Raw genomic sequence first — 57,671 nt, forward strand, 5'->3', positions numbered from 1 at the left:
ATGCATGTATTTTTGGTGAAGACGTTGGCTATTTTGGTGGTGTATTCCGTGCAACATCAGGCTTACAAGAAAAATATGGTAAGCACCGTGTGTTTAATACACCATTAACTGAGCAAGGTATTTTAGGTTTTGCTAATGGTCTAGCTGCTTTTGGTGCGCCTGCTTTAGCTGAAATTCAATTTGCAGATTATATTTTTCCTGCATTTGACCAAATCGTAAATGAATCTGCTAAATTCCGTTACCGTAGTGGTAATGAATTTAATGTAGGCAACCTAACAATTCGTACTCCTTATGGCGGTGGTATTGCGGGTGGTTTATATCACTCACAATCACCGGAAGCTTATTTTGCTCATACACCGGGTTTGAAACTTGTTGTGCCACGTAACCCTTATCAAGCAAAAGGTTTGCTTCGTGCATCAATTAAAGATGATAACCCAGTTATTTTCTTTGAGCCAAAACGCTTATACCGTGCATCAACAGGTGAGGTACCAGAAGAGGATTACAGCATCGAGCTTGGTAAAGCAGAAGTCATTCAAGAGGGTACTGATGTTACTTTGCTTGCTTGGGGTGCACAAATGGAAATCGTTGAAGATGCCGCTAAAAAAGCAGCAGAGCAAGGAATTAGTTGTGAAGTCATCGACTTACGAACTATTTTACCGTGGGATGTTGAGACAATCGCTAAATCAGTAACCAAAACCGGTCGTTTAGTGGTTAGCCACGAAGCGCCAATCACAAATGGTTTTGGTGCAGAAATCGTTGCAACAATTCAACAAGAGTGTTTCTTACACCTTGAATCGCCAATTGCTCGAGTGTGTGGTTTAGATACGCCATACCCATTAGCACTTGAAAAAGAATATGTGCCAGATGCACTTAAAGTGCTTGCTGCGATTAAGCAATCTGTAGAGTTTTAGGAGTCAGTATGTCTAAAGATTTTATCTTGCCAGATATCGGCGAAGGCATCGTAGAATGTGAAATTGTTGAATGGTTAGTTGCAGAGGGCGATTCTGTAAAAGAAGATCAGCCAATTTGTGACGTCATGACCGACAAAGCGCTTGTGCAAATTCCAGCTGTCCATGATGGTGTGATCAGTAAGCTTTATTATGCAAAAGGTGATATTGCTAAAGTACATGCACCATTATTTGCGATGGATGTTGATGGTGAAGCACCTACGCAAAACGAAGAAGCTCAAGCTCCAGTTGAAGCAGCCGCAATACCTGAATCTGGTGAACATTTAGAAGATTTCATTTTACCTGACATCGGTGAAGGTATTGTTGAGTGTGAAATCGTTGAGTGGTTAGTCAGCGAAGGTGATGAAATCGTTGAAGACCAAGCTGTGTGTGATGTAATGACAGACAAAGCATTGGTTCAAATTCCGGCTAAATATACAGGTAAAGTTGAAAAGCTTTATTATAAGAAAGGCGATATTGCCGCTGTTCACAGTCCATTATTCCAAATGAGCATTGTAGGCCAAAACTCAGAGCCTGATGTAAGCTCTGCGGTAGTTAAAGCGCAAACAAATGCAGCGACTAAACCAGCACAAAAGCCTGTGTCTGCATCAAATGAGACTAAACAACTTAATAAGAAAGCAGTTGCTTCACCAGCTGTTCGTCGTAAAGCACGTGAACTTGATGTAGATTTAACGCAAGTACCAGGCTCTGGTAAAAATGGCCGAATTTACAAGCAAGACATCGAAGATTTCTTAAACGAATCACCAAGCCAAGCAGTAACACAACAAGCTGCTCCTAAAGCGGCAGAGCCTGTAAAAACTGCAGCATCCACAGCTGGTGGTAGTCATGTTGAGCCTATTAAAGGCATTAAAGCGGCAATGGCTAAGCAAATGGTTGCGTCAGTATCGACAATTCCGCATTTTACTTTTTGTGATGAAATTGACCTGACAAAATTGATTGCTATGCGAAGCGAACTTAAAGAGCAGTATAAGCAACAGGGCGTTAAGTTAACTATGATGCCATTCTTTATCAAAGCTCTATCGCTTGCAATGAAGCAGTTCCCAGTACTTAACTCACAAGTGAATGATGATTGTAGTGAGCTGACTTATTTTGACGACCATAACATTGGTATGGCGGTTGATTCTAAGATTGGCTTATTAGTACCAAATGTTAAAGCATGTCAGTCAAAGAGTATTGTTGATGTTGCAAATGAAGTTACGCGCTTAACTGAAGCAGCACGGGATGGACGTGTATCACCAGATGATTTAAAAGGCGGTACAATTAGTATCTCTAACATTGGTGCTATTGGCGGCACAATTGCAACCCCGATCATCAATAAACCAGAAGTGGCCATTGTTGCATTAGGTAAGTTACAACATTTACCTCGTTTTGACGAACAGGGTAATGTGGTTTCAGCAGCCATTATGCAAGTAAGCTGGTCTGGCGATCATCGAGTGATTGATGGCGGAACAATTGCCCGCTTCAATAACTTGTGGAAGTCTTATTTAGAAGATCCTGCAAAAATGATGATGGCTATGAGCTAACATTATTAATAAATAAAAAACCAGCCTCGGCTGGTTTTTTTTATAGTATTTAATTTATATTTTAAAGACCGTAATAGTACAATCCATAACCGAGTAACAGCGCAGGTATTGTTGAATAGACTGTCGCCATTAAAGCTGCTTTTGGTGCTAATGCGATGGCTGGGAAGAGAGCATCGCCATCATTTGATATTGCATTTGCTGCCATCGCACTAAATGGGATAATGCCTTGAATATAAAGTGTCATTACGACAATTTGCGGCCCACAGCCTGGTAACAAACCTATTGCTACAGCTACCAAGGGAGCAAGATAAGCATATTCAGAAAACCATGCTTTTAAATCAACACCTAGCAAATTAACTAAAACTTCAAATAGCATGAAACTGGCGACAACCCATGCTGTAACAAAGTGCGTGTCCATTAACACTTTCGTGAGCTTTGAAGGTGGATTGCATGGAGCTTCTTCGCTGGTCACTTGTTTATAACTGCTGCCTTTAGATGAAAGAGCCCATACAACTACAGTAAATAGCGCCATGATTGAACCAAATAGGGTAATGCCATGATTAATACCATTACCAAATACGCTAAGCTCGGTATTGGTGGCAATAACAATAGCAACAATCAAGCTTGGCATTAAGGCAAATTTCCAAACCGGGCGGCTAAATATTAAAGCTTTTGGTTGGCATTGAGGTTGTTCGCTGAAGTCACTGGCCTGCGTAGGTTGAAACTTATCTGATTTATGAAATGTATTAACCACCTGTCCGCTAATTACGCCTACACTAACACCGATTACCATCATTAATAACCCATCAAGAGGGCGGGTTGCTAATAACAAAAATGCAGCATCACCCATGGTTGCTGTTAATACTGCGACCACAGAGCCAAAGCTAGCTTGTTTTTTGGTAAATTGGGTAACTACAATAATGGCACCTCCACAGCCAGGTAAAGCACCTAAAATTGACGCAAAACCGATTTCTAGGATGCCTGATTTAGCTCGTAAATAGCTGAGCTGTAATTGAGGTAGCCGATCAATCAAGTAGTAATAGATTAATAAAGTGGCTGCAACAAACACAGATACTTGAAAAAAAGCATCACTTAACGCTTGGAGGGTAAACTCACGGCTTGCTGGTATTGCCAAAGAAATTAGCAATAATAGGGGTAAAAATAAGCGTTTATTGTCCGTAATATAACACCTCACTTTATGGGTGGAATACCTCGTTTGTGTTAATGAGAGCATACAGTGCAACCTAAAAATTAATCAGGTTACACTGTATTACCGATTTAAATGAAAATCAATCTCATTTGCAGCTATTTGCGTTGAAACTCAGAGCTCGCATTCCAGGTCGGCCATTCTTTACGCTCTGAAATATCAAAACCTACTTGATAGAATAACTGAAGATCCTGAACGGCACCTGATAAATCCCATTCATCACGGTAACGATCGCAAGGCTGATGGTAACAACCGCGAAGAACTAAGCTCATACGCTTACGGTAATTTGCTGTTTCTTCATCAAGGGCTTCACTGCCGCCGCCAGCATACATTGCTGGTACACCCATGTTTGCAAATGCAAAGTGATCAGAACGATAGTAACCACCCGAAGACGGTTTAGGATCGCCAGATACAGTTCGGCCTTGTGCTTTAGCAGCTGTTTCTAACAAGCTATCCATTTCTGATTTGCCGATACCAACAACACTGATATCTTTCACTTTACCTAATAGATTTAAGCTATCCATGTTGATGTTTGCAACAGTTTGAGAAGCTGGGATCACTGGGTTTGCAGCGTAATATTTTGATCCAAGTAGACCTTGTTCTTCAGCGGTTACTGCTAAGAAAGTCATTGAGCGGCTAGGGTGCTCAGGAAGGCTAGCAAATGCTTCTGCAACTTCAATTAAGCCTGCAGTACCTGTCGCGTTATCGTGGGCACCATTATAAATTTGGTCACCTTTACGTGTTTTATCTGTACCAAGGTGATCCCAATGAGCTGAGTAAATGATGTGCTCGTCTGGCTTTTCGCTGCCAGGTAACGTTGCAATGAAGTTATATGAAATTGACTTTTTAATCGTGTTATTTACTTCAACGCTAGCTGTTAGGTCGCCCATATCAATATGGTAAGCACCTTTTGCAGCATTTGCTTTCATAGTATCGAAATCTAAACCTGCTTTTTTGAATAGCTCTTTGGCAACATCAGTTGTTACCCAGCCTTCAACAGCAACACGATCCATGTTGTTATTTTCTTTTTGGAAACCAAATTGCTCACCGCTCCAAGAGTTTTCAACAACTGACCATGGGTAAGAAGCTGGTGCTGTTTCGTGGATAATAATTGCACCAGCTGCACCTTGACGACTTGCTTCTTCATATTTGTATGTCCAGCGACCATAATAAGTCATGGCGTCGCCAGTAAATAAATCTGGGTTTTTAGTCGCATAACCTGGATCATTAACTAGCATTACAACTGTTTTGCCTTTTACGTCTATGCCTTCGTAGTCGTTCCAGTTGTACTCTGGCGCATTTACACCATAACCAACGAATACTAATTCAGAATCTTTAATGCTTTGTTTAGCACTAATACGGCTACTACCCATTACCATATCTTTTTTATACTGATAATCTTTGCCGCCAATGGTAAGTACCATGTTTGAGTCTGCTTCAAGTGAAACAAGCGGTACTTCTTGTAAGAAGCTATCACCGTTACCAGGCTCAAAACCCAATGCTTTAAATTGGTCAGTTAAATAGGCAAGCGTTAGCTCTTCACCTTTCGATGATGGAGCACGGCCGCCGAATTCATCAGAAGCTAACACTTTAATGTGCTCTGCTAGTTGCTCTGAGTTGATGCTTTGATAGGCTTTTTCTACATCACCTGATGTGATACTTGTTGAAGCACAGCCTGCAAGAATGGAACTTGCAAGTACTGTCATTGGAAAATAGCGTTTCATAATAGCTCTTTTTTTGTTTTATGGTGGCATTAGTATATGAGGTTCTATTAATGAGAACCAGTTTTTACGGTAAACTACCCACAATACATCAAGAAGTTAAAAAATAAGCAATGAAACGATTTAGCGCACCAGAGCAATGGTCAACACAATACCTTACAACCGGTGCTTTTAGTGACCTAGCAACGCTGTTTAATATTGACAAATTATCGAATTGGCCGTCTTGTGACTGGTTTAATCAATATTTAAATGCCAAAACAACACAAGGCACAGTAATAAGCTTTGTAGAGGATGAAAAATTTGCCGACGAAACTCGTTATTATGAGCAAATTATTTATGAAACAGGGCAAGTACCAACAAGACAACAAAATTGGCACGACCTTTTTGGTGGATTTATTTGGTGTTTATTTCCAAAAACAAAAGCACTGATAAATCATCAACATATCGAAGAAATTAAACTGCATGGTCTAAAAGAGCGCAGCAAACACCGTAATGCTCTCACCTTATTCGACGAATGTGGTGTAGTACTGGCAATTACCGAACAAAGTTGGCAACAACAATTACGCGATCATCAATGGCATCAAGCATTTGTTACACAACGTGAGCAGTGGGGTAAAAATATTCGACCGTTCATGTTTGGCCATGCTAACTACGAGATGCTCACTCAGCCTTATATAGGTTTAACAGGGAAAGCATTATTTGTAATTGTACCCAATGACATATTTTGTAAAGATTTAAGCGAGCAATATGCGTATCTAGATCAACGTCTTTATGAGATGATTAAAGTAGATGATTGTTTACGTGATAATAAGAATTTATCTCCATTACCCTTGTTAGGTGTACCAGGGTGGTGGACTGAAAATGAAAATCCAGAATTTTACAGTAACACTGATTACTTTAGACCTAAACGAAGGAAACGCACATGATTGAAGTTGCAGGGCTTAAAAAGAAATTTAAGCTAACAAAAGATCATAAAAAAAATAAAACGGACAATGTAGACCCCCGCGAAGATAAAGAGTTTTTCCATTCTGTAAGAGACGTCAGCTTTAAATGTAATAAAGGTGAAGTGCTCGGCTTACTCGGCCCAAATGGTGCAGGTAAAACAACGACCCTTAGAATGATTTCAACAGCATTAAAACCAGATGAAGGCAGTATCACCATCTCTGGTCACGATATTGTTAAAAAGCCATTAGTTGGCCGCAAATCAATTGGTTTTCTATCTGGTAGCACTGGCTTATATGGGCGTTTAACGGTTAAAGAAAACGTAGAATATTTTGCCCGTTTACATGGCATGAGTAAAAAGGCGGTAGCGGCACGTTGTGATGAACTATTCAGCTTACTTGATATGCACAACTTCATTGATAAGCGTGCCGAAAACCTTTCCACAGGTATGAAGCAAAAAGCCAATATTGCTCGCGCTGTTGTTCATCATCCTGACGTGGTAATTCTCGATGAACCAACGACAGGTTTAGACATTATGACCACGCAAACTGTAATTAGCTTTATTCGTGGCCTTAAAGAGCAAGGTACTCCAGTCATTTTTTCAACTCACCATCTAGATGAAGTTGCATTACTTTGTGATCGCGTTGCAGTTATAAATCAAGGTATTAGTTGCTTTGATGGCACATTAGAACAGTTTAAACAAACTGGTCAAAGTGAGGAATTAAATCAAGCGTTTATGAATATTTTAACGGAGAGTCGTGATGTTTGAAGTATTTAAAAAGGAATTAAAAGAGCTGTTACGTGACCGTAAAACATTGATATTCGTTGTCGCACTGCCAGTTGCTATTTTCCCTCTTTTATTTGCTGTGATGGCATTTATTAGTTCACAAGCAGCACTCGAAGCTGAACAAGAAGTGCATACTTACGCCATTATTAATGGTAATTACGCGCAAGAATTTACAGATAAGGTGTTTTATCATAAGAGCTTCGCATTATATAAAGGCGACGAAACCTTTAATACGGTAGAAGATCTCACTAAAGCGGTTAAAGCGGGTACCATCGATATGGGTATCTATTTACCTTCAGACGCTGAGCAAACACTCGACAACGCTAAACAAAGTGAGTGGCAAGTTGTGTATAACGACGCTAAGGCGATTAACTTCTTATTTGACCGCGTTAAAGAACTTGCAAAAGAGTATGGTGATAAACTGCGTACTACTAAACTGTTAAGCTTTGGCGTATCAGAGCAGCAACAAGCCGCGATTATCGAGCCAATTAAAGTTGTTAAGGTCGATACTGCAGATAAACGTGAAAATCTGGGTGAAAAAATTGGCGGGTTTATTCCTTATCTACTTATTCCTCTCGTATTGATGGGCGCAACGTACCCGGCTATTGATTTAGGGGCTGGTGAAAAAGAGCGCGGTACACTCGAAACCCTTCTACTTACACCAATCACGCGCACACAGCTGGTGTTAGGTAAGTTTGTAACCTTGCTGGCTTCTTCAATTGCGACAACCACTATTACAGTTCTTAGTATGGGTGTGTGGATATCGGTGGCCATTGCTTTTGTAGATTTAGCGGTTGTTAAAAACGCATTTAGCTCTTTAACTGTATTAGATTTAGGGCTGATTTTTGTGTTGTTATTGCCTATTGCTGCAATCTTCTCATCATTAGCATTGGCTATTTCAATTTATGCGCGAACTTTTAAAGAAGCACAAAACTATATGGCTCCGCTAAGCATAGGTGTAATTTTTCCAATTATGATTGCGTTGATGCCGAATGTTGAGCTTACGAGCAAAACAGCCTTTATTCCTGTAACAAATGTAGCTTTGGCAATCAAAGAAATCATTAAAGGCACAGTCGATTACACACTAGTGGGTTTAATTTTCCTAGCAACAGTAATTGTGGCAGGGGCACTATTAGCATTTTGTGTTAAATGGTTTAATAAAGAAGATGTCTTATTTAGATAAGAATTTATTGATTTTACCTAATAATAAAGCACCAATTTGGTGCTTTATTTGTATATAGAACAGGCTAACTCCTTACTAATCCTTATTAACTAAAATTTTTTCTGTATACTCCACTTTAGTTATCATTCTCTCCTATACTCTAAAGCAGAGTAGCAATGAAGGCTTTCGATTCAATGGATTCTGGACATTCAGCGCATTTCTTCCAACGTAATAAACTACCAATACTAGCAATTTGTATACTCTTGATATTGGGCAGTATTGTTACAGTAAAATATGAATATGATCTTCGAGAAGAGGTATTTAGCCGCGCACTTGAACAGATGCAGCGAGAACTAGATAGAAAACAAAGTGTGTTTAAAACAAGTCTAAGAGAGAATGTTTCAGCCCTTAATTTCTTAGATTCCACCCCACCAGTACTCGCTATAATGCGTTCCACTAATGATAAACAGGTAGATCCGGTTTTAGGCACGCCTATTTCTGCTTGGAAATACCGCCTCGCAAAAATCTTTAGTGGTTTTATGACTACAGATAAAGAATTAGCGCAGGCGCGATATATTTATATTGCAGACAATGGCAAAGAAGTTGTTCGTGTTGATAATGTCAACGATCAGGTTATTAGAATTAGTGAAGAGAACTTACAGCATAAAGGCCATCGTGATTATATGCGAGTTGCTGCAGAGCTAGAAGATGGTCAAGTTTATATATCACCAATTAACTACAACCGTGAAAATGGACGATTACAACAGCCTTACGTTAGCACATATAGGATTGCTAAACTTGTAAAAGACACTGAAGGTAAGCCGTTTGCTGTTTTGATCCTAAACTATAATGCCGAAGACCTTATCAATAAGTTAACAAGTAATACTGCTAAAAAACTATCTGTGTATCTTTTAAATGCTCAGCAGCAATTTATTTATCACCCAAAGGAGTCGTATCGCTTTAGTTTTGAGTTGGACGACCCTCATTATTGGTCTGAAGAATTTAGTATCGATCAACAAATGAATGCCAATGATTTTTTTGATGTAATGAATCTTCCTGAAAAATTATATGCTCAGAAAACTATTGAGTTTGAAAATGACATTCACATGCAGCCATTGACTCTGGCTGTTTCTATAAAAACCGAGATACTCTTGCAAGAAATCAATCAAAAACGTATGAGGTTTATAAGCACTTTATGTTTAATGATTATTTCTGTATTAATACTATTTACTATCTATCAACGCGATATTAATAGAAAAATTGAGCTGAGTTTTCTAAAAGAAAAGAATAGTAAAATCATAGAAAACTCGACAGATGCTATCATTATGGTTCAGCCAAATGGAGTTATTTGCAATGCCAATGAAACAGCAAAAACGTATTTTGGTATCACCGAGCATTCAACCCACTTTGATACATTGTTTGATTATAATGAAGAAGATTTTCAAGGGGTTGGCGAAGCGATAAAAAAAGGGCAACGATCTACGTTTGAAGCTGTGCACATTAATGAACAAAACACGCATTATTTTTCGATCACAATGACACCTGTCTATGATGCAGCAAAACAACAATATCAAATAGCGGCCATACTTCGTAATATTGATTCACTTAAGTGTGCTCAACATCAACTTGAAAAGCTTAATACTACATTAGAAGAAAAAGTGAAAAGTCGCACAGCAGAGCTTGAAAAAGCCACCGAAGAAGCTCTTGCAGCAAGTAAAGCTAAAAGTGAATTTGTAGCTAATATCTCACATGAAATCCGCACCCCGATGAATGGGGTACTTGGTATGCTGGAAATGCTCGAAGAAGAGCCTTTATCTACTCAGCAAATGCAATACTTACATTATGCAAATACCAGTGCCAACTCATTGATGACACTGATCAATGACATTCTCGATTTTTCTAAAATTGAAGCTGGTAAACTTGATTTAGATAGTCATGAGTTTGATGTTGTTTCAGTGTGCAGTGATTTAATAACATCGATGGCCGTTCAAGGTCAGAAAAAAGGTATTGAAATACTGTTCGATGCTCATGCTATTACTAAGCGTACTGTAATGGGTGATAGCCACCGCTTAAAACAAATTCTCAATAATTTACTCAGTAACGCATTTAAGTTTACACATAAAGGTCATGTAAGCTTAACGGTTAAGGAACAGCTGCATTCAGACAATACGCTTTGCCTAAGCTTCGTTGTTGAAGATACAGGTATTGGTATTTCGAAAGCAAACCAAAGTAAATTGTTTGAAGTGTTTACCCAAGAGGACTCAAGTACAACACGGCATTATGGTGGCAGTGGTTTAGGGCTTTCAATAAGCCGAAAACTCGCTCAGTTGATGGGTGGTGATATTATCGTTGAAAGTGAAAAAGGAAAGGGCAGCCGCTTTTGGGCAAGTATTTGTGTATCGATAAGTGAGTCGTCAAAAGTGCCGCATCAAAGCAATGTACTGAATGATAAACAAGTAGGCTGTGTAATTCATTATGAATTACTGGCTAACAATGTTGAGCTGCAACTAGCGACACTAGGCCAGAGTCATAAAATAACGCATTTAACTGATGTTTCTGAAACTGATTTTAATGATTTAGATTTACTTATCATTGATCATAAACATCCAGAACTAAAGAATGTGTTGAGTTTTGCAAATCGCTATCCCGGCACCTGTGTATTAATTTTAGGTGTTATGTCATCACTTAAACAAAAAGAAACATTACCGAGCAATTGTACTGTTATTGCAAAACCTGTCACTCCTGATGAATTAGCCTATAAACTCGCGGTTTTATTTAATGACGATGATTCTGCTATTGAGCGTAAAAATACAGATACTAAAGAAATTATTGAGCTTGATTTAACATCTCGTTCAGTGCTTATCGTCGACGATAACATGATTAATATAGAGGTGAGCAAAGCCATTTTAAGAGATAGCCATGTTCATATTGAATCAGCCAGCGATGGTCTTGAAGCAATTGAGGTATTGAATAACAGCGAAACTCAATTTGATCTGATCTTAATGGATTGCCAAATGCCAAACTTAAATGGTTATGACTGTACTAAAGCTATCAGACAGGGCAAAACAGGTGATAAATACCAAGATGTCGTGATCATTGCCATGACAGCAAGTGCAATGGCGGGTGATAGAGAAAAATGTCTGAGTGTTGGCATGAATGACTATATCACCAAGCCAATTAAACAGGCCACATTGCGCAAAAAGCTATCAATGTGGCTGAAGTCTTAAGCAGCATCTTGGTTTTTATTAAACGCAGCTTTTGGTGTTAGTTTATTAATATCAGCAGAGTGAATCACTTTTTGTGTTTCACTCCAGTGCAGTAATTCAATACGCCCAGAGCTGTTTTCTACTAATGCAGTGCAGTTTTCAATCCAGTCGCCATCATTGCAATACAAAATTCCATCAACCACTTTAACGGCTGGGTGATGAATGTGCCCGCAAATGATGCCATCGACGACTTGTTTTTTTGCTTCGTGGATGGCCGCTTTTTCAAATGCATCAATTGCTTCACGTGCTTTATGCACTCGTGCTTTGATCCAAGAGGCTAATGACCAATAATTACCGCCAAATAAACGGCGAATGCGATTAGTCCAGCGATTTAAAAATAGTAAAAAGTCGTATCCTGCATCGCCTGCAATGCTGATTAATTTGTTGTAGCGAGTTGCTGAGTCAAAATCGTCGCCATGTAAAAGTAAAAACCGTTTGTTGGCTTTAGTTGTATGAATATATTGTTTATGTACTTCTATACCGAATAATGAATCATTAGCATAATGGCGAAAGGTTTCGTCGTGGTTACCCGGTATGTAGATCACTCGTGTGCCATCTTTCGCTTTTTGTTGAATAAGCGCTAACACATCATAATGACTAGGATGCCAAAAAAACTGTCGTTTCATTGACCATAAATCGACAATATCACCGACCAAATACAACACATCGCATTCAATCGCATTTAAAAAGTCTAGTAAATACTGCGCTTGGCAGTCTTTATAACCTAAGTGAACGTCGGAAATCCAAACGGCAGGATAGTGGGTTTTACTACTACAAGTGGTGTTATTCATGGCATTTACTCATGGTGTAATAAAGTAAATGCTAGGTAGAATCAATGACAGATAAAAGACGCTTTAGCGAAACATCTATGACAATTAATCCCAATCCGCAATAATACTTAATTAAGCGAATTGGTAAAATAAAACAAAAAAACCGCCGAAGCGGTTTTTTATATTTTGTATAGCTGACTTAATTAGCCTTTAACAAGTGCTGCAATTTCAGAAGCGGCACTATCTAAATCAAGCATTAGCTTTTCACCAGTATGGCGGTTTTTAAGCTCAACCTTGTTTTCATCAAGGTTACGCTCACCAATAACGAGTGTGAAAGGCACACCTAGTAACTCCATGTCGTTGAACATTACACCAGGGCGCTCTTTACGGTCATCAAATAACACATCTAAACCGGCATCTTTCAAACCTTTGTAAAGGTTATCTGCAATATCAGGAATACGATGAGACTTATGCATATTCATAGGTACGATAGCTAAATCAAATGGCGCGATAGGTTGCGGCCATTTAATACCGTATTGGTCGTTGTTTTGCTCAATAGCGGCAGCCACGATACGTGATACACCAATACCGTAACAACCCATTGTCATTACTTGGTTTTTACCTGTTTCACTCAAAACGCCTGCTTTCATTGCTTCTGAGTACTTAGTACCAAGTTGGAAAATATGACCTACTTCAATACCACGTTTGATTTGCAGTGAACCTTGACCACATGGGCTTGGGTCGCCTTCAACGATATTACGGATATCAGCCACTTCGTAGTTTTCTACATCGCGATCCCAATTGATACCACTGAAATGTTCACCATCTTTATTAGCACCTGCTACAAAGTCAGCCATTACGTTAGCTGTGCGATCAACAATAATTGGCATTGATAGACCGACAGGGCCTAAAGAGCCAGGTTTTGCACCAATCGCTGCAACGATGTCTTCTTCTTTTGCCATTTCAAGCGGTGAGTCTACAAGCGGATGTTTTTCAGCTTTTAACTCGTTTAATTCATGGTCGCCACGTAATACAAGGGCAACTAAACCACGTTGTTCGTTTTCATCTGGTGCGCCATACACGATTAATGTTTTAACGCCTCGATGAGGTTTAACACCATAGTGCTCTTTAAGCTCAGCAATTGATTTTGCATCAGGCGTTGGGAACGCTTTTAACTCTTTACTTGCAGCTGGGCGCTCTTCAGTCGGTGCTAATGCTTCTGCTTTTTCGATATTTGCAGCGTAATCACTTGCATCACTAAATGCGATTGCATCTTCGCCTGACTCTGCAAGGACATGGAACTCGTGTGATACGCTACCACCAATAGAACCTGTATCTGCAATAACAGGGCGATAATCAAGACCAAGACGCTCAAAAATGTTACAGTATGCTTTGTGCATTACTTGGTAGGTTTTCTCTAAACACTCATCACTTAAGTGGAAAGAGTAAGCATCTTTCATTGTAAATTCACGAGCACGCATTACACCAAAACGAGGGCGAACTTCGTCACGTACTTTTGTTTGTACTTGGTAAAGAGTAAGCGGTAATTGCTTATAAGAGCTGACTTCTTTACGAACAAAATCCGTGATCACTTCTTCATGAGTTGGACCTAGCGCAAATGGACGATTGTGGCGATCAGTAATGCGTAGCAATTCAGGTCCAAACTGTTCCCAACGGCCAGACTCTTCCCAAAGATCAGCAGGTTGGATAATAGGCATTAACATTTCGATAGCGCCGGCTTTATCCATTTCTTCACGTACAATGTTTTCTACTTTTTTAAGTACGCGTAGTCCAGAGGGCAACCATGTATACAAACCCGACGCAACGCGGCGGATCATGCCTGCTCGTAGCATTAATTGATGAGAAACAATTTCTGCATCAGACGGAGTTTCTTTAAGTGTTGCGAGTATATATTGACTGGTACGCATCTCTATTCCAAGTAGTGTTAAAATTATTATCGTTTACTCAAGACGTTTGAGTAATAACAAGCTGCTAAGTTTACCAGTGGAAGCACTGACACTAAAGCGCTATGTGTTAAAAAAAGTGTTAAAAAACTAGCATTTTTCAATGCTGGTCACTGTATTATGATTATCCTGAACATGCCACCTAATATTAAAATCATATAAGGTCATACCGTAGCTTTGCTCTGAGTCACGTTGCTTTTTGTATGCAGGGCGAGGATCTTGCTTTAATACATTGCTTATAAAGGCTTTTAATTCAGGTTGTTCGGTTTGTTTGTCAATAAACGCAAGAGCTTCATCACTAAACTCGACACTCATATCTGTTTCTGGTCGGGTATCGGCAAAACCAGCGGTGGCGTCGGTCATTGCATCTGAATACGGCAGGTAAGGCTTAATGTCCAAAATTGGTGTGCCATCGAGTAAATCAATACCTGATAGTAATAAGCTTAACTGACCATTTTTATACTCGATACCTTCAAGTTTTACAGCACTCATACCAATTGCATTTGGGCGGAAGGTGGCACGTGTTGCAAATACGCCTTTTCGTTCGTTACCGCCAAGGCGAGGGGGTCTAACCATTGCTGAGTAGCCTTTATCAGCGGTTTCATGAAATCTGAATAATAACCAAATATGGCTGAATTCATCGAGACCACGTACAAACTCTTCACGATTAAAATCGCTACTAAATACTAGCTTTGCTTTAGCTTCAGGAACCAAGCGAGGTTGGCGAGGTATAGCAAACTTTTGTTTGTATGGAGATTGAATGTGGCCGACGGCGGTTAATTGGTATTCGCTCATTGTGCAATGTCGTTAAGAAAATCTAACGACATTTTACATGCAAACACAAAAAAAGGCAGTCGAGACTGCCTTTTAAATATTTAGACTGTATAGTCTAAATTAAAACATGTATTGGAATGATACAGACGCTACATCCATATCTGGGTCAATGTCATCTTCTAACTTATAGCGCTCATATTCTAAACGTACTTGCACGTTTGTTGTAAAAGCATACTCAATACCTGCACCATAAAATACATCGCCGCCATCTGTGTCAGCACTAATGCTGCCAAGCTCGCCTAGATCTTGCTCAATTTCAGCGTCCCACTCTAGCCAACCACCTTTAGCATAAACAGAAAAGTTATCAGTAATTGGTGCTGCTAAGCGTGCCGCAAGAGAAACACCGTCAATTTCAGCTTTAGAATCGATATCACTTACTTCATCAAAATTTTGGTATGCAAGTTCAAGGCTAAGATACTTATTAAACTGAGTACCAATATAACCTTTTAGCATTTGCGAGTCGTCATCGAAGTCAGTGTCATTTTCGCTATCTTCAAACTCGAAAGAATATTGGCCATAGCCGATACCGGTATAAATACGCGGAGAATCCATTTCGGTAATATCTGCATGTGCTGCATTGTTAAAACCCAGTAGTGCTAAAGAAAGTGCAGAAATTGAAATTGCTTTAATCATTTAATAGCTCCTTTATAAAATAAATAAACGAATGTTTCGCGTCATTCACAAGGAGTGTTGCAATGACAATGCCAACGCAAAAATAAAGCCTAAAGTATTGTTTTTAGGCTTTTTTAAGCGTTTTTTTGAACAGGTTGTTGAAACTGTAATCAGGCATTCAGTTTGGCAGTCGTAACAATTTCAGGGTGCTCTGTAGAAGTTACTAAGTGCAGATTTTAAATTCGCGTTGTTTTGTATTTTTACGCTTTTTGTAAAAGGGTTTCTGTTTCAATCGCGATCTCTTTCATTTTAATCGCATAGTTTTCGATTTTCTTCTCTTCATCTGTTACTGCTGTATATGAAGGCACTTCAATTGGGTAACCCGCTTCATCCATGGCAATAAAACTAATAACGCAATGATTGGTTTCAACCAGGTTTTGTGTTTTTGGATCGCCACAGCGTACTTGAATAAAGATTTGCATGCTGGTTTTACCAGTGTGGGCGATACTTGCTTTCACTTCGACTATTTGGCCAACCAAAATAGGGCGCTGAAACTTCACGCCTGCGACAGAGACTGTAACGCAGTAATGTCCACTCCAACCAGCAGCACAGGCGTAACCAGCTTGGTCAATCCACTTCATTACCACACCACCATGAACCTTACCGCCAAAATTTACATCGGTAGGTTCAGCTAAAAAACGAAAGGTTACACTTGAAGACGGCATACTTTACTCACTTTTATAATAAATCACGACATTTTCAGCATAGCCTAAAAAAGGGGCCGAAGCCCCTGCAATTTAGGATAAATTTTAATTAAATGAGTAACGTGCGTTACTACATGTTAGGGTAGTTTGGTCCACCAGCTCCCTCAGGGGTTACCCAAGTAATGTTTTGACTAGGGTCTTTTATGTCACAGGTTTTACAGTGAACACAGTTTTGCGAATTGATAACAAACTCTTTCTCACCTTCGACTTCCTGAACTTCGTAAACACCAGCAGGGCAGTAGCGTTGTGCAGGCTCATCAAATTGTACCAAATTCACTTTGATGGGAATCGAGTTATCTTTTAGCTTTAAATGACATGGCTGCGATTCTTCATGATTGGTATTTGATAAAAACACAGATGAAAGTTTATCGAAGCTAAGTTTGCCATCTGCTTTCGGGTAGTCGATTTTTTCAGCCTGATCAGCAGTGACTAAGGTGGCATGGTCTGGCATGTTATCTTCAAAATTAAACGGTAAGCTGCCACCGAATAGGTTTTGATCAAGCGTATTGTAAGCACCGCCTAAGAACTTACCTAGTTTATGCATAACAGGGCCAAAGTTCCGCGATTGATATAGCTCTTTATAAGCCCAGCTTTGTTCAAAGGCTGTTTTATATTCAGCTAAATTAGCATTTTCTTTACCATCACCTAGGGCTTCTAAAATGACATCAGCTGCGACCATGCCAGACTTCATTGCCGTATGATTACCTTTAATTTTGGCAAAATTTAATGTGCCAGCATCACAGCCCACGAGTAAACCACCCGGAAAGTGCATTTTTGGTAATGAGCGCAGCCCACCTTTTGCAATAGCCCTAGCACCATAAGCTATACGTTCGCCCCCTTCTAAAACATCTTTAAAAATAGGGTGATGTTTCATACGTTGGAATTCATCAAACGGACTCAAATGCGGGTTCGAATAGTTCAGATCAACAATTAAACCAACAACAACTTGGTTGTTGTCGCTGTGGTACATAAACGCACCACCGCTGGTATCACCTGTTAACGGCCAACCTGTACCATGTACTACGGTGCCTTCTTTGTGTTTACTTGGATCGATTTGCCAAATTTCTTTGAAGCCTAAACCGTAATGCTGTGGTGACGCATCTTTATCAAGGGCAAAGTGTTTGATTAGCTCTTTACCTAAATGACCGCGGCAGCCTTCAGCAAATACGGTGTATTTAGCTCTAAGCTCCATACCTGGCATATAACCATCTTTTTCGTTGCCGTCTTTATCAAGACCCATATCGCCGGTAATAATGCCTTTAACTGTATCTTCTTCAATGATTAGAGAGTGCGCGCTAAACCCTGGGAAAATTTCTACACCTAAATTTTCAGCTTGCTCGGCTAAAAAGCGACACACATTACCCATAGAAACTATGTAATTACCGTCGTTATGAAAAGTTTTAGGACTAGCAAAGTGGGGGATGCTAGTGGCTTTCTCACTGTTATTGAACCAGTAAATGTCATCTTGAGTTACTTTAGTAGTAACGGGAGCGCCTAATGACTGCCAATCAGGTAGTAATTCATCGAGTGCTTTAGTCTCAAAAACGGCACCCGATAAAATGTGTGCGCCCACCTCAGAGCCTTTTTCTACCACACAGATCATTAATTCTTGTTGTTTTTCTTGTGCTTGTTGAGCCAATCTAATTGCAGTTGATAAACCTGCTGGGCCTGCGCCTACGATGACTACATCAAATTCCATGGTTTCGCGTTCGACCATATTAACCTCTTCTCGGTGACGGACCTGCTGTAAAGAACCTTATTTCATACTTGCAAATGAAACGTTACAGGCTGTGAATACTTTAAGGTTATTTTAGGTTGACGTTTACGTCAACAGGAAGTAGTCTGAATTCATAAAATAAATAAGTTGACGCGAAGGTTAACTTTGAGAACACACAATTGATGGAGTCACGATGAAAGTCCTCGTTCCAATTAAAAGAGTAATTGACTACAACGTCAAAGCACGCGTTAAAGCCGATAAAACGGATGTTGATTTAGCTAATGTGAAAATGGCGATGAACCCGTTTTGTGAAATTGCAATTGAAGAAGCTATTCGTTTAAAAGAAGCAGGAACTGCCACTGAGGTTGTTGCTGTGACTATTGGTAATAAATCATCTCAAGAGCAATTACGTACAGCGTTAGCACTTGGTGCTGATAAAGCCATTCATATTGAAACAGAAGAAAAGCTTGAGTCTTTGCATGTTGCTAAATTACTTAGCAAGATTGTAGAGCAAGAATCACCTGAGCTAGTTATTTTAGGTAAGCAATCGATTGACTCTGACAACAATCAAACTGGGCAAATGCTTGCTGCATTAACTGGTCGTGGCCAAGGTACCTTTGCGTCTAAAGTGGACGTACAAGCAGGTACGGTTAATGTAACACGTGAAGTAGACGGCGGTTTACAAACTGTTGCGCTGAAACTCCCAGCTATCGTTACCACAGACTTACGTTTAAATGAGCCACGCTATGCTTCATTACCAAACATTATGAAGGCTAAGCGTAAACCGCTTGATGTTATTGCCGCAGATAGTCTCGGTGTAGACCTTACTCCTCGCGTGCAATTGGTTGAAGTTAACGAGCCAGAAAAGCGCAGTGGCGGTATTGTTGTAGAAGATGTAGCGACATTAGTAGAAAAGTTAAAAACAGAAGCGAAGGTGATCTAAATGAAAACATTAGTGATAGCCGAACACGACAAAGGTGTTCTAAAGCCTGAAACCAATAAAACGGTTACAGCTGCTGTTAAACTAGGCTTTGATGTAGATTTATTACTTGCAGGTGAAAACTTATCTGCAATGAGTGAGCAAGCAGCGTCAATTGCAGGTGTAAGCAACGTTTTAATTGCAGATGATGCAGCTTATGCACACCAACTAGCTGAAAACGTCGCGGATCTGGTTTTATCTTTAGCAGATAACTATTCACACATTGTCGCGAGCGCAACAACAACGGGTAAGAACTTTATGCCGCGTGTTGCAGCACTTCTTGATGTCGCTCAAATCTCTGAAATCATTGATGTGATTGATGCTGATACCTTCAAGCGTCCTATCTATGCTGGTAATGCAATTGCGACAGTAAAATCACTTGATAGCAAAAAGGTTATTACCGTTCGTGCAAGTAGCTTTGATGTTGCACCAGAGCAAGCACCTGTAGCTGCAACTAGTGTTACAGGTAAAGGTTCAGTTGGTCTGAGCGAGTTTGTATCAGAAGAACAAACTGAATCAGAACGTCCAGAGCTGACTGCTGCACCTGTGGTTATTTCAGGTGGTCGTGGTATGCAAAATGGTGAAAACTTTGCGTTGTTAAATGGTATTGCCGATAAACTAGGCGCAGCCATTGGTGCTTCACGTGCTGCTGTAGATGCGGGCTTTGTACCAAATGATATGCAAGTGGGTCAAACAGGTAAAATTGTTGCCCCAGATCTATATATTGCTGTGGGTATCAGTGGTGCAATTCAACACCTAGCGGGTATGAAAGACTCTAAAGTGATTGTTGCCATCAATAAAGACCCTGACGCACCAATATTCCAAGTCGCTGACTACGGTTTAGTTGCGGATTTATTTGATGTGTTACCAGAGCTAGAAAGCGCTCTGTAACCCATAACGATTCTGGTTGTTAAAAGCTGTTCACCTTTTCGGTGCGCAGCTTTTTTTCGTTTTAATTTTCAGATTACTGTTTTACCGGAAGGTAACCAAACTCAAGCAGCTTCTGTTGTATCTTGTGTGATTTAACAATTACATCGAGCCTATTACCAATCTTTTTTGAGCGTGGTGATTGTGTATTAACAATAAGCACAAGAGGCCTAACAAAGGCATAATCGCCATTTTGAATTGATTCGACTGAAGGGCTAACACCATCAATCTGTAGTAAAGCAACCTTATTAATGCGTCTGTCATTTTCTAATTTACTGATAGCACCATATGAATCATAGGCAATGGCATTTGGTATACGCTGCACTATACCCAGTGCTTGATTGAACTGATCGTAAAGCTCAACTTTCTTATCTGAAAATAAACCTCTGTTACCCGCTATTTTTAGGCGTATAAAGTTACTGCCAGGTTCTTGGATATAATCTAAATTTAGATATTCTAAAAATACATCAAAGCTGCCATGGTTAGTGCCTTTACTAAAAAGTAGGATCTCATCATTTTTTGCACTAAGCTCAGGTGTATAAGGTGAAACCTCAGACCACGCCTTTAGTTTACCTTGGTAGATATCGCTTAGCTTTTTAGTGGTAAGTTCAGTGATGTTTAAGTTTTTATTTACAAAAAATGCGATTGCATCTTGGGCTATGATTATTTGCCGCAAAAAAGGCCAGCGTTGTTGTTCTTCTTTTGATAAATAACGGGAGCTGGTGCCGATATCGATAACATTTTCGGCAATGGCTTTAATGCCTTTATCACTGCCCATCGGTCTAATTTGTATGCTATTGCCAAACTCTTGGCTTAAGTCATCTTTTATATCGACTAATAATTCTGTCACTGTGGTTGAGCCTGCAATAAAAATTGGTTTCGAATTAATATTTTCTTCAATTGCATACGCACTATGTGCAGAGATAAGGGTTGTAGATAGCAAAAGGGCTTTCATAGAGCGAAATAGCATAGTAGACACAAACTCCTTAATAGTTAGCTTCTTATCAATATAGGCAATATGTCTGGCTTTGCTAATTCTTTAGACTGTAATTTTTTAAAATATTTAATGATTTACACACAAAAAAGCCGCTCGAAAGCGGCTTTTAAATAATCTAGCGTTACTTATTAGTAAGTCGCGCTGCCTTTTGTACGAGGGAAGGCGATAACGTCACGAACGTTGCCCATACCTGTTACATAAGCAACTAAGCGCTCAAAACCTAAACCAAAACCAGAGTGTGGAACAGTACCGTATTTACGCAGATCACGGTACCAGCTGTAGTCTTCTTTATCTAAGCCCATTTCTTCTAAACGTTTGTCTAGTACATCTAGGCGCTCCTCGCGTTGAGAGCCGCCGATGATTTCACCGATACCCGGCGCAACGACATCCATCGCTGCCACTGTTTTGCCGTCTTCGTTTTGACGCATGTAGAACGCTTTTATATCACGCGGGTAATTTTTGATAACTACTGGTGCGTTAAAGTGCTCTTCAGCAAGGTAACGCTCGTGCTCAGATTGTAAATCTACACCCCATTCAACAGCGAACTCGAACTTCTTGCCGCATGCTTTTAAGATTTCGATAGCATCAGTGTAATCGACTTGAGCGAAATCTTTTGTAACGAACTCTTCTAAACGAGAGATAGCTGTTTTCTCTACACGTTGTGCAAAGAATTCCATGTCATCACGACGTTCAGTTAATACTGCATTGAAAACATATTTCAGCATGTCTTCAGCAAGTTTTGCGATATCTTCTAAATCTGCGAACGCAACTTCAGGTTCAACCATCCAAAACTCTGCTAAGTGACGCGATGTGTTTGAGTTCTCAGCACGGAAAGTAGGGCCAAAGGTATAGATTTTTGACATTGCAGATGCATATGTCTCACCATTTAACTGACCAGATACAGTTAAGAACGCTTCTTTACCGAAGAAATCTTCGCTGTAATCGATGTCACCTTTATCTGTGCGTGGCAAGTTTTGCATATCTAAAGTAGATACACGGAACATTTCACCTGCACCTTCACAGTCACTTGCAGTGATAATAGGCGTGCTGATCCAGTAGAAACCTTGTTCGTGATAAAAACGGTGAATCGCTTGTGCTAAACAGTTACGTACACGAGTTACTGCGCCCATAATGTTAGTACGAGGGCGAAGGTGCGCATGTTCACGTAAATACTCAATGCTGTGACGTTTAGCTGACATAGGGTAAGTATCTGGGTTCTCAACCCAACCTAATACTTCAACAGAGTTAGCCTGAATCTCGAAAGACTGACCTTGGCCTGCTGAAGGAACAAGGATACCGGTTACAGAGACTGAACAACCAGCAGTTAAACGTGTGACTTCATCATAATTATTGAGTGAATTAGGTACTACCGCTTGAATAGGATCAAAACACGAACCGTCATGAACGGCTAAAAATGAAATTCCTGCTTTTGAATCGCGGCGTGTACGGATCCAGCCTTTTACTGTTACTTGGCTGTCTACCGCAACCTTGCCTTTTAATAGCTCTGAAATCGCTAAATGGCTCATCTTCACTCCAATGATATAAGTTGCCTAATATTATAATGCTGTGCATTGCACTTGAATCGACTATCTTACCTTCGTAAATCAAATAAAAAAACTATTCAGGCGTACTCTTTAGTAGTTTTTCTTCAATTGGATAAAATAGCAGCAATATTTTGCGTAAAATTTGCGTTTATTTAAATTCTCGCTGCGCTAATTGGTTATTTTGTGGCATTATTAACAATTCTCAACAGGATAACTGTCCTTTAGTCTTTAATTAATTTGTATAACAGGTGCTATGAAACAAGTTTTTATTCTTCGCGGCTTACCAGGTTCAGGTAAATCATATTATGCACAAAGCCTTGCTGATGAGTTGGTAGCAGGTAATGAAAGTGACTATGTAGTGTGCGCAACAGATGATTATTTTTACAATAGCGAAGGTGTATATCAATTTGATAAGTACAAGCTACCTGAATATCATAATCTAAACCTTGCGCGCTTTATTAATGCTTTAGCAGAAGAAATTCCGCTAGTGATTGTTGATAACACCAATATCAAAAAGTGGGAATTTATCGCTTACGCACAAGCTGCCACTGCATTGGGTTATCAAGTAAAAGAAGTCATCGTTGGTGAAATTAAAGATAAATCATTGCAGCATCTTTACGCCAAGCGCTGTGAACATAAAGTACCGCTTCGAATGATCAGTAAAATGGCATATATGTTTGAATGGTAAAGTTTAAAGGAAAAGGAAGCAGCAGCTTCCTTTTTTAATGGCTTCAATACGCTTGTTGTTCAATGGCTGCAAAAATAGCATCACATAATTTCGTTAGGCTTTGTTCATTGCTTATATATGGCGGCATTAAATAAATTAACTTGCCAAATGGGCGGATCCAAACACCTTGCTCTATAAAAAAGCGTTGAATTTTAGCTACATCAACATTTTGATTAAGCTCTACAACACCAATAGCGCCTAATGTGCGCACATCAACGACTGCATCGAGTTGCTTACATTTAGTAAGTTGGGATGTTAGCACGTCATTTATGTGTTCAATTTGTTCTTGCCAAGGTTGCTCTAGTAGTAAATCAATACTCGCGCAGGCTGTGGCACAGGCAAGCGGGTTACCCATAAACGTTGGGCCATGCATTAATACGCCGGCTTCACCTTCACTGATCCCAACAGCGACTTTGCTGGTGGTTAATGTTGCTGATAGCGTCATCATGCCACCTGTTAATGCTTTGCCAATACATAAAATATCTGGCTCGATATTGGCATGTTCAACAGCAAACAAGGTACCGGTGCGGCCAAACCCTGTGGCGATTTCATCACAAATAAGTAAAACATCATACTTATCGCAAAGAATGCGCAGGTGTTTTAAGTAATCAGGATGGTAAAAATTCATGCCTCCGGCATTTTGAACAATGGGTTCAATGATAAAAGCAGCCACATCTTGATGATGAGCTGCAAAAAAGCTTTCAAGCGTATCCGCTTCAGCAGGGCTAAACTCTTCATTAAATTTAGAAATAGGAGCCGGCACAAAAACATGTTCAGGTAAAAACCCTGAATACATGCTGTGCATTGAATTTATTGGATCACAAACGCTCATGGCTGCGAAGGTGTCGCCATGATAACCCTTTAGCGGCGTCATTAACTTTTGCTTGCTGGTGTATCCTTGGCTTAACCAGTATTGCAAAGCCATTTTGATTGCGACTTCAACACTCACAGAGCCACTATCGGCTAAGAACACTTTATCAAGTGAAGCAGGTGTCATACTTACCAACTTTTTACACAGCTCAACAGCGGGCTCATGAGTTAAGCCACCAAACATGACATGGCTCATTTTGCTAACTTGCTTGGTGATTGCCTCATTTAAAACAGGGTGGCAGTAACCATGAATTGCACTCCACCAAGAGGCCATACCATCTATTAGGCTTTCACCTGTTTCTAAGAAAATACGATTTGCATTTGCATGACTTACTGGATACACGGGAAGGGGTTGAGTCATAGAAGTATAAGGGTGCCAAATATGGTCACGATCAAAATCTAAATCTATTGGTTGTTTATTAATCATATGTAAACTTTGTATCACTTCAATTCGTTGACAATGTTACGTCAAGTCGTAGACTAAGCCAATCAAACCGTCCTAATAATTTAAAAAAGAGACTATTATGGAGCACGCAGTTGTCCGTCACGATTGGACTCACCAAGAAGTAAAAGCATTATTCGAAATGCCATTCAATGATTTGTTATTTAAAGCGGCCAGTGTTCACCGTGAAAACTTCAACCCAAATGAAGTACAAATTTCTACTTTGTTATCGATTAAAACCGGTGCTTGCCCAGAAGATTGCAAATATTGTCCTCAGTCAGGTCATTATAAAACAGACCTAGACCGTGAGCGCCTTATGGAAGTAGAAAAAGTGGTTGAACAAGCGCGTGTTGCTAAAGAAAAAGGGGCAACACGTTTTTGTATGGGGGCTGCTTGGTCTGACCCTAAAGAGCGAGATATGCCATATATTTCTAAAATGGTAAAAGAAGTTAAAGAACTTGGGCTTGAGACTTGTATGACACTTGGCATGCTAGATAACGAAAAAGCTCATGCATTAAAAGACGCCGGTCTTGATTACTACAACCATAACCTTGATACATCACCAGAGTATTATCAACAGATCATTACAACACGTACTTATCAAGACCGTTTAAATACCATTGATAATGTACGTGATGCCGGAATGAAAGTGTGTTCAGGTGGTATAGTCGGTATGGGAGAGCAGGCTGCTGATCGTTTTGGTTTATTAATGCAATTAGCAAACTTGCCGCAACAGCCAGAGAGTGTGCCAATTAACATGTTAGTTAAGGTGAAAGGCACACCTCTTGAAGATGTAGAAGACTTAGATCATTTTGAGTTCATTCGTACTATCGCAGTTGCACGTATTATGATGCCTAAAAGTTATGTTCGTTTATCAGCTGGCCGTACTGCGATGAATGAACAAATGCAATCTATGTGTTTCTTTGCTGGTGCTAATTCAATTTTCTACGGTGATAAGTTACTGACTACAGAAAACCCTGAAGCAGACGCTGATATGATGCTGATTAAAAAATTAGGCATGAACCCAGAAACCCGTGAAGATTATTCTGATGAAGCGGTTGCAGCATCGCTTTCTTCAAAAGTTGCCGATAAAGCAACATCAGAACTATTTTACGAAGCGTAACATTTAAATGGCTTTCGATTTTATTGCCGAGCATCTTGAAGAGCGTCAAGCAGATGCATTACTGAGACAGCGTCAACTTGTTGAGCAATCAAGCGGGCGTTTTATAAAAGCTGCTGGTAAACAATATTTAAATTTTGCCAGTAATGACTACCTTGGCTTTGCTGATGATTTTATCGAAATACAAGCGCAGCAACTAGGTAGCCACAGTTCTGCTCTAGTGAATGGCTATAATAAAGCGCAGCAACAGCTTGAACAGCGTTTATGCAAGCTATTAGGCTTTGAAAGCGCGATGTTATTTAATAGCGGATTTAGTGCTAATAGCAGCGTATTAAAAGCATTGTTTCAAGATAAAAGCGTGGCGCAATCATCGGCAATTTTTCAAGATAAGCTCAATCATGCCAGCTTAATTGATGGCGGCCTTCATTCTGCCGCTGCTATGGTGCGTTTTAATCATAACGACCTAAAGCATTTAGAATCTCGGCTACAAAAGTCAAAAGCAAAGCATAAACTCATTGTGAGTGAAGGGGTGTTTTCAATGGATGGTGATAAAGCCCCCATTGAAGAACTGTTTAAACTTGCTAAACAATACGATGCGTGGCTCATGATTGACGACGCCCATGGCTTTGGCGTATTGGGTGAGCAAGGCTTAGGAAGTTGTGAGGCAATCAAGCCAGATTTATTAATTATCACCTTTGGAAAGGCACTTGCAAGTAGTGGTGCTTGCCTGCTTGCGTCAAAACAAATGGTTGATTACATGCTGCAGTATAATCGTGAATACATCTATTCAACAGCGATGTCACCATTGATGGCAAGTTGTACGCTTGAGCGACTTGAAAAGTTAATTAAGGCTGATGAGAAACGCTCTCAGCTTATAGAGAATATTGCCTACTTTAGAGTGCTTGCTAAAGAGCATAACTTAGCATTAATGGAATCAACAACGGCTATACAACCTTTGGTTCTAGGTGATGCAGAACATACACTTGCCGTTGCGAATAAGCTCAAAGAAAAAGGCGTATGGTTAACTGCTATTCGACCACCCACGGTACCTTATAATACGGCACGACTTAGGATCACCTTAAGTAGCGCGCATCAACCTGACGATATAAAACAGCTGGTTGATTCGCTAGTGGAGTGTTTATGATTGTTCAACTGCAAGCCGCTACAAGTTGTCAAAGTAATAAGCTAACAACACAAACTAAGTTTTCTAGAGCCGCTGCAAATTATGCAAGTCATGCCAATGTTCAAAAACAAGCTGCTACACACTTATTTAAAATGATGGCAAATAAGCATCAGCAGGGTACTTGCCTTGACTTAGGGGCAGGGCCTTTAGTTAACACGGCAATGCTTAAAACACATTTTGATACTGTACTGGCAATGGACTTAAGTCATTCCATGCTAAGCACAGAGCAAAGCCCGCGTTGTTTAAAAGTGTGTGCTGATATGGATAACTTACCTTTACAACAAAATACACTTGATTGTGTATTTAGTAATTTTGCAATGCAATGGTCTGCTGATTTTAAAGAACTGCTTAAAAACCTTTTTTGTTCTTTAAAAATAGGCGGAAAAGTCTATTTAAGTTGCGTTGTAGATGGATCGCTTAAAGAGATTAAACAAGCATTTAGTTGTATAGATCAGCAAAGTCATATTAATCAATTCCATTGTGCTAATAAGGTTATTGAGTATGCAAAATCTGCGGGGTTTAAACTGAATTTTGCTGCCGATAGATGTTACATAGATACCTATAATTCACCCTTAGAAGCCCTGCGTTCGATTAAAGCTATTGGCGCTACATCACTACAAACTAAGCAAAAACGCCAAGGGTTATTAACGAGGCATGCCCTCAATAGTGTTTGTAAGGCATACCCTCTGGTTGATGGGCATGCTAGAGTGAGCTATCAAGTTGTCCTTTTAGAACTAGAAAAATAGAATTAATTAAATAATGAAAGAATTTTTTATCACTGGTACAGACACCGATTCTGGAAAAACCCATGTAACCAGTTTGTTGTTAAACTTGCTGGCGCAACATAAACAGCGTGCCGTTGGTTTTAAACCTATTGCTGCAGGTGCAGAAGAAGCATTTGGTCAGCTTGTTAACGATGATGCTTTAACTTTAATGGAAAGCTCATCGATTGGGGTTAAATATAACATTGTTAACCCCTTTACTTATGAGCCACCAATTGCACCGCATATTGCCGCTGCTCAAGTAGGCGATAGACTCACATTTGACAAGCTCGATGCTGCTTATGCGAATGTAAAAGCACTCAATACTGATTATATTCTTACAGAAGGTGCTGGTGGCTGGTGTTTGCCTATCAACGAAACTGATTTGCTCTGTGATTGGGTTAAATCACAAGACCTTCATGTTATTTTAGTGGTTGGCTTGAAGCTAGGCTGCCTTAATCATGCTTTATTAACTGCTAGTCACTTTAAAGCACTTGGTGTCAATTGTGTGGGTTGGATTGCAAATCATGTAGATCCTAATATGCGTGAGCAAGACGCAAATTTAGAAACCTTAAAATCAACATTACCTTTCCCGCTTTTAGCGATTAGTCCTTATACAGAAGGCACTCCTAAGTTAAAAATTTACAAAACCTTACTTGAAATTTTATCTATCAACCCATAATAATTGAGTTGTTACTTTTGACATACTCTGTCACAATTGGTTGCAATTAGTTCCTTGCGACCAATTGCATACGTCTTAAACTAAGTTGGAAGTAAGCCCAGATAATTTTATTAACTAACGATTTTTAACCATGTCGTTAGTTAATACAATTGGTATGTTTATTCTGAGGTTTTTATGAAGCGTGTATTTTTGTTTCTACTGACTAACTTAGCGGTAATGCTAGTGTTAGGTATTGTGTTGTCTATTGTGATGAGCGTGCTGGGTATTAGCCATCGCAGTCTAGGCGGCATTTTAGTTATTTCAACCGTATTTGGTTTTGGTGGCTCGTTTATTTCGTTATTTATGTCGAAATGGATGGCAAAAAAATCAACCGGTGCACATGTTATTGAACAGCCTCGTTCTGAAACAGAACAATGGTTAGTTTCGACGGTAGCGGCGCAAGCAAAAAAAGCAGGTATCGCGATGCCAGAAGTGGCTATTTACGATAGCCCTGAAATGAACGCATTTGCGACTGGCCCGAGCAAGAACAACTCACTGGTGGCTGTGAGCACCGGTTTATTACACAACATGAACCAAGATCAAGCTGAGGCTGTATTGGCTCATGAGGTATCACACATTGCAAATGGCGATATGGTAACGCTTACTCTTATTCAAGGTGTAGTGAATACCTTTGTTATTTTTATGGCGAAAGTATTAGCAGGTATTGTTGATAACTTCTTAAATAGTGATGAAGAAGAGGGCGGTAGTAGCTGGACTTACTTCTTGTTCGATATGATTTTCCAAATGCTATTTGGTGTTCTAGCAAGTGTGATTGTTGCTTACTATAGCCGTAAACGCGAGTTCTCTGCGGATGCCGGTGCAGCAAGACTTGTAGGTGCAGACAAAATGCGTAGTGCCCTTGAGCGCTTAAAACAAAACCACCCATCACAACTAGAAGGTTCAATGATGGCGTTTGGTATTGCAAGCGGTAAAGGTGTTGCCCAGTTATTCTCATCGCACCCACCACTTGATGAGCGTATTAACGCATTACGTTAATTGTAAAGACGAAAAAGCCAGCTTGATGCTGGCTTTTTTTATTGTTGGTTTTTCTCGCGCTCGAGTTGTTGTGGTAATAAAACCTCAACAATTTCACGGGCCGGTAAGGTATACCTTACACCATCGAACATCACTGAAGTGTGTTCATCAATACTAGTGATCCCTGTTAAAGTCCAGCCTTCGCCGCGTTCTTTACAGTAGACTGTGGTGGTAGGTTGGATTACTTTAAATTCTTCACTCATCGAACTTAATCTAATTGCTTGAAATTGCATTTATAGTAAGACAATAATGCCAGCTCATAAAGTAAAAAGAAGAAATTAACGTGTCAAACCACGATGACTTAGCCTTTGACTTACGTCCCATTCGTCATAAAGATTGTCAAGCGATTTGGGGTATTTTAAAAGATCCCCATGTTCAATCGTTTAATGATTACAGTAGTGACATAACGAAAGGTGACGTATATGACTTTATTCAAGGCGACATAGAACGTTTTTATAATCAACAAGGCATTCGTTTAGTTATTGTTTTAAGAAGTAGTGGGCAAGTTATTGGCAGTGTTGGCCTATTTAACATAATTAACGGGCAAGGTATGTTGGGATTTGAATTGTCATCGCAATTCTTTGGCAAGGGGATAATGCAAAAGGTATTAGAAATGCTATTTGAAAAACTGACTACCTTTGTAGCGACTCCGCTTAACAGTGTGGTGGCTTTAGTTAATCCAAATAATAGTGCAAGTATTAAGCTGTTAAAAAAATGCGGCTTTCAAAATCATGAAGCTCACTGGATAAAGTACATTAACTAATTACTATAATATTACAATCTTGTTCTGCTAGTGTTGCTACTATAAAATGGCGTCTCATTTTAAAAAGGAGCGCTTGCAACGATGGCAAAAGCCAAACCAATTATCAGTATTGAAAGTTACGGCATTTACAGCCATTGGGATGCAAAAGAGAAAGACCTGCCTCAAATCACCGAGTTTACAACAGACGTTCCGGCACAGTTAGATATTGAATTTGGTTTTATTGTTAACATTAAAAAGGCCAAAGGACAAAAAATAAAGTTTTGCGTTTACCATCCAGATATCCCAGATGAAGATGGCGAGATCATACCACCATTTGAGGGCGAACAGTACGTTAAAACAAACGATTGGCAGTTTTATTTAGGTGATACTATATGGGCACCTGTTGATAATAAAGTTGGCATTTGGCGCATGACTATTGAGTTAAATGGTCATATAATTGCCGATAAATCCTTTAACTTATTAAAGGAAGCCGAAGGTACAGCCACTGATTTTTGGAAGCATCGCGGCTATTAATCTTTAATCTGAGAGGGACTATGTATCAAGGAAGTTGTTTGTGCAGCAAAGTAAAAGTAACAATTGCTGGTGGTATAGACTCAATTATTCATTGTCATTGCTCTTTATGTCGTAAAAATTCAGGCACAGCCTACGCAACCAATGGCTTTATTCAACGAGATGGTTTTAACCTCACAGAGGGCAAGCAGCATCTGAGTGCCTTTGAATTTAAACCCGGTAGAATTCGTTATTTTTGTAGCTGCTGTGGATCACCAGTTTATAGTGAGAATAAAGATGACCCAAGCCGTTTACGTATTCGTTTAGGTTTGTTAGATAGCGATATAAACGAGCGTCCGATCAGCCATAACTTTGTAAGTTCTAAAGCAAACTGGGATACGTTTGACGCAGAAATACCATGCTATGATGGTTTTGAACCAAGTAGAGCGAAGTAATAGCCATGATAGCGAATACACCTAAACCGCCTTATTACGCCGTAATTTTTACGAATATCTTATCTGAGGATACCGCTGGGTATGAAGAAGTGGCCAATAGAATGGTTGAGCTTGCAGAGCAACAACCAGGGTATTTAGGCATGGAGTCTGTTCGTGATGGTTTGGGTATTACGGTATCGTATTGGCAAAGCTTAGATGCGATAAAAGCCTGGAAACAAAACGTGGAGCACTTAAATGCGCAGCAGCTTGGTAAAGATAAATGGTACAGCGCGTTTACAACGCGTATTGCTAAAGTAGAACGTGATTATTCATTGTGATACATAGTAGTCTTATTAAGAACACATCGTACTCTATTTAGTTTAACTTCAACCTCAGCATAACCTAAAATTTAAGCTTTTTAATATACAGGGTGAGGGCGTGATAGGGTTCGAATAATATACTCGTGAAATGATTTGGAATAATCACAAGTATTCCTTATGCATAAATGAAAAATCTTTTTCCTTTCTATATTTGCAATATCAATGGCTTGCAAACTTTAAGGTCATCTTTTTTGTCTTGATGAATGACAGATAGGCAAAGGTTTAAACCTTTGTTTTTAAATACACTTAATGTTTTTTTAATTTAAATGTACTTAATGTAACTAGCATCACACCAATAGCAAAGCCCATAACTAAACCACCAGATAAATCGGAGCTAACACCTAAAACAGTATCCGATTCTCTGACATGTGTTAGCCAGTAAAAGAGCAGAAATGAAACGCTAGAGATTGCACAGAGAAGAATAAGTTTGGTCCTGTTAGACATATTAACCTCAATTATTTTCATTTTTTTAGTTTTATGACTGTTAAGTAATAGCATTTGTTGGTTGATATTGCGACAAAAAAGAAAATGTATTGCAGTATTTTTATCGTGAGTTAAAGCCCACAAAAGTGGGCTTTAGTGTTAATCGTGATTACAAAGTGTAATTAAAACCAATGGCAATACCGTCATCTTCGGTTTGTGACATCTGTGCTTCTTGCTCAGCGTCATTACTCGAAAAGTCGCTAAAGTCTTTACGGGCTTCAATATATAAAATGGTATCTTCTGCCATGAAGTAGTGCGCACCAATTACTGCAAATTGACGCTTAAATACATCTTCAGGATCGGCATTAAAGTTTGGCTGAATAACATAGTCATCGCCGGCATCAAATACGTTATAAGCTACAAAGGTACGAATGTCATTATCAAAGCGATAGCTGAAGATAGACTCCAAACCAACGGCATCTTTAATTAAGCGACCTAAGTTGTCAGTATCGTGGTTTTCGTTTTTATTTATATTCGCTGATGCATACCAACCAGGCTTATAAAAATCACCATAGGTAATGCCCATACCATAAATTAAATCATTTACAGATTGGTTTCTCCCACCTGCATACACGATATCAAACTGACCGCGGTTAACACCCGCAGTTACTTTTAAATTAGGGCTAACCGAGTAGGTGAGTGCGGCGCCATAAGTAGAATTAAATTCTACTTTTTGTGCGGCGTTATTTCCTTGGTTCCAAAGGACCTCACATGATCTCATTGATATATCAACGATATCACAGGTATAAAAGTCATCAGATTTCAGTTGTGCTTGAAGCGCTAAATGAAAATTACCCCAGGTATTGCGATACTGAAGTACTTTATCGCCGCGACCTGTGCCATTTACAGCACCGTCATCTTTATTGTAGGTATAAACACCTGCAGCATTACCATCCCATACTAAGCTGTAGTTGGTGTTGTAAACTACGTCGTACCATACACCCCATTGTTTACCTAAAGTGACTTGGCCGTAATCGTCATGTTTAAGACCAACATAGCCTAAACGGTTATATAAAAACTCATCTTGAATTGATTCAAAGCGATTGCTGTATACGATATCGCTGCTACCAACAGGGTTAACACCCCATTCAAGTAAAGCAAAAGCTTGCCAGCCGTTTTTTAATTGGCGCTTAAAATCAAAATTAATGCGTGATGCACCGTTTACTACCTCAGTTTCGCCTTGCGTATTAATAATTCTTGCATCGATAAAGCCACCAACAGTAACGCTATTGGTTTGGTCGTTATAGATTTCGATGGCATTGGCTGTCGGTATGGCAATCATGCCTGCAACAAATAAGGCAGTGTGTGTTCTTTTCATAAAGTACCTTGATTAATAATTGTCCCTAATAGGTATAATTTAGTTAAAGGTAGGAGATTATCAAAGCTAAAATAGGGTAAAAAGTGAAAAATTATCATGCAACAAAGCGTCTTTGAGGAAAAATTATTCATTTTAGGTTCACTATATTGAATTATCAATGAGTTACCAAGGCTAAAAAATAGACACTTTCTGGCTTAGCGTTCTAAGCATTAATTTAGTATTTGGTGTTTCGGCACCTAGACCATATAACAAGGTCATAAAATAGCAGTCGAGTAATATAGCTGCTTTTACTTTATTAAATTGCGGCTGGTCGGCAAAAACTAATGATTGTATTAGCTCCATGTGCTGTTGCTGGAATGGCTGCGAAAACAATCGCTGGCTAAAAAGCACTTTATAAAAGCGATGATGTAAACAATAAAACTGATAAAAATATTGCGCGTAATGATTAATCTTTAAGCGAGCAGGGCGGTGTATATCCGTTTCTTTGGCGCGTTCCAGCACATCATTAAATTTATCATCAAGGCATGCTTCTAAAATAGCCACTTTATCAGAGAAATGATTAAACAAGGTGCCCACTGCTATGTTGCTTGCTGCAGAAATTTGCCTCGTTGAAGTATCATTAAACCCTTGCTCAGTAAAAAGATTCCAAGCCGCCTCTAAAATACGTTGGTGAGTATCTGCATGTTTGCTCATTCTTAACCTACTGTTTATAAATAGTTATATTAAAAGTGAGCGTGCTCAAGTGATTAAGTGAGCGCGCTCATTAAAGGTAGTCGCTAGGTGTGAGCTTGTAAAATTAGCGGGGGTATTTAATTAAACTTTCATGGCGTGCTAAGCGGCTTTAGTTTAAAATTGCCCGCAGTTTCGTTTTTACTTTTTTACCCGCTGGAGGGTACCGCTATCATTAGTACAGCTAATATCACCATGCAATTTGGTGCTAAACCTTTATTCGAAAATATTTCAGCAAAATTTGGCGATGGTAACCGTTACGGTTTAATCGGTGCGAATGGCTGTGGTAAATCAACCTTCATGAAAATCCTAAGTGGTGAACTTGAGCCATCTTCAGGTAATGTCAGCACAGATCCAAACGAACGTATTGCAAAACTAAATCAAGACCAGTTTGCTTACGAAGAGTTTTCTGTAATCGACACAGTAATCATGGGTCATAAAGAGCTGTGGGAAGTAAAAAAAGAGCGTGACCGTATTTACAGCCTACCTGAGATGAGCGAAGAAGACGGCATGAAAGTGGCTGATCTTGAAACTGAGTTTGCCGAAATGGATGGTTACTCAGCAGAAGCTAAAGCAGGTGAGTTACTAATTGGTGTAGGTATTGGTACAGAGCAACATTACGGCCCTATGTCTGAAATCGCACCGGGTTTTAAACTGCGTGTGTTACTTGCACAAGTGCTGTTTTCTGATCCAGATATCATGCTACTCGATGAGCCTACCAATAACTTGGACATATACACCATCAAGTGGTTAGAAGACGTGTTAAACCAGCGTGACTGTACCATGATCATCATTTCGCACGACCGTCACTTCTTAAACTCTGTATGTACACACATGGCTGACATCGATTATGGCGAGCTTCGTATTTACCCTGGTAACTACGATGAGTACATGTTCGCTGCAACGCAAGCTCGTGAGCGTCTACTTAGCGAAAACGCGAAGAAGAAAAGCCAAATTGCCGAACTTCAACAGTTCGTATCGCGCTTCTCTGCGAACGCTTCAAAAGCAAAGCAAGCAACATCACGTGCGAAACAAATCGATAAAATTCAGCTTGAAGAAGTTAAAGCATCTTCTCGTCAAAGTCCGTTTATTCGCTTTGAGCAAGAGAAGCAGTTATTCCGTAATGCGTTAGAGCTAACAAACTTAGCGCAAGGTTTCGAAGAGACCTTATTCAGTGGTCTTGAAGGCTTAGTTGAAGTAGGCGAGCGTATTGCGATTATCGGTGAGAACGGTGTTGGTAAAACAACACTGTTAAATACTCTTGCTGGTCGTTTAGCACCAAAACAAGGTGAATTTAAATGGTCAGATAACGCTAATATTGGGTATTACGCACAAGACCATGCTGACGAGTTCGAACAAGACATGAACTTATTTGAGTGGATGGAACAATGGCAACAAGAAGGTGACGACGAGCAAGTTGTTCGTAGTTTCTTAGGTCGTATGCTGTTTTCACAAAACGACATCAAAAAGTCAGTAAAAGTGATTTCAGGTGGTGAGCAAGGCCGTATGCTGTTTGGCAAAATTATGATGCATAAACCAAACATCTTATTAATGGATGAGCCAACCAACCACATGGACATGGAATCTATCGAAGCGCTTAACTTAGCACTTGAAGCATACGAAGGGACATTATTGTTCGTATCACACGATAGACAATTTGTATCATCGCTTGCTAACCGTATTTGGGAAATCAAAGACGGCAAAGTTATCGACTTTAAAGGTACATACACTGAGTACCTAGCAAGCAAAGAAGCTTAATTAGCTGATGAGTGATTAAAAGCCATGCATGTCATGGCTTTTTTGTGCTTCTAGAGTCGCATCTTGATGTGAGTTAGGTATATAATACCCGCCACAAAATAAGGACAAAAGTCCGCTTTTTAGAAAACAATTTAACTGAGGTGTATTTATGACTGTTGGCATTATTATGGGTTCCAAATCAGACTGGCCAACGATGGAACATGCGGCGTTAATGCTAGAAAAATTCGGCATTGAATACGAAACTAAAGTTGTTTCTGCTCACCGTACCCCTCAATTACTTGCTGACTATGCAAGCTCAGCTGCAGATCGCGGTATTAAAATTATTATTGCTGGTGCAGGTGGTGCAGCGCACTTACCTGGTATGGCTGCGGCGTTTACATCACTGCCAGTTTTAGGTGTACCAGTTAAATCTAAAACACTAAATGGTGTAGATTCTTTATTATCTATTTGCCAAATGCCTAAAGGTGTTGCGGTAGGTACTCTTGCAATTGGTGAAGCTGGCGCTGCTAATGCTGGCCTTTTAGCGGCACAAATTTTAGGTTGCCAACAGCCTGAAATCTTCGCAAAAGTTGAAGCATTCCGTAAAGAACAAACAGACACAATCTTAGCTAACCCTAATCCTGCAGAGTAATATGAATATTCTAATTTTAGGTGCAGGCCAGTTAGCTCGTATGATGAGCTTAGCGGGTGCACCGCTTGATTTAAATGTTGTTGCCTACGATGTGGGTAGTAAAAAAATCATTCACCCATTAACTGGTGAAGTTCGTAACAGCACATTACAACAAGCTATTGATAACGCAGACGCTATCACCGCAGAGTTTGAACACATTCCTGATGATGTACTAACACTTTGCTGTCAAAGCAATAAGTTTTATCCGGGTAAAGCGGCAATTAAAACAGGTGGCGACCGCGCACTTGAAAAAGCATTACTTGATAAAACAAATGTTGAGTGTGCGCCTTACCAATTAATTACAGAAAAAGCGCACCTTATCGCTGCTGTAGAGCGCTTAGGCAAGCCGCTTGTGATCAAAACCTGCCAAGCGGGTTACGATGGTAAAGGCCAATGGCGCTTAAAGTCAGATGACCAAATTGACCAAATCTGGTCAGAAATGGCAGATTTCATTGCATCTGGCACCGAGAGTGCTCCGCACTCTATTATCGCAGAGAAGATGATCCCATTTGACCGTGAAGTATCTATCATTGGTGCACGCGACAAAGCAGGTAACACAGTTATTTACCCATTAACTGAAAATCAACACACCAATGGTGTGCTTACGCTTTCAGTTGCTGGTAAAGAAAAAGCAGCGATTCAAGAACAAGCTGAGCTGGCATTTAACAAGTTAGCGCAAGAGCTTGACTATGTAGGTGTATTAGCAATCGAGTTTTTTGATGTACAAGGTACGTTATTAGTTAACGAAATTGCGCCACGCGTTCATAACTCTGGTCACTGGACACAGCAGGGTACACATTGCTCACAGTTCGAAAACCACATGCGTGCTGTTGCAGGTTTACCACTAGGTAGTACAGAGTGTCTTCGTCCTACTGCTATGATCAACGTATTAGGTCAGCCTTCAATCCCTCACTCAGTACTGGCAACGCAAGACGTTACTAGTCACTGGTATGGTAAAACGGCTAAACCGGGTCGTAAGATGGGTCATATCAATGTATCGGCTGATAACCTTCACCAATTAGGTGAGCGTTTAGCGGCACTGGCTGAAATTTTGCCAGAGCAAGACTACCCAGGTGTAGCAGCTACCAGCACCCAACTTATTTTAAACTAATCAGTTTAAATTCTTAAAAGCCGAGTTTGTCTCGGCTTTTTAATCTCTATAACTTATACCAATCCGCAATAATACTTAATCATTTTGAGGGATTAAACCTGTCGCTACCTGCGTTGAAAAATTTCTCATTTAGAACAACTAAATAACGAAATTTTTGCCTTGGTATCAACAAGGTTTTCTTGCCTCAAAATAGACTACTTAATTAAGCGAATTGGTATTACCCGCAAACTTCGCTAATTTTGTACCTCTTGTCTCAAAGCACTTGCGTCAGGGGTATCTTGCTATAGACTAATATTTTTATATTAATATTAGTTCGTTATGTTACATCCTCGATTAAGAACAGTCGTATTTGCGTTTTTTATGGCGCTGTTTATGTCTGGATTTATGTCTTTAGTGATCAGTATTTTTAACCTTGGTTTAATCGATAACATTGCAGCCATTTGGCTTAAAGCATGGGCTTTTGCTTTTTGTGTCGCATTTCCTACCGTTATTTTAGTCGCACCTGTGGTTCATAAGTTAACCAATAAATTTATCAGAGCACCGTTGTGATAGCCGAACGCCCAAAACAATTTCTTTTTATTGCACTATTTTTAGCATCGGCCTTACCTTTTGTTGGCTCTGCTACGGCACTTGTTGTTGGCGCTTTGTTTGCTATGGTTTTAGGTAATCCATTTGCAGTTCAGTCACAAAAAATTAGTAAATGGATGCTAAAGTTAGCGGTTATTGGCTTAGGCTTTGCTGTTGATTTTAGTCAAGTAATAGAAGTAGGGCGCAGCTCAATTGTACTTACTATTGTCAGTATTACCGCGATTATTGGCCTTGGCGAAATTTTATCTCAGTTGTTTAAGTTAAATAAAAATACCGGTGTACTCATATCATTTGGTACTGCAATTTGTGGTGGTAGCGCAATTGCAGCAATGGCGCCAGTTATCAAGGCAAAAGATCACGAAGTCGCGATATCTTTAGCTGTAGTTTTTTTACTTAACGCACTTGGCTTGGTGTTATTTCCAATGATTGGTCATTATTTGGGCCTGACTGAGCAGCAATTTGGGGTATGGGCGGCACTGGCTATTCACGATACTAGTAGTGTAGTTGGGGCCTCAGCTGCTTATGGCGCATCAGCTCTTGCAATTGCCACCACTATCAAGCTCACTAGAGCGATGTGGATCATACCGTATACTAGTATCGCAGGTGTTTTTTGGAAATCAGATGAAAAAGCCAGTATCCCATTGTTTATATTTGGGTTTTTAGCGGCTGCATTGATCAACTCAAGCTTCCCTGAGTACCAAACACTCTGGCATGCACTTAATGTTGGCGCTAAACAAGTTTTGGTAATGACCTTATTTTTGATTGGGAGTGGTTTATCAATTTCGGTCTTAAAACAAGCGGGCATTAAACCTTTTATCATGGCGATGATCTTATGGATCATTGTCAGCAGTATTATTTTACTACTTATTGTAGACGGATTTATTTCATGAAAAACGCTTTATTAACTTCTTCAATAGCACTGACTGTAGGCTTATTTGCTAACAATGTATCGGCTGCTGATTTACGAGTTGCCACCTTTAACGTAAGTATGGACGCAACCAACTATGCAAAAAAAGGTGAAGCGATTGATAAAGATGCTTTAAGCAAAGCTTTAGCGAGCAACCACCAGCAAATACGCAACATTGCCGAAATAATTCAGCGTGTAAGACCGGATGTTATTTTACTTAATGAGTTTGATTATATTGATGCAGACAAAGGCATCAACGTATTTCGTAAAAACTACCTGCAAGTATCACAAAATAAGCAGGTTGCTATCGATTACCCGTATTACTTTATTGCACCCGTTAACACCGGTTTAGCTACCGAGTTTGACCTAGATAACGATGGTGTAAAGGGGCATTACAAAGGTGATGCTCAAGGTTTTGGCTTCTTTGAAGGGCATTATGCAATGGCTGTATTGTCGCGCTATCCAATCGATTTAGATAAAGCGCGCACACTACAAACATTCAAATACAAAGACATGCCAAATGCACAAATGCCTATAGACCCTAAAACAGGTAAAGACTGGTACTCTGCGGAGGAATGGCAAGCAATTCACCTAAGCTCTAAATCATTTTGGGATTTACCAATTAATGTAAAAGGAAAAACGCTTCATTTGCTTGCTTCGCATCCAACCCCACCGGTTTTTGATGGTGATGAAGACCGTAACGGTAAGCGTAATCATGATGAAGTACGCCTGATTGCAGACTACATCAATAATGCTAACTATATTTATGATGATAAAGGCCAAAAAGGGGGCTTAAAAGCGAAAAGCCGCTTTGTGATTGTGGGTGATTTAAATGCTGCGCCAGAAGGGGGTAAGGCTCGCCCGAATACCACAGACCAAATTTTAAAAAACCCATTAGTGAATACCTCATTTACGCCAACAAGCAAAGGTGCTAAAGAGTCGTATAAAGAAGATTTCGCTAAAAACTATACCGCTTATTGGCAAGCTCGTGCTGATTACGTATTACCATCAAATTATGGTATTGAGATTAACGATGGTGGGGTTTTTTGGCCACAGAAAAGCTCTGAACTGTTCCGTTTAATTAAAGATCGTAACGCATCGTCTGATCACCGTATGGTATGGCTTGATATCAGTTTAAAATAAGCTGTTATTAAACGGAAAAGTTTGGCTGTTTATCCTATAAAAATTGCTATTTCATCAGTGCTTCTGCTTAAATAGGGCGAATTATAATAACCCGTAAGAAGCACTATGAAATTCAAAACCACTGCTAATAAAACGTTAGTGGCTCTCGCAGTCGCATCTAGCTTCATGCTAGCAGGTTGTCAATCAACCGCCTCAACGCCTTCTGAAGAACAAGTTACCAATGTAGCCCCAGTTGTTGCTACTCCTGCCGATACAGGTTCAGCTGAAATCACGTTAGAGCAAGCAATGGCTCATCCTGATTGGTTAGGTCGTCAGCCTGAGCGTGCTTTCTGGAACGGTGATTCTAACAGTATCGTTTATGCACAAAAGCAACAAGGCAATGAGTTACGCGATTTATACGTTCAAGCGGTAAATAGCCAATCTGCATCACAATTAGCGTTAAATAAACTACACACTGTAGGCGCTAAAAACGCAGTTTACTCAGCAGATAAAAAGCAACAGGCTTATGCATTTGAAGGTAATATCTTCATTAAAAACTTAAGCACTGGACAAATTACGCAAATTACACACGACAGCGCAAAGCAATCAAAACCACAGTTTTTAACTGATGGTAGCCTTGCTTATCGCCAAGGTAATGCATTTTATAAAGTTGATTTAGCAACCGGTCGCCAAGTTGAATTAGTTAACTTACACCTAGATGATGCACCTAAAGGTGTACAAGAGCCAGACACTTATATTGCAAAAGAGCAACACAAACTAATTGATTACATTGCGCTTACTCATAAAAACAAAAAAGATCGTGAAGAGCGTAAAGCACAAATCAACGAACAAAACGACAGCATTGCTAACGCACAGTTTTACTTAGGTAAAGGTAAGCGTTTAGCAGATGTACAGCTTTCACCAAATGGCCAAGCACTTGTTGCAGTAACCACAGAAAACCGCTCATGGCGCGATGAAGGCGATATCATGCCTAATTACATTGCCGATGATGCGCGCGTAAAAGCAGAAAAAGTTCGCCGTCGTGTTGCTGATGAAAAACCAATCAGCTCAGACGTTGTTTACATCGACCTTAAATCAGGCGAGCAAACAACCCTAGCATTCGATACTTTACCTGGTTTTGATGAAGACGTACTTGCAGCTGTTAAGAAAGAAAATTACGCTCGTGATGGCAAAACTTATAAGTCTGAAAAAGCACCACGTGCCATCAACCTAATGATGGATTGGGGTTGGGACCAGAGTGCTATTCAATGGAACACAGACGGTTCACAAGTGGCTCTTATGCTTGAAGCATGGGACAACAAAGACCGTTGGTTAGCCACTGTTGATACACAAAACAACAAGCTTGTTTCACAACACCGTCTACATGACGATGCGTGGGTAAACTATGCATACAATGATTTTGGTTGGTTGAACAACTCAGATACCCTTTACTATTTATCTGAAGAGTCTGGTTACAGCCACATTTACAAAAAGCCACTAAACGGTAAAGCAACGCAGCTAACTAAAGGCCAATTTGTTGTTTCTAACTTAACGTTAACGGATGATAACTCAGCAATTTACTACAAAGCTAACGTTGAGCACCCAGGTCTTTACGAAATCTATCGTGTAAACCCTGCAAACGGTGAATCTGAGCAAGTAACCAACCTCGATGGTATGACTGACTACCAGTTAAGCCCAGATGAAAGCAAACTATTGCTAACTCACTCAAAAATTATGTCGCCACCTGAGCTTTATGTTGCTGATGCAAAAGCAAATACCCAAGCAACTCAGTTAACGCACACGGTCTCTGATGAGTTCTTAGCGAAGAAACTAATCGCACCTAAGATTGTTGCTGTGCCTTCAAGCCACACTGATCAGCCAATTTACGCAAAAGTATATTACCCAGCTGATTATAAAGAAGGCGAAACGGGTAAAAACCGTAAAGCGGTTATCTTTAACCACGGTGCTGGTTACCTACAAAACTCACACATGGGTTGGTCTGGTTACTTCCGTGAGTTTATGTTCCACTCACTACTTGCTTCAGAAGGCTACGTAGTAATGGACATGGACTATCGTGCATCGAAAGGTTACGGCCGTGATTGGCGTACAGCTATTTATCGTCAAATGGGTACACCTGAGATCCAAGATTTAGCAGATGGCGTAAGCTGGATGGCAGACAACGCAAATGTAGATACACAAGCTGTAGGTACTTATGGTGGTTCTTACGGTGGTTTCATGACGTTTATGGCGCTATTCACACAGCCTGATTTATTCAAAGCAGGTGCTGCACTTCGTCCAGTAACTGATTGGGCTCACTACAATGGTCCTTATACGTCTAACATCTTAAACCACCCAGATGTTGATCCAATTGCCTATGAAAAGAGCTCACCAATTTATTTTGCTGAAGGTCTTAAGAGCCATTTATTGATTAATGCGCCTATGGTTGATGACAATGTATTCTTCCAAGACTCAGTACGTTTAGTACAGCGCTTAATTGAGCTTGAAAAAGAAAACTTTGAAACAGCTATCTTCCCAGTTGAACCACATGGTTTTGTACAACCATCAAGCTGGTTAGATGAATACCGCCGTATTCATAAGCTATTTAAAGAAACCCTGTAATCCAATAGCGTAAATGAAAAACAGCCACTTTAAGTGGCTGTTTTTGTTTGTAATAGAATTTATCTAAAAGGGGTTATTTGCAGTAAAATTCACTCACATCGAGCACAGTTTTACCTTCCTCTGAGTCGTTTTGAAAAATTAGATCATCCCCCTCTAGGCTCATTTCATAGTCTCTCATCCATGATAGATTGGCTATTAACTCCAATTCATAGCGATTAAAGGAAGCAGGGCACTTTAAATACACATAATGGTGCGCTTTTCCAAAAGCACCAGGGTCTGCCGTATAAACATAAAAAGTACGGTTATTAAAAGTTTGCTCTTGATAAATGTAATCTTTATTTGAGCTGAAAGTTGCATCCAAAAATACAACTAAGGACACTGCAATGAACATCAAACAAGCATACAAAAAGCTTATTATAATTAAGGTGTTGGCGATTATTCTATTGTTAAAAAGCGTTCTAACTTCTTGGTATTTCATGAGCAATAAAGTAAAGCCTAAAATAGATGAGCCAAGTATTATTACATTGGTTACCTGAGAAACATCACTCATATGCCTAGGTGATACAAAATTTAAATTAATATATGAGCTTAAAAAGCCAAGCAGCAATGGGCCGTAAAGACAAAGCAAGATGAGGCTTAGATAAAAGCGGCCTTTATTTTCTTTCATTTAAAGTTCCTTTTTCTAGCTAATAAAGAGCTGTAATAAGAAAGCGAGTAAGGTTACTCGCGATTTCTTATTATTTTTATAAAGACAGGCAAAGCGAGTAGAGTGCCGCCAATTGCGCCGATAAAGTGGGCGTCAATGGCAACATTAGAGGCGATTAACTGACTCACCGAATCACTCGGGCCTGCTATTTGCTCCCAAATCACTTTAGCCCAAGTACCAGCAAACAATAACCAGCCGGAAATCACCCCTGCTTGAACGTCTTTAACGGCGCCCCAAATAATAACTCCGTGAAGCAATGCGCTTAATCCGGTGTAAATATAGATATCTGGACAAAATAGCCAAACACCTAAACCACACCACAATGCAAGAATAGCAATATTAAATGCATAACGAGCAGGGCTTGTATGCTCAGCATGCAAGGCCCAAATTAATAAAATCCCGGCACAATTCAGGCCTAAATGGGGCCAATTTGCGTGTACAAATTGGCTGGTGAAAATACGCCAAAATTCACCATTTGCAACTAAATCACGGTTAAATTCAAGATATTCATTTAAGTTGAAAGTTGCAAACAACGAACTAAGTAGTACTAAACACAAAGGAGGCAGAATATATTCTAGTTTCAGGGGCAGGTTTATCATGTTATTTTTATTGTATCTGAGATTGTCGCCTATTGTGCACGTTTAATTTTAAGATGCCAAATACACTACGGGATTAAGTTTATTTATGTTATTCAAAACCAAAGCGCTGTTAGCTCTGTCCACTTCATTAATTTATTCAACTGCTATTTTAGCAACCCCTGCAAAAGTTGAAACTCGCGAACCTGAAGCCGCAACAGGCTTTGCTCATAAACAGGTTGTTGAAGGCGATAAGTACATGGTCGCTGCCGCAAACCCTTATGCAGTTAAAGCCGGCCAAAAAATGCTTGAACTAGGTGGCTCTGCAGTTGATGCTGCAATTGCAACTCAACTTGTTTTAACACTGGTAGAACCGCAATCGTCGGGGATCGGTGGTGGTACATTTATGATGTACTTTGATAATAAAACAAAAAGCCTTACTAGTTTTGACGGTCGAGAAACTGCACCAAGTAACGCTGACGAAACACTCTTTTTAGATAAACACGGTAAAGCTGTGAAATGGATTGAAGCGGTGGTAGGCGGTCGCTCAGTAGGTGTACCTGGTATTTTAGATGCCTTTGCAACTGCTCATAAGCGTTACGGAAAGTTAGACTGGCAAACCTTGTTTGGCCCTGCTATTGAATTGGCTGATAAAGGCTTTATTGTATCACCGCGTTTACATCAGTTACTCGCTAAAGAGTTAAACCCAGGGGTTACAAAGCTACCTGTTATTCGTGATTATTTCTTCCCAGATGGTAAACCGCTTGCTGTTGGCACTGTTAAGAAGAACCCAGAACTTGCCGCACTTTATAAAGATATTGCTAAACAAGGTATTGATGCTTTTTATAAAGGTGAAAACGCAAAAGAACTTGTCAATGCAGTGCAAAACTCAGCGGTAGCACCGGGTACTTTGAGTGTTGAAGACTTAGCTAATTACAAAAGCAAAGAACGAGCACCTGTATGTGTTGATTATCGCCAGTATGAGGTTTGTTCAATGGCTCCACCAAGTAGTGGTGGTGTAGCTGTATTACAGATTCTGGCCTTACTTGAACACAAAGATATGACTAAGCTTAAACCAAATTCAGTTCAAGCTCTGCATTACTTTACACAAGCATCGCGTTTAGCGTTTGCAGATCGTAACGTGTATATGGGCGACCCTGATTTTATGCCAATCCCTACACAAGGTTTACTTGATAAAGATTACCTTGCAGGTCGAGCAAAGCTTATCTCTGAAAAAGATACCCACGCTGAAGCAGGCACACCACCAAACTCACTTGCTTATGCACAGGATGATGCTTACGAATTACCATCAACCACCCATGTATCGATTGTGGATAGCCAAGGTAATGCAGTGTCAATGACAAGTTCTATCGAAATGGCATTTGGTTCAACAGTAATGGTGAACGGGTATATTTTAAACAATCAGCTAACTGACTTTGCTTTATCACCAACAAAAAATGGTAAGCCGTTAGCCAATCGTGTTGAAGCAGGTAAACGTCCGCGTAGTTCAATGTCGCCAGTAATGGTGTTTAACAAAGATGGCAGCTTACGCTTGGTAGTCGGTTCACCGGGTGGTAGCCGCATTATTGATTACGTTGCTCAAGTGGTTGTGGGTGTGCTTGATTGGAACTTAGATGCGCAAACTGCAATTAACTTACCGCGCATTACTAATCGTAATAATTACACAAGCCTAGAAAAGGGCACTGAACTTGCCAACGCTGAAGCCGAATTTGTTAATCGTGGACATACAGTTCGTATCTTAGATTTAAACTCTGGTTTACATGCTGTTGAAGTAAAAGACGGTAAGCTTTATGGCGCAGCCGATCCTCGCCGTGAAGGCATCGCTTTAAGTGATAAAAGCCACTAAAAACAAGCTCAGCAGCCTTAAAGCTGCTGAGTTTTCATGTATACTATCTAGTAAGCTCTTTAGAGCATAAAATTCATTTTCTTCAATGGTCTGACAAGGTGAATTGTCATTGCAATTTCGCCTTCAAGAGTAATAATGTCAGATCATAATTATGACGCATCAAAGCTTGGAAATATGACTACAAATACCGATCCAAATTATCTTTATATTCCTTATTCAGGCCCAGGTCTGATCGAAACGCCACTATTAAATAAAGGCAGTGCTTTTTCACAAAAAGAAAGGGAAAATTTCAACTTAGCCGGTTTACTGCCACCGCGTTATGAAACGATCGAAGAACAAGTTGAGCGTTGTTACCAGCAGTATTCAAGCTTTAGCGATAATTTAAACAAGCACATTTACCTTCGTGCTATTCAAGATAACAACGAAACACTTTACTACCGTTTAGTGCGTGATCATCTTGAAGAAATGATGCCAATTATCTATACACCAACAGTAGGTGATGCCTGTGAAAAGTTCTCAGACATTTACCGCAGTGCCCGTGGTCTATTTATCTCTTACGAAGATCGTTTCCAAATTGATGATATTTTACGTAACGCCACTAAAGGCAAAGTAAAAGTTATCGTTGTAACTGACGGTGAGCGTATTCTTGGTCTAGGTGACCAAGGTATAGGTGGTATGGGTATTCCAATCGGTAAATTATCACTATACACAGCGTGTGGTGGTATTAGCCCAGCTTACACGTTACCAGTAATGATTGATGTTGGTACGAATAATGAAAAACTGCTTAACGACCCTATGTACATGGGTGCTCGTCATAAACGTATTTCGCAAGAAGAGTATGACGAATTCTTAGATCTATTCATCAAAGCTGTTAAACGTCGTTGGCCAAGTGTGTTACTTCAGTTCGAAGACTTTGCACAACCAAATGCAATGCCATTATTAAAACGCTACCGTGATGAAATCTGCAGCTTTAACGATGACATTCAAGGTACTGCTGCAGTAACAGTAGGTTCTTTACTAGCTGCATGTCGTGTTAAAGGCTCGAAACTTTCAGAGCAAAAAGTCGTGTTTGTCGGAGCAGGTTCTGCTGGCTGTGGTATTGCTGAGCAAATTATCAGTACTATGGTTGCTGAAGGTATCAGTGATGAGCAAGCTCGTTCTCAAATCTTCATGGTTGACCGTTTTGGTTTACTTACTGAAGGCATGGAAGGCTTACGTGACTTCCAACAAGCCCTTTGCCAATCTAAAGACGGTTTGAGCGAGTGGACATACAGTGGTGAGTACGCATCTTTATTAGATGTAATGCACTGTGCGCAACCAGACATCCTAATTGGTGTATCTGGCCAACCTGGTTTGTTCACAGAACAAGTTATTCGTGCAATGCACGCATCTTGCCCACAACCGATTATCTTCCCGTTAAGTAATCCGTCTAAGCAAGTTGAAGCACTTCCTTCAGACGTAATTGAGTGGACAGACGGTCAAGCGATTGTTGCCTCTGGTAGCCCATTTGATCCGGTTGAGTATAACGGCCAAACTTTCCCAATCCCGCAATGTAACAACAGCTACATTTTCCCGGGTATTGGTTTAGGTGTTATTGCTGCTAAAGCAACACGAATTACAGATGCGATGCTGATTGTATCAAGTGAAACTCTGGCAGAGTCTTCGCCACGTGCTAACACAGGTAAAGGTAGCTTATTACCAGCACTTACTGAAATCCAATCGTTAAGTAAACGTATTGCGTTTGCGGTAGCGAAAAAAGCCATGGAAGAAGGTGTGGCACTTGAGCTGAGCGATGAAGCGCTATGGGCTGCAATTGAGAAAAACTATTGGCTTCCAGAGTACCGTAACTATAAGCGTCGTAGTATCTAAGCTATAACACGTTGAGTTATTGAAAAAACAGGCTTTAATGCCTGTTTTTTTATATTGTTTTAAAAGGCCTTGTTCATATTCAATTAACTCTTTAAGGTGATAATGAACGGAGTTAATAATTAAGGAACAGTATTATGCGTAAGTTAATTTTCACCGCGATGGCCACCGCGCTAAGCTTTAATGCGTTAGCACAAGCTACACCTGATGCACCGCATATTTACATTCAAGGCAACGCAACTATCAAAGCTATCCCTGATAACGTTAAACTAACAGTGGGTATTGTTGAAGTGGATAAAGATTTAATTGCCGCTAAAAACAAAGCCGATGCAACCATGGCAAAAGCTATTAAGCTTGCTAAAAGCCAAGGTGTGAATGAAAAGGGCATTTATGCGTCTAATATCTCTATACACCGCCAAACAGAATACAACCGTGAAACAGGCAAGCAAAACTTTGTCGGCTATAGAGTAACGCGCAGTCTATCTGTGACTTTAACTGATATTAAAAAGTACCCAATTATGCTTCAGCAATTGGTGAACGCGGGCATAAATGAAATTAATCAAACGCAGTTTATATCTAGCCGTTATGAAGAGTTACAAAAGCAAGCTCAAAAACTGGCAATTAAAGATGCGCGTGATGCCGCAAAAGAGTTTGCCATTGATTACGGGGTAGAGCTTAAAGGTCTTTATACCGCTTCTAATAGCCCACTAGAAACAGGAAACCAGCCTTATATGCGTGCAAGTAAAATGGTTATGGCTGAAGCTGCACCAGATAACTATGTACCTGATGCATACAACGGTGGCGAGCTTACGATCACAGCTAGTAGCTATGCCGTTTACTTAATAGAAAATTAGTCTATTGATTGCTGGTGAAGCTTGCCAGCAATTTTTCACCTTGTTGCTCTGAAATACGGGCTATGGCTTTAAGCATATTAGTAATTTGTTCTCGGTCATACTCATTACTAATATGCGTATCGATATCTTCAATAATCGCCCCTAAATAAACAAACAAACTATCTGTGGCTTTTTCGTTATCAGATGCTCTAAACAATATATTTTTAAAAGCTTCAAGTACGTTAACCATGACATAGGCGTCATTTTTTGCGTAGTTACGAATAGGCGTAAAGTTATCGTGCAGTAGCTCATCGAATGATGTTTCGTGTATATAAAGGTGTGGTTGATTGTTCTCGCATCGTTTAAGCGAGTAATTAACATCATAAATATCTAAACGTAAAATCAATAAGATACTCAGCATATCAATGGCTTTTACCGCAGTACCAGGATCATTAATCCCCGGACTCATGGCTTTTACTGCAATTTCTGAGATTTGTGTCATACCGTAGCGGTAATGGTCGCTGATATACTCTTCGATATAAAAGATAAAACAGTTTAGTAGTTGCTCTACAAGCTCTGGGTTGTCAGATAAGTCAGTATCACATTTTAAAAACGGATAACCTTTAACCGTAAAGAAGCCTTGCTTAACCGAGATATAAATTTTTATACCGTGCTGTTGGCACAATGCGCACAATTTATCGCTATGTGCGCCTTTAAAGTAGCCTTCTGTTTTACTTTTTATGCTATGCCAGTCATCAAAGTCAGGAAAATGCTCAACTGGGTTTTCTTGTTGCATATTAATAATGCATTTAAGCTCGCCTTTGGTATTTTTAAATAGATCGTTTAACACATTATCGACCTGAATCGCTTTAGAAATTGAGTGAATAAAAAACACAAAAAATCCCAGCGAAATCAAACCAAAAACCAAAGAAAAGAAGATACCCAAAGATGGAATTCCCATATCTCCATCGCCAATGGTACGTATGTTTATCAACATTAATATAGTGTAGATAATACTACCAAGATAAAAGCCAAGCACTAATTGGTGCGATTTACGGGTAATTAGTCCAGGTAATACTCGAGGAGAAAGGCTAGCACTGGCGCTGTTTAGCACTACCATAACCATAGAAAAGCTAAAAACCGTTAACGAGATAATGCTTCCTGCAAGCGTACTGAGGATAGTTCGGGCGTTTTCTTCGCTGTCGACCAACAACACGCCAATCAGCTTTTTAAACTCCATTGATAGTGAAGAGTACTCTACTGCAATGCTAATTAATCCGAAAATCAAAAACATGACAGAGAGCATTGAAGGGTAAAAACCGATACTACTTACCATTTCACGGTAATTATCGGCAATTTTTCTTGGCGTAAACATGCACTTCCTTAAGAACTGTTAGACATTAAATATCATACTGAGCTAACCTAACTACTTACTTAACAGCCTAGCAATAAACAGTGCTAAGCGTCTAACTTTAAATAAAAATTGGAAAAACTGTGATTGTTTCAACGTTTGCTGCCATTTTGGCCATTTTATACATCCAACTTAGCTTTCGTGTAATTAAACTTCGTAAAGCAAAACGTATTTCACTAGGCGATGGTGGTGATGCAAGCCTACAAGCAGCTATACGTACCCATGCTAATTTTATTGAATATGTGCCATTTTCATTGATTCTGCTATTTTTATTAGAGTATCAGGGTCTTCCTAGCCATTTCTGCTATATTTTAGGTTCAATGCTTGTTGCAGGCCGTTTTTGTCATAGTTATGCACTCGTTGATAATATAATGAAATTACGAGCGTTAGGAATGATACTCACCTTCTTAACTATTTTGATCAGTGCAGTGATGTTATTAGTTACACAGGTATTCTAATATGCAGAAAGTTGTTTTTACTCTTACCTTACTGTTTTTAACAAATATTTGTTCGGCAAATGTAAAAACAATCAATGCAAAAAAAGCGGTTGCTATTCCACCTGAAACTCTTAGGGTAATTTACCCTAAGACTTTGCCAAACCTTGATGAAAAATTACTTTATCCTCTTATATTGCTTCGTACCGCGCTTGAGAGAAGTGGTTATAATTTTACTTTAACACCGTCACCAAGACTATTAGGACAAAACAGAGTTCTTAGAGAAATAGCGACTGGAACAGGTATTAATGTGTATTGGAGTATGACCAATACTGAACGTGAAAAAATGTTATTGCCATTGAGAATTCCTATTTTTAAAGGGCTGTTCGGGTGGCGTTTAATGTTTACAACTAAAAGGCAATTACCTTATCTAAGCCAAATCAAGACATACGACGATCTCAAAAATATTATATTTATACAAGGCCAGCACTGGCCTGACACAGATATTTTAAAAGGCAACAATTTAACTGTGGCTACTTCTCAAGATTTTGAGTCATTGTTCGTTATGCTTGATAAAGGAAGAGGGCAGTTATTTCCTCGCTCTATACTCGAAATAGAGGAGGAAAAGGCTAATTTCGAGAAAAAAATCGACTTGGTTGTTCTTCCGCAACTAATGCTTAAATATAAAAGCCCTATTTATTTCTTTTTTAACAAAGATAAGCCTGAAATTGCAAAAGCGGTGAATGAGGGTTTAAAAGTTATGCGTAAAAACGGTGAATTTGACGAGCTATTCTTTAAATATAATCGTGATTTCATTAAAAATGCCCACGTTCATGACAAGATTATTATAGAATTGAACAATAACGAATTACCAAGGTTAACCCCAGTAGAAGATAAGTCGCTGTGGTTATCTATTGATAAGGTGCCATGAGCTCAAAAATTTTTATAATCGGTTTACCACGAACCGGCACAACCAGTATATGTAACAGCTTTTTAGAACTCGGCTATAAAACCTCGCACACAGCCTATACCCAACAAGCAATTACCAACGCAGACGTTATTGCCGACACCCCTGTATTTAGTGAATATGTTTTACTCGATAAACACTTTGCAAACAGCCGCTTTATAAATCTTGAGCGCGACTTAGCTAAATGGCTACCATCAATCAGGCAGCTATTAACACGTATGCACACTAATTTAATGCGCCCAGACGGTGGCTTTAATATCCACTTAAAACGCTGTTATCTTGATGTGTTTGGCCACTATAGTTTGGCAGATTTAGAATCTGATGAGTATTTAACAGCCTGTTATCAGCGCCATCAACAGCAAATAGCAGATTACTTTAAAGGCTGTGAACATCAATTACTAACACTTAATGTTGCTGACCCTAATAGCCCGAAACTATTGCAGCAGTTTTTAAGCACGGAACAACCAATCAGCTTTAAACAGCTTAATATTGGAGGCAAGGTCACAGCTTGGAATGACATAAAACACCCAGATAAAGTGTCATCAACCCGAAGTGGTAAAATTGATAAATCTCTTGGTTATAATCATAAGTAAAATACGCTAAAATCGCCGCCATTATAAGTTAAGTTGTTCCTTATTATGTTTGAATTAAAATACCACACGCCATTTGAATGGACAGAAGGAGTCTTGGCTGACTTCAATACCTTTTTACAAGATCATGCTGCAGCAGAAAAAAAAGCCTCTGGTATGGCTATGTCTATGCTTTCACACTACCCAGATCGTCGTAAGCTCGTTAAAGCTATGACTGATTTAGCGTTAGAAGAAATGATTCATTTTAAACAAGTTTTAAAATTACTAATGGAACGTGATGTTTCCCTTGGTAATGATCAAAAAGATCCTTACATCAAACAAATTCGCGCGGTTTTCAGAAATGGTCGTGATGAATTTTTAATGGACCGCTTATTAGTGGCTGGTGTAGCGGACATGAGCGTTTTTCGCTTGTCGCTGAAGCCTTACCTGCAGGTAAAGAAAAAGAGTTTTATGTCGCGATTGCTAAATCAGAAGAAAAACATAAAAACTTATTCGTTGAACTTGCCTACGAGTATTTCGATAAGCAAGAAGTTGATGCTCGCCTTGAAGAAATCCTTATCGCAGAAGCTGAAATCTGTAAAAATATACCGTTTACAGCGGCACTTCACTAGTAGTGATGTTAATGTATTAGGCTAGTTTGCCTAATACATTAAACAACATTTAAAACAAGAATTAAGTATCTTGAAAATAGTTTTACCAATCCTAATTAATTAAATAAACAGCATACATTCATCTTCATCACCTATAGTTAGGTTAGTACCTAATTTTGAGGAATAGAGCATGAAATGGATGATGACTCTTACGACGTTGTCGTTAATAGGATTGTAATCACCGGTAATTCAATTTATACAGAAGTGAACTCTTTCGTTCGAATGACAAGCCATCCGAAATAACAGCAAGTATGTATCGTTCGTTAATTTGGCATAGCGATATCTATAAAGAAGAGCAATTTTTAAATACGGCACGAAGCTACTTCAGCGATGGCATAATTGATACCCATGAATACAGTAAATTAACTAGCTTAGCGAATAAAGTTGCTGGCCCAATTATTTACATTCAAGAAAACGATGAGCAGCTGTGGCATGCACGGCTCACCTATAAAAAATACCTTGATGATCAAACTGTCGAACGACTGGCCAGCTTACATTGATGAAAACTGGTTTATCAGTGTTTTAAGCTCAACTAGTACTTCACTGAGGTAATTAGTGTCAAGATGATAGCTATTACCTAGCCAATAAGGCTCTTTAGTGGGTTTATGACCGTGCACTGAAAAATCGATACTTGGGTTTATTACTGGCTTCTTTGCTTTGGTTAAAGCTCTATCCCAAAGTAGTAAACTAATAGCTTTTTCTTTATCTTTTGTTGGATTATTCCAATCCAATCAGCGCACGTGGTATGCGAGAGGCCGATTTTTATACCAGCGTATTCAACAAAATAAGAAAGAGGCATTTTAGAAGTTGCTGAAAGACAAATTTAAGCTCTTCATCGGTTGCTTGGGTGTGCCAATGGCCGCCATTTTCAACCCATAAGCGATAATAATCTTCATTATTTGCTAATAATGATTCAAGTAGCATGTGCTCGTGGTTACCTAAACACATGTTTACACCCAACTCTTTAAAACGTCTTAATAAAGCAATGCTGTTATCACCCCGGTCTATTACATCGCCGAGTGAAAAAGAATATCCGTGCTTGGATTAAAATTGACAGAGCAGAGCGCCTGTTCAAATTTAGCTAAATCTGCATCTAAATCGCCAATGACAAAAAACACGCTTATGTTCAGCAATTTGCAGCTTAACTTGAATAGGGTTTTGTGAGGCATGCTGGCTTTCAACTAAATTCAAAATAGATTCCTTTAAATGTTCAGTGGCTTAAGAGTAACATAACTCGTTGCCATTTAGGCAGTGGATGGTTATTATGAGAGCTCATTTTTAGGAGTAGCCGCCAACATGAACATCTAAACCTGTTATCCAATTTCAATTTATTTTTTCCAACAGGGTTAGTAGGCGTTGCTCACGTTTCCCCTACGTTCAAAAAAATGTTATTAAGTTGTCTATTTTGAGGCAATAAAACATCGTCGATAACAAGGCAAAAATTTCGTTATTAAGTTGTTCTTAATGATATTTTTAACGAAGGTAGCGGCAGGTTTTATCCCTCAAAATGATTAAATATTATTGTGGATTGGTATCACTGCCCCTGTAATACAGGAGGCACTATGCCACAACTTCAAGCTTTCAATTTATGTTATCAACATGGCAATGGCGATGTTGTATTTAACGACATTTCATTTTCTCTCACTGCAAAAGTTACTGCGTTAGTTGGCAGGAACGGCTGCGGTAAATCTATATTAGCGTCAATACTTGCTAAGCAAAAAAAGCCAAGCTCTGGCACGGTTGTTTGTAATTCAACTCTTGGCTTTTATGAGCAAATGGACGATGTAAATCAGGCTGATAATCTAACAATTGCAGAGGCTATTGGCTTAGAGACAATGTTTAATGCCCTTGAAGCGATAAACCAAGGGCAAGTTACAGAGCAAAATTTAACTTTGCTAGAAGACAATTGGGACTTACCAGAGCGCTTTAAGGCAGAGCTTTTGAGGCTAGTATAAAAAGCAAAACCCCTAACTCATTAAGCAAATATTTAAGCGGCGGGCAGTTTAGTCAATTAAAGCTCTGGCGCTATTTAACTTCTTTAATCACGATATTTTAATACTCGATGAACCTTCAAACCACCTAGATGCACACGGTAAGCGCTGGCTTATAGAGCAAATTAACAAATTCAAAGGACAAATATTACTGATTAGTCACGACCAAGAATTATTAGAACAAGCACATGAAATATGGGAACTTACAACCCTTGGTTTAACACAATATGGTACGTGTTTTTCACAATACCAAAGTCAAAAGCAGAAGCAAGTTGCTGCGCTTGCAAACAAATTAAACCACGTTGTTAAACAGCAAACAATACTCAAAGCAGCAGAGCAATTACAACAGCAAAAAACACTTAAGCGAGCAGCTCAGGGAGCAGCACTTAGAAAGTCTGGTAGCCAACCTAAAGTGTTAATGGATGCGAAAAAGCCAAAATTTCGCAAAGTAAAATACCGCTAAGCGAGAAAGGTAAGCTAAATAGCAATAAACAAAAATTTTTAAGTCAGCTTGAACAAGTGAAAGCCAACAATTTTATTTATCGCAAAAAGATGAGGCTAAGCATCACAAAGTACTCAGCCTGGATAATGTAGTATTAGCATATGGTGCCCAAAAGTCGCTAACTTTTCAGGTGTACAGTGATGATAAAGTTCATTTAGCTGGCGCTAATGGCGCCGGAAAATCAACCTTACTTAAAACTCTTATAGAGAGATACCAGCTAAAGTAGGGGAGTTATATTGCAACCAAGCTCTTTATTATTTAGACCAACATTTTACACTCATAAACAACGAGCTAACCATGCTTGAAAATCTCATGACTTACTGTAAAGATTTAAGCCAGAGCACCGCGCGAACTTTACTTGCAAGTATTGGCTTTAGAAAGGATGCTGTATTTAAACACGCCGCATTTTTGAGTGGTGGCGAGAAAATGAAACTAGCCATGTGTATTGTTAGTAATATTGAAAGCACTGCATTCTTGTTATTAGATGAGCCTGATAATCACCTAGACCTTGAATCAAAACAGTTATTAGCAAAATCATTACAAGACTTTAAGGGTGGGTTTATAGTAGTAAGCCATGATAAGTATTTCGTAGAAAGTATCGAGTGCAATAAGATAATTGTCATATAAAATATACATTTAAAAATTACCATGCTAGGGTGGTTGTAGGTTTATTACAAGGAATGACAATGAATTTTACAGCCGCTTACCGCATTTTTTTTTTATTCATGCTGATTGTAACCGTTGGTTTAGGCATGAAGCTCAATGATTTTACCTCTGTAGTCTACGTGTTTGTGCCGTTATTATTGATGCTAGGAGCTTCATTTATACCGTTTTTTAAAGCACGAAAACTACGTTTAGTGCTCTTTGCCGCACCTATTGTTATTCTCTACAGCGTAGGTTTTTACCCATGGCTTACTAATTACCAAGAAGTCGCCGTTTCATCATCAACCTCAACACTCGATTTTATAAACATACCGTTTTGGGCCACCATTTATGGCGCTGGTTTTGGTTCTTCATGAAATAGCACTCGGCGTTGCTAGGGCGTTTAATTGGGCGAAGTGAAATTCCCTAAGCACCTTCAAGATCATACGCCTCAGTGGCGTTATTGGCTTTGTTTAAATGAATTGTCTATTCGGCATTAACTAAAGTATTTCAAACCTAGATTAGTAAAAAGTCATCGTTAAAGACTTATTGAAATGAAGTAAATCAGGTTGAAGGTTCACGTAATAAAAATGAACATTCTTAGAAAGCTAGAAAATCTTGAATAACCAAATTAACCAAAAAACAGCAAAAAAACCTTAAAATCTAACGACTAGTGAGGCTGGTTATAAAGACAAATATCTTATTTAACATAATATAAATTATAGGAAGTAACCCAGTGGTATATCCTGGTACCTATTCTCTATACGCTAAGTCCAATACTAGATGGTATCGGACATAATGATGGTGTTTTGTCATATTATCTATTTTATTAGTCTGAGTTTCTTGAGCTTACTTATCGCATGACATATATTAAAACTATCAACTTAAGATGTAACGATAAGATGTAAACGATATGGAATTTGTGAAACCGTTAGAACCTATTCTGATAATCGACGATATGCAAGATATTCGCGACTATCTAAATCAAATTTTAACTGGTCTTGGTTTTGACGATATTTTAGAAAGTCGAGATTTTGAATCAGCCAAAACTCTAATTGAAGAAAAGTCACCAAACGTTATCTTTCTTGATATTGAGCTACCTAACACTGACGGTGAGGAAATTCTTGAATATTTGAATGACCGACATCCCCATACTCACGTTGTTATGTGTTCAGGTCATAACAGTCTTGAGAATGTTCAAAACACTTGGGAATTAGGCGCCCGAGGTTTTATTGCTAAACCTTTTAACTCAAAAAAAGTCGACTCTGTTATGAAACGTCTAGAATTGATGGAAACCATAACAAATTAAGTAGTTTATGAATTCGACAATCCAACTCATAATTGATGATCTGTCTACGGTCATTTTTGGTAAACAACAACAAATTAAACTTGCTTTAGCATGCTTATTTAGTGAAGGTCATTTGCTCATTGAGGATTTGCCTGGTATGGGAAAAACCACTTTATCTCATGCACTTGCAGCAGTTCTTGGATTGTCGTATCAACGTATTCAATTCACAAGTGATTTATTACCTTCTGATATTCTTGGTACAAACATTTTTGATGCTAAGAAAATAGTTTTTCTTTTCATCAAGGCCCTGTATTTAGCCAAGTTGTTTTAGGTGATGAAATTAATCGTGCTGGTCCTAAAACACAAAGTGCGCTTTTAGAGGCAATGGAAGAAAAACAAGTGACGGTGGATTCGGTTAAACACGCCCTACCATCA

56 protein-coding genes and 2 pseudogenes (2 of these 58 cut by a window edge) are annotated in these 57,671 nt (G+C 39.4%); 39 read left to right on the top strand and 19 right to left on the bottom strand.

What is annotated here, in order from left to right:
• Positions 1-911 carry the 3' portion of an alpha-ketoacid dehydrogenase subunit beta gene (locus tag HYD28_10335; protein ID QLE09317.1) on the top strand. Its footprint begins 67 nt before the window's first position, so only the last 911 of its 978 coding nucleotides appear in the window; its start codon lies beyond the left edge, outside the window; the stop codon is at positions 909-911.
• An 8-nt stretch (positions 912-919) separates the two neighbouring features.
• Positions 920-2,491 (top strand): dihydrolipoyllysine-residue acetyltransferase, encoded by a 1,572-nt coding sequence (locus HYD28_10340; GenBank protein QLE09318.1) that lies wholly within the window; start codon positions 920-922, stop codon positions 2,489-2,491.
• A gap of 61 nt (positions 2,492-2,552) precedes the next feature.
• Here HYD28_10340 and HYD28_10345 read toward each other — a convergent pair whose 3' ends face one another.
• Entirely contained in the window at positions 2,553-3,725 is a 1,173-nt protein-coding gene (locus tag HYD28_10345; GenBank protein ID QLE09319.1) for an arsenic efflux protein, read from the bottom strand.
• A 71-nt stretch (positions 3,726-3,796) separates the two neighbouring features.
• Complete coding sequence (locus HYD28_10350) at positions 3,797-5,422, bottom strand: M28 family peptidase (GenBank protein ID QLE09320.1); 1,626 nt, start codon at positions 5,420-5,422, stop codon at positions 3,797-3,799.
• Positions 5,423-5,532: 110 nt separating this feature from the next.
• On the opposite strand from HYD28_10350, the gene HYD28_10355 reads away from it, so the two are divergent.
• From HYD28_10355 to HYD28_10370, 4 genes are all read left to right on the top strand, one after another.
• Positions 5,533-6,345, top strand: coding sequence for a DUF3025 domain-containing protein (locus tag HYD28_10355; GenBank protein ID QLE09321.1), 813 nt, complete (start codon positions 5,533-5,535; stop codon positions 6,343-6,345).
• The gene (locus tag HYD28_10360) at positions 6,342-7,130 is read left to right on the top strand and encodes an ATP-binding cassette domain-containing protein (protein ID QLE09322.1); all 789 of its coding nucleotides are present in this window, start codon (positions 6,342-6,344) and stop codon (positions 7,128-7,130) included. The genes HYD28_10355 and HYD28_10360 overlap by 4 nt, the downstream gene beginning before the upstream one ends.
• On the top strand, positions 7,123-8,331 hold the full coding sequence (locus HYD28_10365; GenBank protein ID QLE09323.1) for an ABC transporter permease: 1,209 nt from the start codon (positions 7,123-7,125) through the stop codon (positions 8,329-8,331). Before HYD28_10360 ends, HYD28_10365 begins: the two co-directional genes overlap by 8 nt.
• Positions 8,332-8,504: 173 nt before the next feature.
• Complete coding sequence (locus tag HYD28_10370; GenBank protein QLE10531.1) at positions 8,505-11,537, top strand: response regulator; 3,033 nt, start codon at positions 8,505-8,507, stop codon at positions 11,535-11,537.
• Here the strand turns inward: HYD28_10370 and HYD28_10375 are convergent.
• From HYD28_10375 to HYD28_10400, 6 genes are all read right to left on the bottom strand, one after another.
• The gene (locus tag HYD28_10375) at positions 11,534-12,367 is read right to left on the bottom strand and encodes a UDP-2,3-diacylglucosamine diphosphatase (GenBank protein QLE09324.1); all 834 of its coding nucleotides are present in this window, start codon (positions 12,365-12,367) and stop codon (positions 11,534-11,536) included. The two genes, HYD28_10370 and HYD28_10375, sit on opposite strands and share 4 nt — an antisense overlap.
• 182 nt (positions 12,368-12,549) lie before the next feature.
• A complete protein-coding gene (locus HYD28_10380; protein QLE09325.1) occupies positions 12,550-14,274 on the bottom strand; it encodes a proline--tRNA ligase in 1,725 nt (574 codons plus the stop codon).
• 126 nt (positions 14,275-14,400) lie between these two features.
• Positions 14,401-15,105: a tRNA (N6-threonylcarbamoyladenosine(37)-N6)-methyltransferase TrmO gene (gene tsaA / locus HYD28_10385; protein QLE09326.1), complete on the bottom strand. Its 705-nt coding sequence runs from the start codon at positions 15,103-15,105 to the stop codon at positions 14,401-14,403.
• A gap of 99 nt (positions 15,106-15,204) precedes the next feature.
• Positions 15,205-15,777, bottom strand: a complete 573-nt coding sequence (locus HYD28_10390) for an outer membrane beta-barrel protein (protein ID QLE09327.1) — start codon at positions 15,775-15,777, stop codon at positions 15,205-15,207.
• 239 nt (positions 15,778-16,016) lie between these two features.
• A complete protein-coding gene (locus tag HYD28_10395) occupies positions 16,017-16,481 on the bottom strand; it encodes an acyl-CoA thioesterase (protein QLE09328.1) in 465 nt (154 codons plus the stop codon).
• A 109-nt stretch (positions 16,482-16,590) separates the two neighbouring features.
• The gene (locus HYD28_10400) at positions 16,591-18,237 is read right to left on the bottom strand and encodes an electron transfer flavoprotein-ubiquinone oxidoreductase (GenBank protein QLE09329.1); all 1,647 of its coding nucleotides are present in this window, start codon (positions 18,235-18,237) and stop codon (positions 16,591-16,593) included.
• Between the two features lie 193 nt (positions 18,238-18,430).
• Between HYD28_10400 and HYD28_10405 the strand changes: the two genes are divergently transcribed.
• Both HYD28_10405 and HYD28_10410 read left to right on the top strand, forming a co-directional pair.
• On the top strand, positions 18,431-19,180 hold the full coding sequence (locus HYD28_10405; protein QLE09330.1) for an electron transfer flavoprotein subunit beta/FixA family protein: 750 nt from the start codon (positions 18,431-18,433) through the stop codon (positions 19,178-19,180).
• Positions 19,181-20,107, top strand: coding sequence for an electron transfer flavoprotein subunit alpha/FixB family protein (locus HYD28_10410; protein ID QLE09331.1), 927 nt, complete (start codon positions 19,181-19,183; stop codon positions 20,105-20,107).
• Between the two features lie 73 nt (positions 20,108-20,180).
• Here HYD28_10410 and HYD28_10415 read toward each other — a convergent pair whose 3' ends face one another.
• Together HYD28_10415 and asnS are read right to left on the bottom strand one after the other, a co-directional pair.
• The gene (locus tag HYD28_10415; GenBank protein ID QLE09332.1) at positions 20,181-21,113 is read right to left on the bottom strand and encodes a substrate-binding domain-containing protein; all 933 of its coding nucleotides are present in this window, start codon (positions 21,111-21,113) and stop codon (positions 20,181-20,183) included.
• Positions 21,114-21,268: 155 nt separating this feature from the next.
• Positions 21,269-22,666 carry an asparagine--tRNA ligase gene (gene asnS, locus HYD28_10420; protein QLE09333.1) on the bottom strand — a complete coding sequence of 466 codons (1,398 nt, stop codon included), beginning with the start codon at positions 22,664-22,666 and terminating at the stop codon, positions 21,269-21,271.
• A gap of 271 nt (positions 22,667-22,937) precedes the next feature.
• Between asnS and HYD28_10425 the strand changes: the two genes are divergently transcribed.
• On the top strand, positions 22,938-23,372 hold the full coding sequence (locus tag HYD28_10425) for an ATP-binding protein (GenBank protein QLE09334.1): 435 nt from the start codon (positions 22,938-22,940) through the stop codon (positions 23,370-23,372).
• A 43-nt stretch (positions 23,373-23,415) separates the two neighbouring features.
• Here HYD28_10425 and bioA read toward each other — a convergent pair whose 3' ends face one another.
• Entirely contained in the window at positions 23,416-24,708 is a 1,293-nt protein-coding gene (bioA, locus tag HYD28_10430; GenBank protein ID QLE09335.1) for an adenosylmethionine--8-amino-7-oxononanoate transaminase, read from the bottom strand.
• Positions 24,709-24,805: 97 nt separating this feature from the next.
• Between bioA and bioB the strand changes: the two genes are divergently transcribed.
• From bioB to htpX, 5 genes are all read left to right on the top strand, one after another.
• Positions 24,806-25,846 carry a biotin synthase BioB gene (gene bioB, locus HYD28_10435; GenBank protein ID QLE09336.1) on the top strand — a complete coding sequence of 347 codons (1,041 nt, stop codon included), beginning with the start codon at positions 24,806-24,808 and terminating at the stop codon, positions 25,844-25,846.
• Between the two features lie 7 nt (positions 25,847-25,853).
• Positions 25,854-26,987 carry an 8-amino-7-oxononanoate synthase gene (locus HYD28_10440; GenBank protein ID QLE09337.1) on the top strand — a complete coding sequence of 378 codons (1,134 nt, stop codon included), beginning with the start codon at positions 25,854-25,856 and terminating at the stop codon, positions 26,985-26,987.
• Positions 26,984-27,772, top strand: coding sequence for a methyltransferase domain-containing protein (locus HYD28_10445; protein QLE09338.1), 789 nt, complete (start codon positions 26,984-26,986; stop codon positions 27,770-27,772). Before HYD28_10440 ends, HYD28_10445 begins: the two co-directional genes overlap by 4 nt.
• A gap of 13 nt (positions 27,773-27,785) precedes the next feature.
• Positions 27,786-28,469 (top strand): dethiobiotin synthase, encoded by a 684-nt coding sequence (gene bioD / locus HYD28_10450; protein ID QLE09339.1) that lies wholly within the window; start codon positions 27,786-27,788, stop codon positions 28,467-28,469.
• Between the two features lie 174 nt (positions 28,470-28,643).
• Complete coding sequence (gene htpX, locus HYD28_10455) at positions 28,644-29,504, top strand: protease HtpX (GenBank protein ID QLE09340.1); 861 nt, start codon at positions 28,644-28,646, stop codon at positions 29,502-29,504.
• Between the two features lie 38 nt (positions 29,505-29,542).
• On the opposite strand, the gene HYD28_10460 is transcribed toward htpX, so the two are convergent.
• Entirely contained in the window at positions 29,543-29,746 is a 204-nt protein-coding gene (locus HYD28_10460) for a hypothetical protein (protein ID QLE09341.1), read from the bottom strand.
• 80 nt (positions 29,747-29,826) lie between these two features.
• Between HYD28_10460 and HYD28_10465 the strand changes: the two genes are divergently transcribed.
• From HYD28_10465 to HYD28_10480, 4 genes are all read left to right on the top strand, one after another.
• Complete coding sequence (locus tag HYD28_10465) at positions 29,827-30,306, top strand: GNAT family N-acetyltransferase (protein ID QLE09342.1); 480 nt, start codon at positions 29,827-29,829, stop codon at positions 30,304-30,306.
• A gap of 81 nt (positions 30,307-30,387) precedes the next feature.
• Positions 30,388-30,819, top strand: coding sequence for a DUF3859 domain-containing protein (locus HYD28_10470; protein QLE09343.1), 432 nt, complete (start codon positions 30,388-30,390; stop codon positions 30,817-30,819).
• Between the two features lie 20 nt (positions 30,820-30,839).
• Positions 30,840-31,250, top strand: a complete 411-nt coding sequence (locus HYD28_10475) for a GFA family protein (protein QLE09344.1) — start codon at positions 30,840-30,842, stop codon at positions 31,248-31,250.
• Positions 31,250-31,567: an antibiotic biosynthesis monooxygenase gene (locus HYD28_10480; protein QLE10532.1), complete on the top strand. Its 318-nt coding sequence runs from the start codon at positions 31,250-31,252 to the stop codon at positions 31,565-31,567. Before HYD28_10475 ends, HYD28_10480 begins: the two co-directional genes overlap by 1 nt.
• A 634-nt stretch (positions 31,568-32,201) precedes the next feature.
• On the opposite strand, the gene HYD28_10485 is transcribed toward HYD28_10480, so the two are convergent.
• Together HYD28_10485 and HYD28_10490 are read right to left on the bottom strand one after the other, a co-directional pair.
• Positions 32,202-33,410, bottom strand: a complete 1,209-nt coding sequence (locus HYD28_10485; GenBank protein ID QLE09345.1) for a porin — start codon at positions 33,408-33,410, stop codon at positions 32,202-32,204.
• A 171-nt stretch (positions 33,411-33,581) separates the two neighbouring features.
• A complete protein-coding gene (locus HYD28_10490) occupies positions 33,582-34,103 on the bottom strand; it encodes a TetR/AcrR family transcriptional regulator (GenBank protein ID QLE09346.1) in 522 nt (173 codons plus the stop codon).
• Positions 34,104-34,310: 207 nt separating this feature from the next.
• On the opposite strand from HYD28_10490, the gene HYD28_10495 reads away from it, so the two are divergent.
• The 7 genes from HYD28_10495 (at position 34,311) to HYD28_10525 (ending at position 42,914) form a co-directional block, all read left to right on the top strand.
• Positions 34,311-35,897, top strand: a complete 1,587-nt coding sequence (locus tag HYD28_10495; GenBank protein ID QLE10533.1) for an ABC-F family ATPase — start codon at positions 34,311-34,313, stop codon at positions 35,895-35,897.
• 148 nt (positions 35,898-36,045) lie between these two features.
• Entirely contained in the window at positions 36,046-36,528 is a 483-nt protein-coding gene (gene purE, locus HYD28_10500; GenBank protein QLE09347.1) for a 5-(carboxyamino)imidazole ribonucleotide mutase, read from the top strand.
• A 1-nt stretch (position 36,529) separates the two neighbouring features.
• Complete coding sequence (locus HYD28_10505; GenBank protein ID QLE09348.1) at positions 36,530-37,678, top strand: 5-(carboxyamino)imidazole ribonucleotide synthase; 1,149 nt, start codon at positions 36,530-36,532, stop codon at positions 37,676-37,678.
• A 318-nt stretch (positions 37,679-37,996) separates the two neighbouring features.
• Positions 37,997-38,227 (top strand): DUF2798 domain-containing protein, encoded by a 231-nt coding sequence (locus HYD28_10510; GenBank protein ID QLE09349.1) that lies wholly within the window; start codon positions 37,997-37,999, stop codon positions 38,225-38,227.
• Positions 38,224-39,156: a putative sulfate exporter family transporter gene (locus tag HYD28_10515; GenBank protein QLE09350.1), complete on the top strand. Its 933-nt coding sequence runs from the start codon at positions 38,224-38,226 to the stop codon at positions 39,154-39,156. Before HYD28_10510 ends, HYD28_10515 begins: the two co-directional genes overlap by 4 nt.
• Positions 39,153-40,316, top strand: a complete 1,164-nt coding sequence (locus HYD28_10520) for an endonuclease/exonuclease/phosphatase family protein (protein ID QLE09351.1) — start codon at positions 39,153-39,155, stop codon at positions 40,314-40,316. Before HYD28_10515 ends, HYD28_10520 begins: the two co-directional genes overlap by 4 nt.
• Positions 40,317-40,421: 105 nt before the next feature.
• Entirely contained in the window at positions 40,422-42,914 is a 2,493-nt protein-coding gene (locus HYD28_10525) for a prolyl oligopeptidase family serine peptidase (GenBank protein QLE09352.1), read from the top strand.
• 73 nt (positions 42,915-42,987) lie between these two features.
• On the opposite strand, the gene HYD28_10530 is transcribed toward HYD28_10525, so the two are convergent.
• A complete protein-coding gene (locus tag HYD28_10530; GenBank protein ID QLE09353.1) occupies positions 42,988-43,581 on the bottom strand; it encodes a hypothetical protein in 594 nt (197 codons plus the stop codon).
• A gap of 53 nt (positions 43,582-43,634) precedes the next feature.
• On the bottom strand, positions 43,635-44,219 hold the full coding sequence (gene rrtA, locus HYD28_10535) for a rhombosortase (GenBank protein QLE09354.1): 585 nt from the start codon (positions 44,217-44,219) through the stop codon (positions 43,635-43,637).
• 85 nt (positions 44,220-44,304) lie between these two features.
• On the opposite strand from rrtA, the gene ggt reads away from it, so the two are divergent.
• From ggt to HYD28_10550, 3 genes are all read left to right on the top strand, one after another.
• Positions 44,305-46,062 carry a gamma-glutamyltransferase gene (ggt, locus tag HYD28_10540; GenBank protein QLE09355.1) on the top strand — a complete coding sequence of 586 codons (1,758 nt, stop codon included), beginning with the start codon at positions 44,305-44,307 and terminating at the stop codon, positions 46,060-46,062.
• Positions 46,063-46,236: 174 nt separating this feature from the next.
• Positions 46,237-47,931, top strand: coding sequence for an NAD-dependent malic enzyme (locus HYD28_10545; GenBank protein QLE10534.1), 1,695 nt, complete (start codon positions 46,237-46,239; stop codon positions 47,929-47,931).
• Positions 47,932-48,065: 134 nt separating this feature from the next.
• Positions 48,066-48,782, top strand: a complete 717-nt coding sequence (locus HYD28_10550) for an SIMPL domain-containing protein (protein QLE09356.1) — start codon at positions 48,066-48,068, stop codon at positions 48,780-48,782.
• A 1-nt stretch (position 48,783) separates the two neighbouring features.
• On the opposite strand, the gene HYD28_10555 is transcribed toward HYD28_10550, so the two are convergent.
• The gene (locus HYD28_10555; GenBank protein QLE09357.1) at positions 48,784-50,136 is read right to left on the bottom strand and encodes a DUF2254 domain-containing protein; all 1,353 of its coding nucleotides are present in this window, start codon (positions 50,134-50,136) and stop codon (positions 48,784-48,786) included.
• Between the two features lie 119 nt (positions 50,137-50,255).
• On the opposite strand from HYD28_10555, the gene HYD28_10560 reads away from it, so the two are divergent.
• The 5 genes and pseudogenes from HYD28_10560 to HYD28_10580 all read left to right on the top strand — a co-directional run bounded on the left by HYD28_10560 (position 50,256) and on the right by HYD28_10580 (position 53,313).
• Complete coding sequence (locus tag HYD28_10560) at positions 50,256-50,630, top strand: MAPEG family protein (protein ID QLE09358.1); 375 nt, start codon at positions 50,256-50,258, stop codon at positions 50,628-50,630.
• Position 50,631: 1 nt separating this feature from the next.
• On the top strand, positions 50,632-51,537 hold the full coding sequence (locus HYD28_10565) for a transporter substrate-binding domain-containing protein (protein QLE09359.1): 906 nt from the start codon (positions 50,632-50,634) through the stop codon (positions 51,535-51,537).
• Positions 51,534-52,166 carry a sulfotransferase family protein gene (locus HYD28_10570; GenBank protein ID QLE09360.1) on the top strand — a complete coding sequence of 211 codons (633 nt, stop codon included), beginning with the start codon at positions 51,534-51,536 and terminating at the stop codon, positions 52,164-52,166. The genes HYD28_10565 and HYD28_10570 overlap by 4 nt, the downstream gene beginning before the upstream one ends.
• 45 nt (positions 52,167-52,211) lie before the next feature.
• Positions 52,212-52,774, top strand: a pseudogene (locus HYD28_10575) (tRNA-(ms[2]io[6]A)-hydroxylase).
• A gap of 290 nt (positions 52,775-53,064) precedes the next feature.
• Positions 53,065-53,313: a hypothetical protein gene (locus tag HYD28_10580; protein QLE09361.1), complete on the top strand. Its 249-nt coding sequence runs from the start codon at positions 53,065-53,067 to the stop codon at positions 53,311-53,313.
• Here HYD28_10580 and HYD28_10585 read toward each other — a convergent pair.
• Positions 53,305-53,544, bottom strand: a complete 240-nt coding sequence (locus HYD28_10585; protein ID QLE09362.1) for a hypothetical protein — start codon at positions 53,542-53,544, stop codon at positions 53,305-53,307. The genes HYD28_10580 and HYD28_10585 overlap by 9 nt on opposite strands.
• 31 nt (positions 53,545-53,575) lie before the next feature.
• Entirely contained in the window at positions 53,576-53,821 is a 246-nt protein-coding gene (locus HYD28_10590; GenBank protein QLE10535.1) for a hypothetical protein, read from the bottom strand.
• A gap of 554 nt (positions 53,822-54,375) precedes the next feature.
• Between HYD28_10590 and HYD28_10595 the strand changes: the two genes are divergently transcribed.
• The 6 genes and pseudogenes from HYD28_10595 to HYD28_10620 form a co-directional block, all read left to right on the top strand.
• Complete coding sequence (locus tag HYD28_10595; protein QLE09363.1) at positions 54,376-54,768, top strand: ATP-binding cassette domain-containing protein; 393 nt, start codon at positions 54,376-54,378, stop codon at positions 54,766-54,768.
• A 668-nt stretch (positions 54,769-55,436) separates the two neighbouring features.
• The gene (locus HYD28_10600; protein QLE09364.1) at positions 55,437-55,532 is read left to right on the top strand and encodes an ATP-binding cassette domain-containing protein; all 96 of its coding nucleotides are present in this window, start codon (positions 55,437-55,439) and stop codon (positions 55,530-55,532) included.
• Between the two features lie 71 nt (positions 55,533-55,603).
• A complete protein-coding gene (locus tag HYD28_10605) occupies positions 55,604-55,933 on the top strand; it encodes an ABC-F family ATP-binding cassette domain-containing protein (protein QLE09365.1) in 330 nt (109 codons plus the stop codon).
• Between the two features lie 59 nt (positions 55,934-55,992).
• Positions 55,993-56,325 carry a hypothetical protein gene (locus tag HYD28_10610; protein ID QLE09366.1) on the top strand — a complete coding sequence of 111 codons (333 nt, stop codon included), beginning with the start codon at positions 55,993-55,995 and terminating at the stop codon, positions 56,323-56,325.
• 536 nt (positions 56,326-56,861) lie between these two features.
• Positions 56,862-57,257: a response regulator gene (locus tag HYD28_10615; GenBank protein ID QLE09367.1), complete on the top strand. Its 396-nt coding sequence runs from the start codon at positions 56,862-56,864 to the stop codon at positions 57,255-57,257.
• Between the two features lie 7 nt (positions 57,258-57,264).
• A pseudogene (locus HYD28_10620) lies at positions 57,265-57,671 on the top strand (AAA family ATPase); it runs 433 nt beyond the window's last position.

Origin of the sequence: Pseudoalteromonas shioyasakiensis, from assembly GCA_013391845.1 — a bacterium.
Lineage (GTDB): Bacteria > Pseudomonadota > Gammaproteobacteria > Enterobacterales > Alteromonadaceae > Pseudoalteromonas > Pseudoalteromonas apostichopi.

Bases quoted from the DNA above. Each gene is read 5' to 3' on its own strand.
- HYD28_10340 (QLE09318.1), top strand. From the start codon at position 920: ATGTCTAAAGATTTTATCTTGCCAGATATCGGCGAAGGCATCGTAGAA.
- HYD28_10345 (QLE09319.1), bottom strand. From the start codon at position 3,725: ATGCTCTCATTAACACAAACGAGGTATTCCACCCATAAAGTGAGGTGT.
- HYD28_10350 (QLE09320.1), bottom strand. From the start codon at position 5,422: ATGAAACGCTATTTTCCAATGACAGTACTTGCAAGTTCCATTCTTGCA.
- HYD28_10355 (QLE09321.1), top strand. From the start codon at position 5,533: ATGAAACGATTTAGCGCACCAGAGCAATGGTCAACACAATACCTTACA.
- HYD28_10360 (QLE09322.1), top strand. From the start codon at position 6,342: ATGATTGAAGTTGCAGGGCTTAAAAAGAAATTTAAGCTAACAAAAGAT.
- HYD28_10365 (QLE09323.1), top strand. From the start codon at position 7,123: ATGTTTGAAGTATTTAAAAAGGAATTAAAAGAGCTGTTACGTGACCGT.
- HYD28_10370 (QLE10531.1), top strand. From the start codon at position 8,505: ATGGATTCTGGACATTCAGCGCATTTCTTCCAACGTAATAAACTACCA.
- HYD28_10375 (QLE09324.1), bottom strand. From the start codon at position 12,367: ATGAATAACACCACTTGTAGTAGTAAAACCCACTATCCTGCCGTTTGG.
- HYD28_10380 (QLE09325.1), bottom strand. From the start codon at position 14,274: ATGCGTACCAGTCAATATATACTCGCAACACTTAAAGAAACTCCGTCT.
- tsaA (QLE09326.1), bottom strand. From the start codon at position 15,105: ATGAGCGAATACCAATTAACCGCCGTCGGCCACATTCAATCTCCATAC.
- HYD28_10390 (QLE09327.1), bottom strand. From the start codon at position 15,777: ATGATTAAAGCAATTTCAATTTCTGCACTTTCTTTAGCACTACTGGGT.
- HYD28_10395 (QLE09328.1), bottom strand. From the start codon at position 16,481: ATGCCGTCTTCAAGTGTAACCTTTCGTTTTTTAGCTGAACCTACCGAT.
- HYD28_10400 (QLE09329.1), bottom strand. From the start codon at position 18,237: ATGGTCGAACGCGAAACCATGGAATTTGATGTAGTCATCGTAGGCGCA.
- HYD28_10405 (QLE09330.1), top strand. From the start codon at position 18,431: ATGAAAGTCCTCGTTCCAATTAAAAGAGTAATTGACTACAACGTCAAA.
- HYD28_10410 (QLE09331.1), top strand. From the start codon at position 19,181: ATGAAAACATTAGTGATAGCCGAACACGACAAAGGTGTTCTAAAGCCT.
- HYD28_10415 (QLE09332.1), bottom strand. From the start codon at position 21,113: ATGCTATTTCGCTCTATGAAAGCCCTTTTGCTATCTACAACCCTTATC.
- asnS (QLE09333.1), bottom strand. From the start codon at position 22,666: ATGAGCCATTTAGCGATTTCAGAGCTATTAAAAGGCAAGGTTGCGGTA.
- HYD28_10425 (QLE09334.1), top strand. From the start codon at position 22,938: ATGAAACAAGTTTTTATTCTTCGCGGCTTACCAGGTTCAGGTAAATCA.
- bioA (QLE09335.1), bottom strand. From the start codon at position 24,708: ATGATTAATAAACAACCAATAGATTTAGATTTTGATCGTGACCATATT.
- bioB (QLE09336.1), top strand. From the start codon at position 24,806: ATGGAGCACGCAGTTGTCCGTCACGATTGGACTCACCAAGAAGTAAAA.
- HYD28_10440 (QLE09337.1), top strand. From the start codon at position 25,854: ATGGCTTTCGATTTTATTGCCGAGCATCTTGAAGAGCGTCAAGCAGAT.
- HYD28_10445 (QLE09338.1), top strand. From the start codon at position 26,984: ATGATTGTTCAACTGCAAGCCGCTACAAGTTGTCAAAGTAATAAGCTA.
- bioD (QLE09339.1), top strand. From the start codon at position 27,786: ATGAAAGAATTTTTTATCACTGGTACAGACACCGATTCTGGAAAAACC.
- htpX (QLE09340.1), top strand. From the start codon at position 28,644: ATGAAGCGTGTATTTTTGTTTCTACTGACTAACTTAGCGGTAATGCTA.
- HYD28_10460 (QLE09341.1), bottom strand. From the start codon at position 29,746: ATGAGTGAAGAATTTAAAGTAATCCAACCTACCACCACAGTCTACTGT.
- HYD28_10470 (QLE09343.1), top strand. From the start codon at position 30,388: ATGGCAAAAGCCAAACCAATTATCAGTATTGAAAGTTACGGCATTTAC.
- HYD28_10475 (QLE09344.1), top strand. From the start codon at position 30,840: ATGTATCAAGGAAGTTGTTTGTGCAGCAAAGTAAAAGTAACAATTGCT.
- HYD28_10485 (QLE09345.1), bottom strand. From the start codon at position 33,410: ATGAAAAGAACACACACTGCCTTATTTGTTGCAGGCATGATTGCCATA.
- HYD28_10490 (QLE09346.1), bottom strand. From the start codon at position 34,103: ATGAGCAAACATGCAGATACTCACCAACGTATTTTAGAGGCGGCTTGG.
- purE (QLE09347.1), top strand. From the start codon at position 36,046: ATGACTGTTGGCATTATTATGGGTTCCAAATCAGACTGGCCAACGATG.
- HYD28_10505 (QLE09348.1), top strand. From the start codon at position 36,530: ATGAATATTCTAATTTTAGGTGCAGGCCAGTTAGCTCGTATGATGAGC.
- HYD28_10510 (QLE09349.1), top strand. From the start codon at position 37,997: ATGTTACATCCTCGATTAAGAACAGTCGTATTTGCGTTTTTTATGGCG.
- HYD28_10520 (QLE09351.1), top strand. From the start codon at position 39,153: ATGAAAAACGCTTTATTAACTTCTTCAATAGCACTGACTGTAGGCTTA.
- HYD28_10525 (QLE09352.1), top strand. From the start codon at position 40,422: ATGAAATTCAAAACCACTGCTAATAAAACGTTAGTGGCTCTCGCAGTC.
- HYD28_10530 (QLE09353.1), bottom strand. From the start codon at position 43,581: ATGAAAGAAAATAAAGGCCGCTTTTATCTAAGCCTCATCTTGCTTTGT.
- rrtA (QLE09354.1), bottom strand. From the start codon at position 44,219: ATGATAAACCTGCCCCTGAAACTAGAATATATTCTGCCTCCTTTGTGT.
- ggt (QLE09355.1), top strand. From the start codon at position 44,305: ATGTTATTCAAAACCAAAGCGCTGTTAGCTCTGTCCACTTCATTAATT.
- HYD28_10545 (QLE10534.1), top strand. From the start codon at position 46,237: ATGACTACAAATACCGATCCAAATTATCTTTATATTCCTTATTCAGGC.
- HYD28_10550 (QLE09356.1), top strand. From the start codon at position 48,066: ATGCGTAAGTTAATTTTCACCGCGATGGCCACCGCGCTAAGCTTTAAT.
- HYD28_10555 (QLE09357.1), bottom strand. From the start codon at position 50,136: ATGTTTACGCCAAGAAAAATTGCCGATAATTACCGTGAAATGGTAAGT.
- HYD28_10565 (QLE09359.1), top strand. From the start codon at position 50,632: ATGCAGAAAGTTGTTTTTACTCTTACCTTACTGTTTTTAACAAATATT.
- HYD28_10570 (QLE09360.1), top strand. From the start codon at position 51,534: ATGAGCTCAAAAATTTTTATAATCGGTTTACCACGAACCGGCACAACC.
- HYD28_10580 (QLE09361.1), top strand. From the start codon at position 53,065: ATGTATCGTTCGTTAATTTGGCATAGCGATATCTATAAAGAAGAGCAA.
- HYD28_10595 (QLE09363.1), top strand. From the start codon at position 54,376: ATGCCACAACTTCAAGCTTTCAATTTATGTTATCAACATGGCAATGGC.
- HYD28_10605 (QLE09365.1), top strand. From the start codon at position 55,604: ATGCTTGAAAATCTCATGACTTACTGTAAAGATTTAAGCCAGAGCACC.
- HYD28_10610 (QLE09366.1), top strand. From the start codon at position 55,993: ATGAATTTTACAGCCGCTTACCGCATTTTTTTTTTATTCATGCTGATT.
- HYD28_10615 (QLE09367.1), top strand. From the start codon at position 56,862: ATGGAATTTGTGAAACCGTTAGAACCTATTCTGATAATCGACGATATG.